The organism is Spirillospora sp. NPDC047279, assembly GCF_040643285.1.
Classification (GTDB): Bacteria; Actinomycetota; Actinomycetes; order Streptosporangiales; family Streptosporangiaceae; genus Spirillospora.
The window spans coordinates 395147-451423 of record NZ_JBEYUA010000002.1; the positions used below are offsets into that span (position 1 = coordinate 395147).

Annotated in this window: 48 protein-coding genes (1 of these 48 running past the window's edge); 25 read left to right on the top strand and 23 right to left on the bottom strand. The window is 73.6% G+C overall.

Going from position 1 to position 56277, the window contains the following annotated elements; all coding sequences use genetic code 11:
* Positions 1-48 precede the first annotated feature (48 nt).
* The 5 genes from ABZ810_RS06055 (at position 49) to ABZ810_RS06075 (ending at position 7527) form a co-directional block, all read left to right on the top strand.
* Complete coding sequence (locus ABZ810_RS06055) at positions 49-486, top strand: hypothetical protein (RefSeq protein WP_358399776.1); 438 nt, start codon at positions 49-51, stop codon at positions 484-486.
* Positions 486-1913 (top strand): hypothetical protein, encoded by a 1428-nt coding sequence (locus tag ABZ810_RS06060; protein WP_358399778.1) that lies wholly within the window; start codon positions 486-488, stop codon positions 1911-1913. Before ABZ810_RS06055 ends, ABZ810_RS06060 begins: the two co-directional genes overlap by 1 nt.
* Positions 1910-3427, top strand: coding sequence for a VWA domain-containing protein (locus ABZ810_RS06065; protein WP_358399781.1), 1518 nt, complete (start codon positions 1910-1912; stop codon positions 3425-3427). The genes ABZ810_RS06060 and ABZ810_RS06065 overlap by 4 nt, the downstream gene beginning before the upstream one ends.
* Before the next feature lie 69 nt (positions 3428-3496).
* The gene (locus ABZ810_RS06070) at positions 3497-4615 is read left to right on the top strand and encodes an AAA family ATPase (protein ID WP_358399783.1); all 1119 of its coding nucleotides are present in this window, start codon (positions 3497-3499) and stop codon (positions 4613-4615) included.
* Positions 4612-7527, top strand: a complete 2916-nt coding sequence (locus ABZ810_RS06075) for a hypothetical protein (RefSeq protein WP_358399786.1) — start codon at positions 4612-4614, stop codon at positions 7525-7527. The genes ABZ810_RS06070 and ABZ810_RS06075 overlap by 4 nt, the downstream gene beginning before the upstream one ends.
* 316 nt (positions 7528-7843) lie before the next feature.
* On the opposite strand, the gene ABZ810_RS06080 is transcribed toward ABZ810_RS06075, so the two are convergent.
* Entirely contained in the window at positions 7844-8758 is a 915-nt protein-coding gene (locus ABZ810_RS06080) for a nitroreductase/quinone reductase family protein (protein WP_358399788.1), read from the bottom strand.
* A gap of 418 nt (positions 8759-9176) precedes the next feature.
* Between ABZ810_RS06080 and ABZ810_RS06085 the strand changes: the two genes are divergently transcribed.
* Both ABZ810_RS06085 and ABZ810_RS06090 read left to right on the top strand, forming a co-directional pair.
* Positions 9177-10340, top strand: coding sequence for a hypothetical protein (locus ABZ810_RS06085; protein WP_358399790.1), 1164 nt, complete (start codon positions 9177-9179; stop codon positions 10338-10340).
* Between the two features lie 182 nt (positions 10341-10522).
* Positions 10523-10993: a pyridoxamine 5'-phosphate oxidase family protein gene (locus ABZ810_RS06090; protein ID WP_358399792.1), complete on the top strand. Its 471-nt coding sequence runs from the start codon at positions 10523-10525 to the stop codon at positions 10991-10993.
* Here the strand turns inward: ABZ810_RS06090 and ABZ810_RS06095 are convergent.
* Together ABZ810_RS06095 and ABZ810_RS06100 are read right to left on the bottom strand one after the other, a co-directional pair.
* A complete protein-coding gene (locus tag ABZ810_RS06095; protein WP_358399794.1) occupies positions 10954-11607 on the bottom strand; it encodes an SRPBCC family protein in 654 nt (217 codons plus the stop codon). The two genes, ABZ810_RS06090 and ABZ810_RS06095, sit on opposite strands and share 40 nt — an antisense overlap.
* Positions 11604-11981 (bottom strand): metalloregulator ArsR/SmtB family transcription factor, encoded by a 378-nt coding sequence (locus ABZ810_RS06100; RefSeq protein WP_358399796.1) that lies wholly within the window; start codon positions 11979-11981, stop codon positions 11604-11606. The genes ABZ810_RS06095 and ABZ810_RS06100 overlap by 4 nt, the downstream gene beginning before the upstream one ends.
* A 143-nt stretch (positions 11982-12124) precedes the next feature.
* On the opposite strand from ABZ810_RS06100, the gene ABZ810_RS06105 reads away from it, so the two are divergent.
* Both ABZ810_RS06105 and ABZ810_RS06110 read left to right on the top strand, forming a co-directional pair.
* On the top strand, positions 12125-13045 hold the full coding sequence (locus tag ABZ810_RS06105; RefSeq protein ID WP_358399799.1) for a YhjD/YihY/BrkB family envelope integrity protein: 921 nt from the start codon (positions 12125-12127) through the stop codon (positions 13043-13045).
* A 28-nt stretch (positions 13046-13073) separates the two neighbouring features.
* The gene (locus ABZ810_RS06110) at positions 13074-13595 is read left to right on the top strand and encodes an N-acetyltransferase family protein (RefSeq protein ID WP_358399802.1); all 522 of its coding nucleotides are present in this window, start codon (positions 13074-13076) and stop codon (positions 13593-13595) included.
* 21 nt (positions 13596-13616) lie between these two features.
* Here the strand turns inward: ABZ810_RS06110 and ABZ810_RS06115 are convergent, their stop codons facing one another.
* A complete protein-coding gene (locus tag ABZ810_RS06115) occupies positions 13617-14060 on the bottom strand; it encodes a MerR family transcriptional regulator (protein WP_358399804.1) in 444 nt (147 codons plus the stop codon).
* A gap of 71 nt (positions 14061-14131) precedes the next feature.
* On the bottom strand, positions 14132-14707 hold the full coding sequence (locus ABZ810_RS06120) for a TetR family transcriptional regulator C-terminal domain-containing protein (RefSeq protein ID WP_358399806.1): 576 nt from the start codon (positions 14705-14707) through the stop codon (positions 14132-14134).
* Between the two features lie 73 nt (positions 14708-14780).
* Here ABZ810_RS06120 and ABZ810_RS06125 point away from each other — a divergent pair, with 73 nt between their 5' ends.
* Positions 14781-15770, top strand: coding sequence for a hypothetical protein (locus tag ABZ810_RS06125; RefSeq protein WP_358399808.1), 990 nt, complete (start codon positions 14781-14783; stop codon positions 15768-15770).
* A gap of 112 nt (positions 15771-15882) precedes the next feature.
* Here the strand turns inward: ABZ810_RS06125 and ABZ810_RS06130 are convergent, their stop codons facing one another.
* Positions 15883-16506, bottom strand: a complete 624-nt coding sequence (locus ABZ810_RS06130; protein ID WP_358399810.1) for a TetR/AcrR family transcriptional regulator — start codon at positions 16504-16506, stop codon at positions 15883-15885.
* Positions 16507-16608: 102 nt separating this feature from the next.
* Here ABZ810_RS06130 and ABZ810_RS06135 point away from each other — a divergent pair, with 102 nt between their 5' ends.
* Positions 16609-17592, top strand: a complete 984-nt coding sequence (locus ABZ810_RS06135) for a hypothetical protein (protein WP_358399812.1) — start codon at positions 16609-16611, stop codon at positions 17590-17592.
* 78 nt (positions 17593-17670) lie between these two features.
* Here ABZ810_RS06135 and ABZ810_RS06140 read toward each other — a convergent pair whose 3' ends face one another.
* Complete coding sequence (locus tag ABZ810_RS06140; RefSeq protein WP_358399815.1) at positions 17671-18534, bottom strand: helix-turn-helix transcriptional regulator; 864 nt, start codon at positions 18532-18534, stop codon at positions 17671-17673.
* Between the two features lie 73 nt (positions 18535-18607).
* On the bottom strand, positions 18608-19903 hold the full coding sequence (locus tag ABZ810_RS06145; RefSeq protein ID WP_358399818.1) for an aspartate aminotransferase family protein: 1296 nt from the start codon (positions 19901-19903) through the stop codon (positions 18608-18610).
* Between the two features lie 103 nt (positions 19904-20006).
* Here ABZ810_RS06145 and ABZ810_RS06150 point away from each other — a divergent pair, with 103 nt between their 5' ends.
* Both ABZ810_RS06150 and ABZ810_RS06155 read left to right on the top strand, forming a co-directional pair.
* Complete coding sequence (locus tag ABZ810_RS06150) at positions 20007-20966, top strand: LysR family transcriptional regulator (protein WP_358399821.1); 960 nt, start codon at positions 20007-20009, stop codon at positions 20964-20966.
* 146 nt (positions 20967-21112) lie between these two features.
* Positions 21113-22102, top strand: coding sequence for a zinc-binding dehydrogenase (locus ABZ810_RS06155; protein WP_358399823.1), 990 nt, complete (start codon positions 21113-21115; stop codon positions 22100-22102).
* Between the two features lie 120 nt (positions 22103-22222).
* Here ABZ810_RS06155 and ABZ810_RS06160 read toward each other — a convergent pair whose 3' ends face one another.
* Positions 22223-25519: a BTAD domain-containing putative transcriptional regulator gene (locus tag ABZ810_RS06160; RefSeq protein ID WP_358399825.1), complete on the bottom strand. Its 3297-nt coding sequence runs from the start codon at positions 25517-25519 to the stop codon at positions 22223-22225.
* A 128-nt stretch (positions 25520-25647) separates the two neighbouring features.
* Here ABZ810_RS06160 and ABZ810_RS06165 point away from each other — a divergent pair, with 128 nt between their 5' ends.
* Entirely contained in the window at positions 25648-26562 is a 915-nt protein-coding gene (locus ABZ810_RS06165) for an NAD(P)-binding domain-containing protein (protein WP_358399827.1), read from the top strand.
* 6 nt (positions 26563-26568) lie between these two features.
* On the opposite strand, the gene ABZ810_RS06170 is transcribed toward ABZ810_RS06165, so the two are convergent.
* Positions 26569-27483 carry a LysR family transcriptional regulator gene (locus tag ABZ810_RS06170; protein WP_358399829.1) on the bottom strand — a complete coding sequence of 305 codons (915 nt, stop codon included), beginning with the start codon at positions 27481-27483 and terminating at the stop codon, positions 26569-26571.
* 104 nt (positions 27484-27587) lie between these two features.
* Between ABZ810_RS06170 and metE the strand changes: the two genes are divergently transcribed.
* The 5 genes from metE to ABZ810_RS06195 all read left to right on the top strand — a co-directional run bounded on the left by metE (position 27588) and on the right by ABZ810_RS06195 (position 35365).
* On the top strand, positions 27588-29855 hold the full coding sequence (metE, locus tag ABZ810_RS06175) for a 5-methyltetrahydropteroyltriglutamate--homocysteine S-methyltransferase (protein WP_358399832.1): 2268 nt from the start codon (positions 27588-27590) through the stop codon (positions 29853-29855).
* 130 nt (positions 29856-29985) lie between these two features.
* On the top strand, positions 29986-30849 hold the full coding sequence (locus tag ABZ810_RS06180; RefSeq protein WP_358399835.1) for a dienelactone hydrolase family protein: 864 nt from the start codon (positions 29986-29988) through the stop codon (positions 30847-30849).
* A gap of 46 nt (positions 30850-30895) precedes the next feature.
* Entirely contained in the window at positions 30896-31369 is a 474-nt protein-coding gene (locus tag ABZ810_RS06185) for an NUDIX hydrolase (RefSeq protein ID WP_358399837.1), read from the top strand.
* Between the two features lie 92 nt (positions 31370-31461).
* The gene (locus tag ABZ810_RS06190; RefSeq protein ID WP_358399840.1) at positions 31462-34341 is read left to right on the top strand and encodes a LuxR family transcriptional regulator; all 2880 of its coding nucleotides are present in this window, start codon (positions 31462-31464) and stop codon (positions 34339-34341) included.
* Between the two features lie 124 nt (positions 34342-34465).
* A complete protein-coding gene (locus ABZ810_RS06195; RefSeq protein ID WP_358399842.1) occupies positions 34466-35365 on the top strand; it encodes an alpha/beta fold hydrolase in 900 nt (299 codons plus the stop codon).
* A 64-nt stretch (positions 35366-35429) separates the two neighbouring features.
* Here ABZ810_RS06195 and ABZ810_RS06200 read toward each other — a convergent pair whose 3' ends face one another.
* The gene (locus ABZ810_RS06200) at positions 35430-38138 is read right to left on the bottom strand and encodes an AAA family ATPase (protein WP_358399845.1); all 2709 of its coding nucleotides are present in this window, start codon (positions 38136-38138) and stop codon (positions 35430-35432) included.
* A 127-nt stretch (positions 38139-38265) separates the two neighbouring features.
* Between ABZ810_RS06200 and ABZ810_RS06205 the strand changes: the two genes are divergently transcribed.
* Positions 38266-38859 carry a hypothetical protein gene (locus ABZ810_RS06205; RefSeq protein ID WP_358399846.1) on the top strand — a complete coding sequence of 198 codons (594 nt, stop codon included), beginning with the start codon at positions 38266-38268 and terminating at the stop codon, positions 38857-38859.
* On the opposite strand, the gene ABZ810_RS06210 is transcribed toward ABZ810_RS06205, so the two are convergent.
* Both ABZ810_RS06210 and ABZ810_RS06215 read right to left on the bottom strand, forming a co-directional pair.
* The gene (locus tag ABZ810_RS06210) at positions 38823-40793 is read right to left on the bottom strand and encodes a hypothetical protein (RefSeq protein ID WP_358399848.1); all 1971 of its coding nucleotides are present in this window, start codon (positions 40791-40793) and stop codon (positions 38823-38825) included. The two genes, ABZ810_RS06205 and ABZ810_RS06210, sit on opposite strands and share 37 nt — an antisense overlap.
* Before the next feature lie 216 nt (positions 40794-41009).
* Positions 41010-41270, bottom strand: a complete 261-nt coding sequence (locus ABZ810_RS06215) for a hypothetical protein (RefSeq protein ID WP_358399850.1) — start codon at positions 41268-41270, stop codon at positions 41010-41012.
* 474 nt (positions 41271-41744) lie between these two features.
* Between ABZ810_RS06215 and fxsT the strand changes: the two genes are divergently transcribed.
* Complete coding sequence (fxsT, locus tag ABZ810_RS06220; protein WP_358399853.1) at positions 41745-44258, top strand: FxSxx-COOH system tetratricopeptide repeat protein; 2514 nt, start codon at positions 41745-41747, stop codon at positions 44256-44258.
* Between the two features lie 48 nt (positions 44259-44306).
* On the opposite strand, the gene ABZ810_RS06225 is transcribed toward fxsT, so the two are convergent.
* Entirely contained in the window at positions 44307-45632 is a 1326-nt protein-coding gene (locus ABZ810_RS06225) for an HEXXH motif domain-containing protein (RefSeq protein WP_358399855.1), read from the bottom strand.
* Positions 45629-46867 carry an FxsB family cyclophane-forming radical SAM/SPASM peptide maturase gene (locus ABZ810_RS06230; RefSeq protein ID WP_358399857.1) on the bottom strand — a complete coding sequence of 413 codons (1239 nt, stop codon included), beginning with the start codon at positions 46865-46867 and terminating at the stop codon, positions 45629-45631. The genes ABZ810_RS06225 and ABZ810_RS06230 overlap by 4 nt, the downstream gene beginning before the upstream one ends.
* A 215-nt stretch (positions 46868-47082) precedes the next feature.
* Between ABZ810_RS06230 and ABZ810_RS06235 the strand changes: the two genes are divergently transcribed.
* Complete coding sequence (locus ABZ810_RS06235; RefSeq protein ID WP_358399859.1) at positions 47083-48057, top strand: AAA family ATPase; 975 nt, start codon at positions 47083-47085, stop codon at positions 48055-48057.
* A 10-nt stretch (positions 48058-48067) separates the two neighbouring features.
* Entirely contained in the window at positions 48068-48505 is a 438-nt protein-coding gene (locus ABZ810_RS06240) for a MarR family winged helix-turn-helix transcriptional regulator (protein ID WP_358399861.1), read from the top strand.
* Between the two features lie 12 nt (positions 48506-48517).
* On the opposite strand, the gene ABZ810_RS06245 is transcribed toward ABZ810_RS06240, so the two are convergent.
* Positions 48518-48814 carry a DUF3140 domain-containing protein gene (locus ABZ810_RS06245; protein WP_358399863.1) on the bottom strand — a complete coding sequence of 99 codons (297 nt, stop codon included), beginning with the start codon at positions 48812-48814 and terminating at the stop codon, positions 48518-48520.
* 69 nt (positions 48815-48883) lie between these two features.
* Between ABZ810_RS06245 and ABZ810_RS06250 the strand changes: the two genes are divergently transcribed.
* Complete coding sequence (locus ABZ810_RS06250; protein WP_358399865.1) at positions 48884-49957, top strand: YihY/virulence factor BrkB family protein; 1074 nt, start codon at positions 48884-48886, stop codon at positions 49955-49957.
* 190 nt (positions 49958-50147) lie between these two features.
* Here the strand turns inward: ABZ810_RS06250 and ABZ810_RS06255 are convergent, their stop codons facing one another.
* The 3 genes from ABZ810_RS06255 to ABZ810_RS06265 form a co-directional block, all read right to left on the bottom strand.
* Complete coding sequence (locus ABZ810_RS06255; RefSeq protein WP_358399867.1) at positions 50148-50978, bottom strand: polysaccharide deacetylase family protein; 831 nt, start codon at positions 50976-50978, stop codon at positions 50148-50150.
* A gap of 139 nt (positions 50979-51117) precedes the next feature.
* Entirely contained in the window at positions 51118-52155 is a 1038-nt protein-coding gene (locus ABZ810_RS06260) for a nitronate monooxygenase (RefSeq protein WP_358400315.1), read from the bottom strand.
* On the bottom strand, positions 52155-53153 hold the full coding sequence (locus tag ABZ810_RS06265; RefSeq protein WP_358399868.1) for a WYL domain-containing protein: 999 nt from the start codon (positions 53151-53153) through the stop codon (positions 52155-52157). The genes ABZ810_RS06260 and ABZ810_RS06265 overlap by 1 nt, the downstream gene beginning before the upstream one ends.
* A gap of 653 nt (positions 53154-53806) precedes the next feature.
* On the opposite strand from ABZ810_RS06265, the gene ABZ810_RS06270 reads away from it, so the two are divergent.
* A complete protein-coding gene (locus ABZ810_RS06270) occupies positions 53807-54715 on the top strand; it encodes an NAD(P)-dependent oxidoreductase (RefSeq protein WP_358399871.1) in 909 nt (302 codons plus the stop codon).
* Positions 54716-54731: 16 nt separating this feature from the next.
* Here the strand turns inward: ABZ810_RS06270 and ABZ810_RS06275 are convergent, their stop codons facing one another.
* The 4 genes in view from ABZ810_RS06275 to ABZ810_RS06290 are tightly spaced (at most 54 nt apart) and all read right to left on the bottom strand, a layout consistent with a single transcriptional unit that may run on beyond the window.
* Complete coding sequence (locus ABZ810_RS06275; protein WP_358399873.1) at positions 54732-55064, bottom strand: hypothetical protein; 333 nt, start codon at positions 55062-55064, stop codon at positions 54732-54734.
* A gap of 54 nt (positions 55065-55118) precedes the next feature.
* Positions 55119-55562, bottom strand: a complete 444-nt coding sequence (locus ABZ810_RS06280; protein WP_358399876.1) for a DUF4334 domain-containing protein — start codon at positions 55560-55562, stop codon at positions 55119-55121.
* Complete coding sequence (locus ABZ810_RS06285) at positions 55559-56233, bottom strand: TetR/AcrR family transcriptional regulator (RefSeq protein WP_358399878.1); 675 nt, start codon at positions 56231-56233, stop codon at positions 55559-55561. The genes ABZ810_RS06280 and ABZ810_RS06285 overlap by 4 nt, the downstream gene beginning before the upstream one ends.
* Positions 56226-56277: the 3' end of an NAD(P)-dependent alcohol dehydrogenase gene (locus tag ABZ810_RS06290; RefSeq protein ID WP_358399880.1), read on the bottom strand. The gene runs 1049 nt beyond the window's last position; the window shows 52 of its 1101 coding nt (coding positions 1050-1101); its start codon lies off the right edge, out of view — the gene reads right to left on this strand; it ends in the stop codon at positions 56226-56228. Before ABZ810_RS06290 ends, ABZ810_RS06285 begins: the two co-directional genes overlap by 8 nt.

Here is a 56277-nt window from a genome sequence, read left to right on the forward strand (position 1 = left end):
GATGACGACGCGTGGCAAAAGCGCAGTTCGGTGCGGGTGGTGCCACTCGTGCGGCCCCGCAAGCTGGCGAAGGTCCCCTTCGTCGAGATGGCCGAGGGCCGGTTGCAGGGAGTGGTCTCGAGCGGCTCGGACATCGCCCGGGTCTACGTCTCCTCGATCACGGCGGGGACGCACGGATTCAGCTGCAGCACCAACAACAACCGGCCCTGCGGCGGGCTCGGCGCCGCGTCGCCGTGCAAGCACCTGCGGTCGCTGCTCGACGAGGCGGAGGTGCAGTACGGACGTGACCGGGTGGCGCGCTACCTGCAACTCGACGTCGGCGAGGACGCCCCCCTGATCGGCGGGCTCACGGGCGGCAAGGAGAGTGCCCCGGCCGCGGTGGTCTTCAGCCGGTTCCTGCGCCACCTGGCCTACCTGGAGCTGCCCGGCACGACCGAGCCGCTGGCCGAGATGCACTGGTTCCCTGCGACCAAGGCGGTGCTCTGATGCTCGGCGTGCAACTGGCCGCCCTCCTCGACGGCACCGGCGACCCGGCGGGCGTCACGGAGGCGCTCGACCTGGTCGACGGCTTCGATGAGGCGCTCGTCCAAGGCTTCGCCCGGCTCGGCGAGGAGCGCACCGCCGCGGTCGGCGCCCTCGTGGCCGCCCTCGCCCCGACCCCCCTCGGCCCGGCCGCCGCCGAGGCGGCCGCCAAGGTGGCGGCGGGTTCGATCGCCGAAGAGCACCTGGCCGCCCTGGCCGGAGCCCGCGCCGCCCTCTTCGGCGCGGTCCACGACGCCCTCCTCACCCACCTCGACGGCACGCTCGGCCGCACCCGCAACACCACGACCGAGCCCGCCCCGGACGCGACGGGCACCCCAGACGGCGCGGCCGGCTCGGCTGGCTCGGCTGGCTCGGGGGGTGACAATCTGCGGGCCAGTGCTCGGTCGTGGCTGCACGAGCTGGCGATCACCGGGTGGCGCGGCGTGGGCCATGACCTGGTCGCCGCCGCCGACCAGACGATCGAGGCGCTGCTCGCCGAGCCCGCCGTCCGGCCGCTCGCGGTGCTGCTCGACGGTCTCGCCGCCGAGCTCCGGGCGTTCGCCCCGATCGCGACGATGCCCGTGCTGCCCACCCGGCGCTGGGCCGACCTGTGGATGCGCGCCACCCTGCTGGCACAGGCTCCCCCACCCGCGGCCACCACGACCGAGGTCGACGGACGGCTGCTGCCCCTCGGCGTCGACGTGCACGAGCACGCGACCGCCGTGCAGATGCAGATCCACGGCGTGCTCGAGCAGGGCGACGACGTCCGGCTCATCCGGGTGAGCGTGTCGGCCACCAAGACCGACACCATCGTCGGCTCGGCGGTGTGGCGGCTGCTGGCCGCCCATCCCGTGCTGCTCGCCGCGCTGGCCGGACGCCGGAGCCTGGAGCTCACCGGCATGCCGCTGCGCGGCGGCGACCTGGTGTGGCACGACGACCGGGCCGCCGCGGGCGAGCCCGCCGACCCGTTCGCCACCGCGCGGCTCCTGCTCGCGCGGGCCGCCGCCCCCGCCGTTCCGCCGCTGGAACGCCACCCGGTGCGCATCGCCGAGCCCGTCCTGATCGAGGGCTACGGCACCGGCGACGGCACGTTCGTGCTCGACGGCGCCGAACTCGCCGTCGACCTCGACCGGCTGCCCCCGTCGGGGCCGCTGACACCCGAGCTGGTGGCCGCGTCCACCGCGTGCATCGGCCTGATGCGCTGGGACGCCGGGCGCTGGTCGGTCCAGCCGCTCGCCGTCCAGGCGACGGTCAAGCGCAAGCCCGTCGAGGCGCACAACGGCGACTGGGCGCAGGGCCCGACCGATCCCAGGATCGTCAAGGCCGAGGCCAAGGCCGGCGACGCGGTCGCCGTGCTGCGTGAACGGGCGGGACGGTTGCTGCGCAAATGACCGACATCGACTCCGAGGCCAACCGGCGGCAGGTTCTCTACTGGCGGCTGCTGGCCCGCCTGTTCGACCCCGACGAGCAGCCCGCGCTCGAGACCGCCAGCGTCGCGATCGTCGACGACATCGGGCTTCCCCCGGCCCTGCTCGACCCCGGCATCTCCATCGACAACCTCGTCCAGCGTTTCCCCGACCTGGCCACCGAGCTGACCGGTCTGATGACCGGCCAAGCCCCGACGCCCGGCGAAGACGTTCCGGGCGAAGGTGTTCCCGGCGAAGGCGTTCCGGGCGAAGGTGTTCCGGGCGAAGGTGTTCCGGGCGAAGGCGACATGGGCCCGAGCGGCAGGGGCGAAGGCTCCGCCGGAGAGACCGGCACAGGCCAGAGCGGCACGGACGAAAGCGCCACCGGCGCGATCGGTCCGGGCGAGAGCGGCACCGGCGAAGGTGGCACGGGTGAGGGTCTTCGGCCGGGGGAGGCGGGCGAGGAGGTGCGGCGGGCGGCGCTGGTGTCCAAGTTGCTGCTCAACGTGTTCTCGACCGGCTCCGGGTCGGTCAGCGCCACGCAGCTGGCGGACTGGCAGCAGGACGCCGGGTGGCTCAGGAAGGCGCTCGGCGAGGAGGGCGCCGGGGCGCTGAAGGGCGAGCTCTCCACACTCGAAGGCGATCTGGTCGGGCGCATGCATCTGCGCGAGGTGCTGGCCGATCCCAAGCTGGCGGCGCGGCTCACGCCGAGCATGTCGCTCATCGAGCAGCTGCTGCGCGACAAGTCCAACCTGTCGGGCGTCGCGCTCGCCAACGCCAAGTCGCTGATCCGGCGCTACGTCGACGAGGTCGCCGAGGTGCTGCGCACCCAGGTGCAGCAGACCAGCGCGGGCACCGTCGACCGGTCGGTGCCGCCCAAGCGGGTGTTCCGCAACCTCGACCTCGACCGCACCATCTGGAAGAACCTGCCCAACTGGAGCCCCGACGACGAACGGCTCTACGTCGACCGGCTCTTCTACAGGCACACGGCCAAGCGCACCACCCCGGCCAAGCTGATCGTGGTCGTCGACCAGTCCGGCTCCATGGTCGACTCGATGGTCAACTGCACGATCCTGGCGTCCATCTTCGCCGGGCTGCCCAAGGTCGACGTGCACCTCATCGCGTTCGACACGCGTGCCCTCGACCTCACCCCCTGGGTGCACGACCCGTTCGAGGTGCTGCTGCGCACCAAGCTCGGCGGCGGCAACGACGGGCCGGTGGCGATGGAGATGGCGCGACCCAAGATCACCAATCCGGCCGACACCGTCATGGTGTGGATCTCGGACTTCTACGAGTTCGGCCGGTCCCAGCCGCTCTACGACGGCATCGAGGCGGTGCACCGTTCGGGGGTCAAGTTCATCCCGGTCGGCTCGGTCAACAGCTCCGGCCATCAGAGCGTCGATCCGTGGTTCCGCCAGAAGTTCAAGGACCTGGGCACGCCGGTGATCTCGGGCCACATCCGCAAGCTCGTGGTCGAGCTCAAGAACTTCCTCGCCTGACCCGGCGGGCCCGGCCCGCCTCACCCTGATCTTCCTCTTCACGACGTCCTCGCTTAGGAGAACCCACGCATGACCGACGAGATGTTGCGCGCCCCGGCCGAGGTCAAGTACGCCGACGAGCTCGACTGGCTGGAGTCGGTCGACGACTCGCCCAAGCCGTTCTCGTGGCGGCTGAGCCCGCGCATGGTGCGGCTGTTCGTCCTCGGCTCCGAGCCCGCCGACGGCCTCGACCGCGAGATCCCGCAGAAGTGGTTCGGTGACCGCGGCTTCGTCGAGCGCAGCATCGTGACGCTGGCGTCCGACCGCGGGCTGCTGCTCATCGGCGACCCCGGCACCGGCAAGAGCTGGCTGGCCGAGCTGCTGTCGGCGGCCATCTCCCGCAACTCGACGCTGGTGGTGCAGGGCACCGCGGGCACCACCGAAGACCACATCAAGTACTCGTGGAACGTCTCCATGGTCATCGCCAAGGGCCAGTCCCGCGAGGCGATGATCCCCTCGCCGATCATGACGGCGATGGAGCGGGGCGTGATCGGCCGCTTCGAGGAGCTGACCCGCTCGACCAGCGACGTTCAGGACGCGCTGATCTCGATCCTGTCGGAGAAGTACGTGTCGATCCCCGAGCTCGACGACGACAACATCGTCTTCGCGCAGCCGGGGTTCTCCATCATCGCCACCGCCAACAGCCGCGACCGCGGCGTCAACGACCTGTCGTCCGCGCTCAAGCGGCGGTTCAACTTCGTGCGCATCCCGGTGGTGACCAACAAGCGCAGCGAGGCCGAGATCGTCCGGTTCCGCACCACCGAGCTGCTGCGCCGCCACCAGATCGAGCTGGAACTGCCGCCCACGCTGCTCGACGTTCTGCTGCAGAGCTTCGCCGACCTGCGGGCCGCCGCCGCGTCGGCCACCAGCGACGACGAACGGCTGGAGTCGGCGCTCTCGACCGCCGAGCAGATCGGCGTCCTGGAGGACGCGATCCTGCACGGCCAGTTCTTCGGCGACCGCACGCTGAGCGCGCAGACGCTCGCCGGGTCGCTGGTCGGCTCGCTCGCCCGCCGTTCCCCCGAAGACCTGGCCATCCTCAACAAGTTCTGGCACGGCGTGATCGAGCCGCGCAGCAAGAAGGACACCGGCGCGCCCTGGCAGGAGTTCCTCGAGGGCGGCCGCGAGGCGATCGCCAAACTGTCATGACCGAACCCCTCACCGAACCGTTCGACGCCCTGCGCACCCAGCTGCTCGACGCCGCCGCGGCGTTCGCCGACGGTCCCGCCGCCGTGCCCGGCCTGCTGGCCGGCATGGTCGAGGACGTCGACCGGGCGCTGCGCGAAGAGCTGGAGATCTTCCCGGTGTGCCACCACTCGCCGGCGTCCGCGCTGGCGATGGTGCGCCGGCTGCGCGCCAAGCAGCCCAAGGTCGTCTATCTGGAGTTGTGCGAGGACCTGCGGCCGCTGCTCGACGAGCTGCGCAACTGCCGGCTGCCGGTCGCGGTGCAGGCGTTCGCCAGCGAGATCGACGGCTTCCCGGCCGAGTGGGCGCCGCTCAGCGTCGTCGCGCCGATCACCGAGGCGTCGGCCGAATACCAGGCGATCGCCTACGCCCTCGACACCCCCGGCGTCGAGCTGGTGCTGGTCGACCGTTCGACCGACCACGTCTACCAGTGGGAGCCGCGCCCGTCCGACGGCGGCGGGCTCGATGACGGTGGCGGAGACGCCGGCGGGCACGGTCTCCCGGCGGACGCGCGCAAGGTGAGCGGACGCCCCGGCGAAACCACCGCCGGGAGGGCGGGCGCCGGCGGGACGGAGGAGGAGGCCGCCACCGACGAGGCGGCGCTGCACGGCGACGCGGTCGGCATCGAGATCGGCGACCTGCGCCCCCGCTTCGCCGAGCTCGAAGAGCACCTGCTCCACCACGGCAAGGTCCGGCACTGGTCGGAATGGTGGGACCAGTACGTCGAGCAGCCGCTGGCCGGCGCCGACCACGCCACCTACCGCCAGGTCATGGTGCTGATCGGCAGCCTCTTCCGGCGGCTGCGCCCCGACCGCCCCGACGACGGCGACCTGGCCCGCAACGAGGACCGCGAACGCTACATGTGGACGCGCATGCGCGAGCACCTCGCCGCGTCGGGCGCCGACCCGGCCGACTGCCTCTACGTCTGCGGCGCCTTCCACGCCGCCAGCCGGGTCGAGCAGTTCGGGCTGGGCGCCGAGGTGACCGAGTTCGAGATCACTCCGCGCACCGGCACCCGCTGGCAGTACGGCATGATCCCCTCCAGCCACTCGGCGATCGAGGCGCAGTTCGGGCTGGCGTCCGGCACGGTGTCGATCGCGGCCGCCACCTGGGCCAAGGCGCTCAAGCGCGGTGGTCTCAGGCCGTTCCAGCTCGAAGGGCAGAAGGGCGCCCGCAAACGCGCGAAGGCCAAGGCGGCGCCCGCGCCCGCCGCCGCGGAGCCGGTCACCGACCGGCTGTCGGGTTTCCTGTCGAGCCCGCCCGCGCTGGACGGGCTCGACGAGGCCGAGCTGCTCGGCTGGTGCGTCGACATCGTGCGGCTGGCCCGCCGCAACGGCTACCTGGCGAGCACCGCCGACGCGATCGCGGTGTTCGAGACGTCCATCCTGCTCGCCGGGATGCGCGGCCGGGCCCGCCCGACCCCGTACGACTTCCAGGACGCCGCGATCACCTGCATCGAGAAGGACGCCGTGCCGGGCCGCCGCGACGTGCGGCGCCTCTGCGAGATCCTGCTCGGCGGCGACCGGGTCGGCGAGGTCGGCTACGACGCGCTGCCGCCGCTGGCCCGCGACGTGCTCGACCGGCTCGCGCCGCTCGGGCTCGACCTGGAGCGCCGCACCATCCAGCGTGCGCTGCTCGACCTGGACGCCCGCCCCGAACTGGTGCCGTGCAGTGACCTGCTGTGGGTGCTGCGACGGCTGCTGCCCGACGACGCGGTACGTCCGATCATGGGTTCGCGGCGGCTCGGCGAACGGTCGATCCAGGAGAGCTGGGACCTGGCGATCGGCCGCAACCAGCGGTCGATCGTCGAGCTGGGCTACGAGGGCGTCACGATCGAGCAGGTGCTGGAACGGCGGCTGCGGCGCATGGTCTGGGCGCCCAAGGCCACCGCCGCGCAGGCGCTCGAGGCGGTCGAGGACTCCATCCTCTACCTGGGCGGCCGCCGCTTCACCGAGGAGCTGGGCGCGCGGGCGGTCGAGCTGCTGTCGGCCGAACGCACCGTGGACGAGGCGCCCGAGGTGCTGCGCCGCATCCGGCGTCTGCTGACGCACTACCGCGCGACCGAGCCGGAGCTCCCGGAGTGGTGCCGCTCGTTCGTCACCACCGGCTACGCGCACTACTGCACGCTGCTGCCGACCGCGTTCGTCGACGAGGAGACGGGCGTCCGGCAGGTGGCGGCCATGCTCGGGTTCCTGTTCGGCATGGAGAGCCTGGCGTTGTCGCTCGGCTGCGACCACGCCCAGCTGGAGATCGCCGTCCAGCAGTCGCACCCGGAGTCCCCGGCCAAGGTCGCGCTGTTGTGGGCGGCCAAGACCCAGCTCGGCCTGATGACGATGGCCGACCTGCGCTCCAGGTGCGACGAGCTCCTGGGCAACCCGCTCGTCGTACCGACGTTCCCGCAGTACATGAGCGGGTTCGTGCAGGCTCTGGAGCCCGCTCCGACGCTGGCGCCGTTCATGGTCGAGGTGCTGTCCAAGGCGTTCGCGCGCCTGCCCGACCACGTGCTGCTGCCCTGGCTGCCCAAGCTCATCACGACACTGCGCGACGACGCCCGCGAACTCGTCCCGGTGCTGGTCCGCGAGGCAGGCCGAACGTTCCCGGCGGCCCTGCCCGCCGTCGACACCTGGACCCCACCCTGGTCGACTCGTCCCGCAGCCCCCACCCAACCCGCGCCCGAGTCCGGCCCCGTGACCACCCTCCTCCGCGCCCACCCCAGCACCTGCGACGCCATCACGACCCTGCTCGGTATGAACGGCGACTGGCAGGAGGACGTCCAGGCATCCGGCGGCACGGCGGGCGATCCGGCGGTGGCCGCCCTGCTGAACACCCACCCCGCTACCGCGGAAGCCCTCGCCACCATCCTCGCCGCCCACTGACCACCGCGGGCCGTGCCCAAGCTCAAGGCGCCTGGGCACGGCCCGCCCGCGCCCGCCCTGCCACGCAAGCCTGCGGTCATGGTCGCGCCACTCGACGCTCGCCCGCCGTCGCGCAGGCATGGGGCGGCGGCCTCGCCGCCCCATGCCCCGGGCCGTGCCCAGGCATCTGATGGCCTGGGCACGGAGCAGGCTGCGCACGGTCTTGGGCACGCCCCGGCTCGGGCACTGTGACCGGGTATGGGTCAGACCTCGCAGGTGTCTGGGTGCGGCCCGGCGGGCGGTGCCTTAGGGGCGACCCGGGCTGTGCGGGGGCCGGTCAGTCGGTGAGGTTTGGCCAGGGGGCCTCGCCGAGGGTGTTCATTACTGGCACTAGGAGAGCCTCCTCGTGGTCGAGGTGGGCTGTGAGCTCTTCCGCCAGGCGGTCGAAGTCGGCCTGTAGGCGCGCGTTGTCACCTTCCTCGGTGGTGAGGAGGGTGTGCAGGTCGGTGCGGATTCTTGCCACTACGTGGTGCTCGTCGCGCAGCGTTCGCAAGGCGGGGCCCAACTCGGGGAACAGGCCCTCAAGGTGCGGGAAGACCACCAGGTCCTCGCCCGTGTGGTGGCGTTCGAGACCCTGGCAGAACTCGAGGCAGCGCAAACGAAGTGCCGATTCCCATGGCGGCCCGGCGGCCTCCGCGTTGGAGGCGGCATCGATCGGGCTGGTCTGGGTGGGGGTGAGCCGGGTGCGGAGGGTGGTGAGTTCTTCGCGGAACCAGGTGTGGAGCTTCACCAGTTCGTCGCCGACCGCGCGTAGCCGTTCAGCCTCGCGGGCGTCCACCCGGTGCAGGACGACCACGGGCAGGACGCGGGACGTTGCCGACTGGTAGTCGGCGTATCCGGGCGCCTCCTCGACCACGCGGGCGAAGAGGCGGTCGCGTTCCCCGCCGGTGGCGGGCACGGCGATCATCTCGGTGGTCTCGATCCGGTGGCCGTCCCCGATCTCGACCGTGACGCGGGGGTGGGCGATCAGGTTGTGGTACCAGGCGGGATGGGTGGGCGCCCCGCCGGCGGAGGCGACGATCAGCAGGCGGTCGTCGTCGCGGACGAAGCCGAGGGGGCTGGTCCGCGCCTTTCCGGTGCGGGCGCCGGTGGTGGTGAGCAGGGCGAGCACGGCGCCTTCGAACGGACCGCCCACGCGGCCGCCGTCGGTGCGGAACTCCTCGATGATCCGCAGGTTGAAGTCAGAGGTCATGTGCTGGGATTTCTCCTTTGTTCGGGGATGGTCGAACGGCACGCCGCAGCGGGCGCGGGCGTTCTGAGGGCAGGGTCGAAGGACCCCGGTGCGAGAGGGAACGCAGGCGCGGGCCGGTGGCCGCGCGCGGGCGCACGGAATCTATGCCGTCGTGCGCGAACCGCGTGAACGTGCCGCCGGGCCGATGCCGGCTCCTCGTCCGGCACCTTGATCTCGCGGCACGGAGGTCATGAGAACGCGGGCCGTACAGGGCTGTCAAGGTGACGACGGTCACCCGGCGGAACGGACCAACGTCCTCCCGAAGGTCCCCGCAACGAGGTTCCAAAGGTCCCGGCCGAGTCGGGCCACTCGGCACTCCTACGGACCCCGGGTCCGCTGCGAAGGTGAGAAGCATCGGGAGGTCGAGATGGAACGTGCGATGACGGCCGAGGCAGTGCAGGCCGCCGCCCGGCACATGGCCGCCATGCACGCCGACGCTCCGCGGCGGCTGCGGGCGCACGAGGGGGGCTCGCGGGACGCCCTGCTGGCCCGCTGGCGCGCGGGCTTCGACCAGGTCCTCCCCTTCCACGGCGAGGTCGTCGACGCCGCCGAGGTCACCGAGATCCAGCTACTCGCCCTGCGGTTCCTCGCCGGGCGGGAGGCGCTCTTCGACGCGCGTATCGCGATGGGCCGGCTGGTCGCGGACGGCGCCGGGGTGGTCGACGGCGTGGACGACGCCGCGCGCCTCGCCACCGGGCTGGAACGTCTCAACGCCTCCGCCCTGGCCGAACGGTTCGTGGGCTGGTACTCGGAGTACGCCGACGACCCCGCGCCGCCGTCGCTGCGCCACCACTATGTGGCGTTCCACGCCTTCGACCAGGTGCGCGCGGCCTGCCTCCGCGTTCGGCGGGGCGACCCGGTGGCCGCCGCCGAGGCGCGGGTGCTGACCGGCGTGGCGCTTCGCCATCTGCGGGCGGGGACGGTGTCGATGGTCCTGGTCGGCGGCGTGCCGGACGGGAGCCGGTCACGCCTGGCGGGTGCGCTGGCCGAACGTCTGGGAAGCCCGCTGCTGAGCTCGCCCGGCGGATCGCACGCCCACGACCTCTGGGCGGCGAACGGCGTGTACGCGTCGCTGCTCGACCAGGCCCGCCAGTACGTGCGGCTCGGCGAGACCGTGGTCATGGACGCCTCGTGGGCGGTGCCGAGCCACCGCGAGGAGGCCGCGGCGATCGCGGCGTTCGAGCGGGCCGACCTGGTCACGATGCGGTGCGGGCACGAGAACGCGGAGCGGAACGGCCACGACGACGGCGTCCGTACGGCCTACCTCCACGCGGTCGGCGCGTCCCGGCCCTGGCCCGGCGAGACCGTCGTCGACACCGGTGGCCCGTCGCACGTGGCGCTCGACCGGGCCCTCGGCCTCGTGCGCCCGTTCGGTGTCGCGGACGTCTGGCGGCACCGGACGCGGACGACCTCGATCAGCCGGATGAACGGGCACGCGGCGGGCGGGACGTCCGATGCCGCCGGCCGCGGTCCCGCGCGGCGGCGCCGCCCGTCCCGGCGGCCCCCGGGCGGCGGGCTCAACGCTCAAGAGCGCCTCGAATGACTCCCAGGCGGTCGGGTGGTCATGTCGAGGCAAGCGGGGCGGTCGGTGGCCACTCCCCCTGGCGCGCCGGTCGCCCCGCTCTCCCGGCTCGGATCCGGGCCGTCCGCGGGTCCGGATCCGAGGGCCAAGCTCGGGACCTTCGTCCCTGCCGACCGCGGGCGCCGATGAGCCACGCTCGGCACATGCCCATCGACAGCGCGGGGCTGGAGGTCCTGAGCAGTGACGAGTGCGCCGCCCTGCTCGGCTCGGCGGCCCTCGGCCGCGTCGTCTTCACCGACCGTGCGCTGCCCGCGGTGCAGCCCGTCACCTTCACGCTGGTGGAGGGCGACGTGGTGTTCCGGGCGGCGGAGGGCTCCAAGCTGGCGACCGCGGCGGGCAGCGCCATCGTCGCGTTCGAGGTGGACGAGTACGACGCGGACGCCAGAACGGGCTGGTCGGTGGTCGTCGTCGGACCCGCCAGGGTGGTCCGCGACCCGCTGGAACTGGCCGGCCTCGAACGGCTGCCGCTGGAGTCGTGGGCGCCGCGGGCGGTGGACCGGTTCGTCCGGATCAGCCCGCGGCTCGTCAGCGGGCGCCGCATCCCCGGCGCCCGCCCCCGTGCCTCGCGGCGGCCTCAGGACTCCGGCGCGCCCTCCTCCGGCGGCGTGGTGTAGAACGCGGTGACACGGTCGGCGGCCGCCGTCGCCGCGGCCGGGTCGGTGCCCGCCTCGATGCTCGCGTCGCGCCAGCGCTCGCTGCTGAGTTTGGCGAACGCGACCCCCTCCTCGGACAGCTGCCAGGCGGCGCCCTCGGCCGGGTCGACGGCGGGCGCGCCGGACAGGTGCAGGGCCAGGCCGATGATCCCCTGGTCCCAGCCGATGCCGACCGCGCCGGGACCGTACTGCTCCCACATCTGGTCGTCGACGTGGGCGATGTGCTCGAGCTCGAACCGGGTGCGCCCGTCCTCCTCCGGGGTCAGGCGGACCTCGATCCAGCTGGTCTGGCCGCCGTACTCCCACGTCGCCGCGAAGCTCTTGGGCGGGTCGCACCGTTCGATCGTGCCGCCGGCCTGGCCCTCGAACTGGTAGCGGCCGCCGAGCCGCAGCTCGCCCGAGACGGGCAGGAACCACCGGGGAATGCGCTCGATGTTGGTGCAGGCGTCCCACACGTCGTCGAGGTCGGCCTCGTACGCCTGGCTGATGGTCAGGGTCCTGGCCTCACCCGCCTCCAGCACGCGCGAGCCGATCGAACGCCGGACGGCGTTGATCTGGTGATTGACGTCGATCATTGATCGCTCCTCTGGTCCTCGTCCTCGGCCCGGCGCCGCTCCTCGTCGAGGCGGCGCCGGCGTTTGCCACGGGCCAGCTCGGTGCCCAGCGCGTCCAGATGCGGTGCCCAGAAACGCCGGAAGCGGCCCAGCCATTCGTCCACGTCCTGCAAGGGGCCGGCGTTGACGCTGTAGAGCCGCCGCGTCCCGTCCGGCCGGACCGTCGCGAAGCCGCTCTCGCGCAGCACCTTGAGGTGTTGCGACACGGCGGGCTGCGAGATCCCGAACTCGTCCTGGATCACGGCGCAGACAGCGCCGGAGGTCATCTCCCCACCGGCGAGCAGCTCGAGGATCCGGCGCCGGACCGGATCACCCAGGACGTCGAAGGCGTGCACGTGACCGACAATATCCGTACTCGCTTATATAAGTCAAAGACTATAGATGCACCGCCGGCGGGTCGCGGCGTTTGCCGCGCACGGCCACCGGCAATGATCACCACGTCGTTCCCCCGGCGGCTGCGGACGGATCAGGGGGACCGGTGGCGCCTCGGCGGCTGTCAGGGCGGGTGGCCGCATGGACGGCACGCGCCGAACGTACGCGGGACGCCCTGCTCGAACGGCCCCTCGTCCGGCAGGGCCACGACGCCTACCAGCGCTACTACACGCTGGGCATGCACCACGTCGCCGGCTCGGTGACCTACTTCGGGGTCCTGACCCTGTTCCCGCTCCTCGCGCTGCTGCTCGCGGCCGCGGCGAGCGTCGTCACGGCACACCCGTCGCTGCGCGAGACGGGCACGCAGGCGGTGGCGGAGACGTTCGGCGTCCCCGTCGACCTCCAGGGGCGGTACCTCTCGGCCCAGGCCCGCGCCTCCGTCCAGGCGGCGCTCGCCACGATCGGCGTGACCGGGTTCGTGTACGCGGGCCGGCTCTGGGTCGACGCCTACCGGCGTGCCTTCCGGGTCGTCTGGGGGCCCGGGGAGCCGTCCGCCGGACCCGGCTACGTGTGGCGGTACGTGCGCGACGTCCTGGTCTTCACGGTGATCGCCGCCGCGGTCACCGTCCTGGTCGTGCTCGGCCTGCTGGCGACCGGCGGCCCGTACCGCGTGTTCGCGGTGAACGGTCACGGGCTCGCCGGGTGGGCGGTCGCGGCGGCGCGGGCGGGCGCCGTGGCCGCGACGGCGGCCTGGGGGTTCCTCCTGTGCTCCGCCCTCTACCATCGGCTCGGCCGCGCACCGCGCACCCCCGCGGTGCGGTGGGCCGCCGCGCTGGCGGGGGCGAGTCTCGCCGCCATGATGATCGGCGGCCTGCTCCTGCTCAAGCACGCGTTCGCCGAGCCCACGTACGGGATCGTCGTCGCGATGCTGGGGCTGATGTTGTGGGTGAGCGCCGCCGTGCGGATCACGCTGGCCCTGGGAATGTGGGCGCGGACGGCGGCGCCCGCCCGGCACGATGATCGATAATCGGGGCAGCCGACCGAGGAGGTCACGCATGAGCGACCGCACCGGCACCCGCGCCGACGTGGTCGTCCGCCCCATGGACGCGGCGGACGCGGACGAGGTCCTCGCGATCTACCAGGCCGGGCTCGACGGCGGCGACGCCAGCTTCGAGGTGACGGCGCCCGCCTGGCCCGACTTCGACCGCACCAGGCTGGCCGGGCACCGCTACGTCGCCGCCGACACCGTGACGGGACGCGTCCTGGGCTGGATCGCCGCGTCGCCGGTCTCGCGCCGCCACGTCTACCGGGGCGTGGTGGAGAACTCCCTGTACGTGCACCCGGACGCCCAGGGGCGCGGCGTCGGCCGCGTGCTGCTCGACACGTTCATCCGCTCCACCGAGGCCGCCGAGATCTGGACGATCCAGTCCGGCATCTTCCCCGAGAACGCCGACAGCCTGCGGCTGCACGAACGCGCCGGGTTCCGGGTGGTCGGCACCCGGGAGCGCATCGGCCGCCACCACGGCCGCTGGCGCGACGTCGTCCTGATCGAACGCCGCAGCCCGGCGGTCAGCTGAGACGGCGCCGGAGCCCGGTGGTCAGGCGACCGGCTCGCCGCCGAACGGCAGCGGGCACTCCGGGGCCCGCGCGCATGTCTCCAGGTCGTCGCACCCGGCGTCCAGCGCGGCGCGCAGCGTCGCGGCCACGGCGTTCAGGTCGGCGATCTTCGCCTCCACCTCGGCGAGCTTGGCCCGGGCCCGGTCGTGCACGCCTGGCCGCCCGGCGGAGAGGCCCGCGACCTCGTCCAGCGTGAACCCGAGCCGCTGCGCGGCCTTCACCCCGCGCAGCCAGGCCACGGTCTCGGGCGGATAGACCCGGTGCCCGCCGAGGGTCCGCCGCGGTTCGGCCAGCAGCCCGCGGCGCTCGTAGTAGCGCAACGTCTGCGGATTCACTCCGGCCGCGGCGGCGACCTGCCCGCTGCGCAGCCCGGCCACGGCACCGCCCGGCCCGCCGGCGTCGCCGGACGTCCGCATCGTGTCCATGGTCCGACGATAAGCCCGTATCCGGGTACCGGATTCAAGCTCCGAGCCTCCGCCGAAGGGCGCCGCGCCGGTCAGAGGTCGTCGAGGTGCCGGGCGATGACCGCGGCCATGCGTTCCGGGGTGTTGAGATCGGGGCGCACGGCGGCGTGCACGGCGAGGCCGTCGAGGAGGGCGTGGAGGCGGTCGGCCTGCACCTCGATCTCGGCCTCCGGCACGTCTCCGGCCAGGTCATGGACGATGCGGCGGCAGCCCGCGCGCAGGACGTCGTGGCCCTGGTCGCGCAGGGGGCGCAACGCCGGATCCACCTGGGCGCGGGCGGTGAACGCGAGCCACACCTCGTTCTCGGCCTGCCGCTCGGCGTCCATCGGCAGCAGCTCCGCCAGGACGAGCTCGGCCCTCCGGCGGGGGTCCGGCTGCGGCTCCAGCGCCGCGATCCGGCGCTCGATGCGCTCGATCACCATCCGGAGGGCGAACGCCAGAAGCTCGCCCTGGCTCTCGAAGTAGTGCCGCAGCGAGCCCATCGACAACCCGGCCTCGCGCGCCACGTTGCGGACCGAGGCGTGTTCGAGGCCATCGCGGCGGATCACCCGCCAGACCGCCTCGGCGAGCTCGCGGCGGCGCTCGGCGGGGTCCACGACCTTGGGCATGGACTTTTTATAGCACACCCGTGCTACCATCCGTTTCATAGCACAGGTGTGCTAAATAACGAGGGAGTGCGGCATGCGCCTGATCACCCGTCCGGTCGTGATGCTGACCCTGCTCGGCTGGGCGCTGGCCAACGTGCTGGTGGTGGCGGTCGCCGGCGACACCCTGCCGTTCGGCTGGCCGGACACCGCCGGCCGCTCGCCCGGCGCGCAACTGGCGGACTTCAACGCCCGCGTGCTCGAAGCGCTCCTGATCATCGTTCTGGTGTGCGTGGTGACGCGGCGGCGCGCGGTGCCCGACATCGCGGCCCGCGCCCCGGAACGCCCCCGCGCCCTGCGCGAGACGTTGCTGCTCCTGGCCTACGGGACGGCGGGCATGCTCGGCGGCTACGTGCTGGCACGGGCGCTGGGCTGGCATCCGTTCGGATTCCACCTGGCCGGGTCGGTCTTCGGCACGCACGAGCACGTCGCACCGGCCGAGGCGATCACCTGGGCCGCCTACAACCTCGTGGTGTACGCGGTCGTGCCGCTGGCGTTCTTCCGGCGCCGCTACTCGGCGGCCCAGCTCAACCTGACCTCGGCCGACCGGCGCGCCGACGCCGTCCTGATCGGCATCGTGCTCGTGGTCGAGTCGGTCGTGCAGTTCGCGGCGCTCAAGCCCGCGATCGCCGACCTGGGCGGCGGGCAGCTCCTGATCGGCGTGCCGCTCACCTTCGTCCTGTTCCTCGCGGGGGCCGTGCTGCCCGCGATGATCTTCATCTACGCGATCCTGGTGCCGCGCTTCCTGCGGCTGACCGGCTCGGCGGTGACGACCGTCGTCCTCGGCGGCCTGACGTACGCGGCGATGCACTTCTGGGACGCCTGGACGTCCTTCGGCTCACCCGGCGACGCCGCGCTCTCGGTCACGTTCCTGCTGTTCACCTACTTCGCCCCCGGCATGGTGAAGACGACCCTGACCCTGCGCACCGGCAACGCCTGGGTCCACGTGTGGGCATACCACGCGCTCGTCCCGCACACCCTGATCGACACCCCCCACGTGACACACGTCTTCGGCATCAAGACCTGACCACCCCGGCACTCCCCAGCGAGCGGAGCCCCGGCGCTCGTCAGAGGGCGGAGCCCGGCGCTCGTCAGAGGGCGGAGCCCGGCGCTCGTCAGAGGGCGGAGCCCGGCGCTCGTCAGAGGGCGGAGCCCTCCACGGGCCGCTGGTCCACCGCGAGCAGGGCGTGCAGGCCGGCGCGCGTGGTCTCGACGTCGGCGTCCTCACCGAGGAGGAGGCGTTGCAGGATGAGGCCGGGGATGATGCTGGTCAGCACGATCGCGACGGCCTTCGGGTCACAGTCGGGCGGGAGGCGGCCCTCGTCCCGGAGGCGTTCGGCCACCCGCGTCCACCACAGGCGGACGTCGCCGAGAAGGCCGCCGATCGCGACGTGGATCGTGGGGTTGTACATGGCCAGCGCCCAGGCCTGCGGCGCGATCCGGACCACGCCGCTCGGGCCCATGCGCTCGATGACCCCGTGCGCGAAGCGGGCCACGATCTCGTCGAGCGGCGGCAGCTCCTCCTCGCCCAGGATCTCTTCGAGGAGGGCGGCGACCAGCGGCTGGCTGCGGGCCGCGATGGCGCCGATCAGCTCGTCCTTGCTGCGGAAGTACCGGTAGACGGCGCCGGCGGACAGGCCGGACTCCTTGAAGATGTCCTGCAGCGAGGTCTCGTGGAATCCCTTGCGCGCGAAGCAGCTTCGCGCGGCGTCGAGGATCTGCCGGCGGCGGCGTTCGCGGTGCTCTTCGGTGACTCGGGGCATGCCTCAATATAAAAACGAACGTCCGTTCTTGACAACCTTCCGATGGCGGGTTCAGACTCGGAGACGTTAAGAGAACGGACATCCGCTTTAGATGGAGCCACCATGAAGCCCCCCATCGCACTCCGCACCCTCGGCATCGCGGTGGTCGCCGCCACCGTCCAGCTGATCATGATCATCGCGTTCGCCTGGCCCGCCACCCAGATGGCTCCCCGGGACGTGCCGCTCGTGGTCGCCGGGCCACAGGCCCCGGCCGTCGCGCAACAACTCGAACGCAGCCAGCCCGGCGCCTTCGAGATCACGCGGAAGGCCGACGAGGCCGCCGCCCGGCAGGCCCTCGCCGACCGCGAGGCCTACGGCGCGATCGTCACCACCCCGAACGGGCCGCGCGTGATCGTCGCCTCCGCCGCGAGCCCGCTGGTCTCCCAGCAGCTCACCCAGGTCGCCCAGCAGATGGCGGGTGTCAAGGCGATGCCCGTCCAGGACGTCGTCGCGGCGGACTCCGACGACCCGCGCGGCGCCGGCTTCGGCACCCTGGTCCTGCCGCTGATCATGTCCGGCCTCGCCGGCGCGGTCATGATGACCTTCCTGATCAAGCCCCTCCGGTGGCGGCTCGCCGGCGTGATCACCTTCTCGATCCTCGGCGGCCTGGTCACCGCGGCCGTCGCGCAGGGCTGGTTCTCCATCCTCCCCGGCTCGTACGCCGAGGTCGCCGGGGTCATGGCGCTGGCGATCCTGGCCGTCGCCGGCACCGTCGCCGGGCTCGCCGCGGCGATCGGCCAGGCCGGGATCGGCGTCGGCGCGCTGACCTTCCTGCTCCTCGGCAACCCGCTGTCGGCCGCCACCGCCGCCCCCGAACTGCTCCCGCAGCCGTGGGGGGCGATCGGCCAGCTGCTGCCCCCGGGCGCCGCGGTCTCGCTGCTCCGCTCGGTCGCCTTCTTCGACGGCTCCGCCGCGGCCGGCCCGCTCACCGTCCTGCTCGCCTGGACGGCCGGGGGCATGGCCCTCTTCGGGATCGGCGGCCTGCGGGCGCGCAAGACGCGCGACGCGGCGCCCGCCGCGGAACGCGAGCCCGCCCTCGCCTCCTGAGCCCCGTGCCGCTGAGGCCGGAGTCCCACCCGGGACCCCGGCCTCAGTGGCGTCCGGACGCAGGAACGTCCCAGGGGGTCAGGCGGTGAGGATGCGCAGGGCGCCGGGCTGGCGGCCGGTGAGGAGGTCGAGCGCCCGGGCCGTCGCGTCGTCGGCGGGAACGTGGACGACGAGGCGCTGCGCGTCGCCCTCGTTCAGTTCGAGCACCTCCCGCGCCAGGCGCAGCTCGCCCGCCTCGGGGTGGTCCAGGCGTTCGGCGCCCAGCGGCTTGGGCGGGCTCGTCGGGATCTCCAGCCGGTCCGAGAACGCGGCGCCCGCGGTGACGATGAGGTCGTCGACGATCTCCTTGACGTGCGGATCGGTGCAGTCGGAGCGGTACCGCAGGTCCGTGACCAGCTCGTCGGCGACCCGGTCCCAGTCCGGGTAGGCCGCCCGGGCGCGGTCGTCGGTGAAGACGTAGTAGAGGACGTTCGGCCGGTCCCCGTCGAGCAGGCCGAGCGGCCGGGCGATGCGTTCGTAGCCCGTGGTGCAGGCGAGCACGAAGCCCAGCCGGTTGAGCAGGACCGCGGGCGCGGGCTCCAGGCTTTCGAGCACGGCCCGCACCGTCGGGCGCACCGTGAAGCTCGGCGGCAGCGAGGCCCCCGGGCAGAGCGCGCCGATCGCGCCGCTGCTCGCCTTGGCCAGGTGCCTGAGGTGAACGCGCTCCTCCATGGTCATGCGCAGCGCGCCGGCGAGCGCGGCCAGCACCTGGACCGAGGGGTGGCGGTCCCGGCCCTGCTCCAGCCGGGTCAGGTACTCGACGCTGATCCCGGCCAGCGTCGCCAGCTCGGACCGCCGCAATCCCGGCGTGCGACGCCGGGCGCCCTCCGGCAGCCCGACGTCCGCCGGCTTGACCCCCTCGCGGCTCGTCCTGATGTATCCGCCCAGCTCGTTGTCGCCCACGATCCGCAATGTACCCGCTCGCCCGTTCCCGGATCGTGGCCCCGCCAGGGCCAGCCTGAGCCCGGAACGCGGGTCAGGCGGTGGCGGTGACCTTGGTCAGGGCCTCGTCGAGGATCCCGGCGGCGGTGTCGATCTCGTCCTCGGTGACCGTGAGCGGCGGCGCGATGCGCAGGCACGCGCTCATCCCGGTGCCCGCCGGGCTGCGCACGATGTTCATGCAGAGGCCCGCCTGCTCGCACGCGTGCGTCACCGCCGACCCCAGCTCGGTGGCCGGCTCCCTGGTCTCGCGGTCGGTCACCAGCTCCACGCCCCAGAGCAGGCCGTGCCCCCGGACCTCGCCGATCACCTCGTGCCGTTCGGCCATCTCGCGCAGGTGACCGCTGAAACGTTCGCCGCGTTCGCGGGCCCGGGTGGCCAGCTCCTCCTCCTGGACGACCTGGAGGACGGCGAGCGCGGCGGCCGCGGGCAGCGGGTCGGACTGGTGGGAGGTGTAGTAGAGCAGGCCGCGCTCGTGCGCCGTCCGCTCGATCTCGGCGGACGTGAGGACCGCGCTGATCGGCAGCCCGCCCCCGAGGGTCTTGGACAACGTCACGAAGTCCGGCGTGATCCCGTACAGGTCCATGCCGTACATCTCGCCGAGCCGGCCGAAGCCCGTCTGCGCCTCGTCGAGGACGACCATCAGCCCCCGCTCGTGGGCCAGCTCCATCAGCCGCGCGAAGTAGCCGGGCGGCGGGACGAGGATGCCGCCCGCCGACAGGACCGGCTCGGCGATGACGGCCGCCGGGGCGCCCACCGACTGCTGGTCGTACTGGTCGAAGCCCACGTCCAGGCAGGTCGTGTCGCACGTGTCCGAGCAATGCCTGATCGGGCAGCGGTAGGAGTACGGCGCGGGCAGCGCGAAGACGCCGGGCTGGGTCGGCCCGTGCCCGCGGCGCCCGGCGGAGAACGTCAGCGCCTGGCTGCCCGCCGTCATGCCGTGCCAGCTGCGCCCGAGCGCCAGCACCTCGAACCCGCCCGTGGCCAGCTTGGCCATGCGCAGCGCCGCCTCGTTGGCCTCGCCGCCCGTGCTGAGGAACATGACCCGCTCGAACGGGTCGGGCGTCGTGCCGAGCAGCGCCTCGGCCAGGTCGAGCACCGGCGGAGACAACATCGTGGAGTTGAGGTGGACGACGTCGTTGAGGGACCGCTCGATGGCCGCCACGATCCGCGGGTGGTTGTGCCCGATCGTGGCGCAGATCTGCCCGGACGTGAAGTCGAGGATCCGGCGCCCGCCGGCCGTCTCCAGCCACGACCCGGACGCGCTCTCGATCAGATCCGGCCACCAGTCGCCGCCCGTGTAGCGGACCAGCAGTTCGGCCCGTGGGTCCATGTGCCTCTCCTCATGTACGGGGTGTCCTGCGCCGATCGTCCCTTCCGCAACCCATCGGGTCTATCGCATGTTTTCGAGGGATATACGTGGAAGAGTTCGATGCATGCTGGATTTGCAGCGGCTTCGGCTCCTCAGCGAGTTGCGCGCCCGGGGCACGATCGCCGCCGTGGCGCGGGCGCTGTCGTACAGCCCGTCGACGGTCTCCCACCAGCTGTCGGAGCTCCAGCGCGAGGTCGGCGTCACCCTCTTCGAACGGGACGGGCGGCGGCTGCGCCTCACCGAGGCCGCGCACGTGCTGGCCCGCCACGCCGACGTCCTGCTGGCCCGGGTGGAGCTGGCGGAGGCCGAGGTCGCGGCGGCCGCCGGGGCGATCAGCGGCGTCGTGCGCATCGTGGCGTTCCAGACGGCGTCCATCCTGCTCGCGCCCGCCCTGGCCGACCTGTCCGCGCGCCACCCGGGCCTGCGCATCGAGACCGTGATGTCCGAGCCCGACGAGGCCCTGGAGGCGCTCGAACGACGGACCTGCGACCTGGCCGTCTGCGACGAGTACGAGGAGGTGCCGCGGCACTGGCCCGCCGGGTTCGTGTTCACCGAACTCCACGTCGAGCAGATCCGGCTGGTGGTGCCGCGCGACCACCCGGCGGCGGCCGGCGGCGGCCCGGTGCGGATCCGCGACCTGGAGTCCGCGGTGTGGGCGGCCGGCGCGGACACCGAGAGCCACTGCCGTCTGATCAACAAGATCTGCCGCGAGTACGGCGGCTTCGCCCCCGACCGGCGCCACCAGACGTCCGACGCGTTGTCCCTGCTCGCGCTGGTCGCCGCCGGTCAGGCGGTCACGCTGCTGCCCGAGCTGGCCAGGCCCGAACGTGACCCCGGCGTCGCCGTGCTGCCGATCGCGGGACGCCCGGTGGTGCGCCGGATCCTCACGGGCGTCCGGGAGGAGAGCCTGGCCCGCCCCGCCCTGGTCGCCGTCCGGGACGCGCTGCGGCCGGCGGTGAGCACCATCCCCCGGACGGGCATCGTTGCGGCCCCCGTATTGGCGTCGACGAAAGACATTCCGTAACTCGGTGATCCAGGCCATACAGGAGACCATTCGGCGTATGCCATACCGAGTATGCATTTGTTCTGAACGCCCTGGAAAGGGTTGACCTCAACCTTTGTTGATGTTCGAGACTCTCGTCGGAAACACCCTGAAACGAGTCTAGGAGCGTGGTCGTCGTGCGGGTGGTCGAGGTCAGGAAGTTCGGCGGGCCGGACGTGCTCGTGCCGGTCGAGGTCGCCGATCCGGTGCCGGGTCCGGGCGAGGTCGTGGTGAACGTGGCGGCCGTGGACACGCTGTTCGTGGAGACCCAGATCAGGTCGGGCTGGGGCGGCGAGTACTTCGACATCAAGCCGCCCTACGTGCCCGGCGGGGCGGTCTCGGGCGAGGTCGCGGCGGTGGGCGACGGCGTCGACGCGTCCTGGATCGGCCGCGGCGTGCTCGGCTACACCGGCGGAGCGCTCCAGGTGGACGCCTACGCGGAACGGGCCGTCGTACCCGCCGGCGAGCTGGTCCCGGTACCGGACGGCCTCGGCCTGCCGGAGGCGGTGTCCCTGGCCCACGACGGGACGAGCGCCTACAGCCTCTTCGACCGCGCCGGCGTCCGGCCGGGCGACGGCGTCCTCGTCGTGGGGGCGACCGGCGGCGCGGCCGTCCTGCTGATCCAGCTGGCGAGCGCGGCGGGCGGCACCGTGATCGGGGCGGCGCGCGGGCGGCGCAAGCTCGACCTGGCGAGCGAGCTCGGCGCGACCACGGTGGTCGACTACTCCGAGCCGGACTGGCCCGAACGGGTGCGGGCGGCGACCGGCGGGCACGGTGCCCGGGTCGTGTTCGACGGCGTCGGCGGCGAGATCGGCCTGGCCGCGTTCGGCGCGGTCGCGGCGGGCGGCTGGATGTCGGCGCACGGCGCGCCCACCGGTGGCTTCACCGCCGCGGACCCCGCCGAGGTCGCCGCCCGGAAGGTGACCCTGCACGGCATCGCGGAGATGCGGCTCGACCTCGCGGGCCGCAGGCACCTCGTCACGCGGGCGCTGGCGGACGCCGCCGCCGGACGCGTCGCACCGGTCATCGGCCAGACGTTCCCGCTCGAACGGGCCGCCGAGGCGCACGCCGCCATCGAGGCCCGAACCGTGATCGGCAAAACCCTCCTCATCCCCTGACTGTTCGTCCCCTGACCGCTCGGTCCCTGACCGCCCGCCTGACCGCTCGGTCCCTGACCGCCCAGTCGCGGGACGTCAGTCGCGGGACGTCAGTCGCGGAACGTTCAGGTCGCGGAACGTTCAGGGTCCGAACGTCGCTCGTTGCTCTTCTGGGGTGCGGGTGCGGCCCTCGGCGAAGGTCGCGGCGAAGGTGCGGTCGTCGCCGAGGGTCCGCGCCGCCATCCCGGTGATCTGGTCGACGTCGCCGCGTTCGGCGGGCGGGAGCGGCGCGTCCACCGACTCGCGAAGGGCCGCCGCCGTACCGAGGAGACTCGCGGCGGCCCGGCCGTCGCCCGCGAGGGCGCGCGCGCCGGCGAGCCCTTCGAGCGCGAGCGCGACGGCACGCGGGTCGCCGGTGCCGTGCGCGATGTCGAAGCCCTCCAGATGCAGGCGGAGCGCGCCGCCGGCGTCACCGCGCTGCTGGGCGACGAAGCCGAGCTCGGCCGTGACGAACGCGATGCCCGCCCGGCCGTCCACCCGGCCGAGCCAGCCGAGCGGGCGGCGCAGGTGCTCCTCGGCGGCGTCGAGCCGGCCCTGCCTGCGCGCCACCAGTCCGAGGCCGATCTCCGCGAACTCCCGCGACGACTTGCTCGAATGCTCGACGGCCAGCCGCAGGGCACGCTGGTGGAGGTCCCACGCCCGGTCGAGGTCGCCTTCGAGGAGCGCGACGCGACCGAGCCCGGCCACCTTGAACGAGACCTCCGCCCACATGCCGAGCTCCTCGGCCAGGCGCAGGCCCTCACGCCGCAGCCGCCCGGTCCGTTCGTAGTCGCCCCTGATCTCGGCGGCCTTCTCGAGCGAGTCGGTGGCGGCGAGGCGGCCCCAGGTGTCGCCCAGCTCGGTGAAGAGCGCGAGGCTCTCGGCGCCGTCCCGTTCGATCATGCCGAGATCGCCGGGCACCACCGCCAGGTTGGCGCGGGTGCTGAGCGCCGCCGCGACGCCCCAGCGGTCGCCGAGCGCGCGGAACGCGGCGAGGGCCGAATCGACCCGCCGGCGGTTGGCGGCCATGTCGCCGTAGGCCCAGTGCACCGAGGTCAGGAACCATTCCGCCCAGGCCCGGCCGCCCGGGTCGTCCACGCCGTCGTACGCGCGCAGCGCCACTTCGACGACCTCGGCCGGGTCGGTGCCGTCGCCCGCGGTCAACGTCATGCCCGTCTGCCAGGCCAGCGCCTCCGCCCGTACCGCGGCGGGCACGTCGGAGGCGTCGTCGGCGACCCCGAGCGCCGCGTCGAGCGAGCGGCGGGCCTCGCCGAAGCGTCCGCGCAGGTGCCAGTGCCACGTCTGGGCGTTGACCAGCCGCAGCGCGAGGTGCGCGTCGGCCTCGCGAACGGCGTGGTCGAGGGCCGCGCGGAGGTTGGCGCCCTCGGCGTCGAACCACTCCAGGCATCGCCGCTGCCCGGCGCCGCGCAACCCCGCGGCCGAACGTTCGGCGGCGGCGGCGAAGTAACGGGCGTGCCTGCGCCGGACGGCGTGTTCCTCCCCGGCGTCGCGGAGCCGTTCGAGGGCGTAGGCGGAGACCGACTCCAGGAGTCTGAAACGCGGCCCGTCCGCCGCCACGACCAGTGAACGGTCGACCAGCCTCCCCAGCACGTCCAGCACGTCCGAGCCGTCGCCGGTGGCGCAGACGGCCTCGGCGCCGTCCAGCGTCGCGCCCTCCGAGTGCACGGCCAGCCGGCGCAGGACGGCACGTTCCGGCTCGGAGAGCAGGTCCCAGCTCCAGTCGATCATCGCCCGCAACGTGCGCTGCCGGGCGGGCGCCCCGCGGCGTGCGGCGCCCAGCACCCGGAACCGGTCGTCCAGCCGTTCGGCCAGCTCGCGGACCCCCATGAGCCGGACCCTGGAGGCCGCCAGCTCCAGGGCCAGCGGGATGCCGTCGAGCCGGCGCACGATCGCCGCGACGGCGGCGGCACCGTCATCGTCGAAGGCGAACCCGGGGGCGGCCGCTTCGGCGCGCGCGACGAACAACCGGACCGCGCCGGAGTCGCGCATCGCCGCCGCCGACGTGTCCCCGGCGCCGGGGAGGCGGAGCGGCGGCACCGCGACGACGCGTTCATCGGCCAGGCCGAGCGGCTCCTGGCTCGTCACCATGATCTGCAGGTGCGGCGCGGCCTTCAGCAGCCGGTCCGCCAGCTCGGCGGCGGCCTCGACCACGTGCTCACCGTTGTCGAGAACGAGGAGCGCCCGCCGGGCGGCGAGGGCCTCGGCCAGGCGATCGTTCGCGGTGCCGGGCTCGCTGCCCGGCGCCAGGCCCGGCCCGCCGTCGCCCGCAGAGCCCGGCCCGGAGTCCCGGACAGAGCCCGGCACAGAGCCCGGCGCGGGCTCCTCGCGGACTCCTACGACGGCCGCGACCAGCTCTCCCACCTCGCGGCTGCCGGGCGCGAGCGCGGTCAGCTCGACCAGCCACGTGCCGTCGGGGAACGCGCCGCCCGCCACCCGGGCGGCCTCGATCGCCAGGCGGGTCTTGCCGACGCCGCCCGGCCCGGTCAGCGTCACCAGGCGCGGCCCGCCGTACCGGCCCGTCTTGAGCAGCGCGCCGATCTCGCTGATCGCCTCGGCGCGGCCGATCAGCTCGCCCAGCGCCGCGGGCAGCCGCGACGCGGGCGCGGGGCCGGCGGCGGGGGCGGGCGCGGCCAGCGCCGGATCCTGCCGGAGGATCGCCTGGCGCAGGCCGGCGAGGTCGGGCCCGGGATCGATGCCCAGCTCGTCGCGCAGCCGCCCGCGCAGCTCGTCGTAGGCCTCCAGCGCCTCACCGGCACGCCCGGCGCGGTAGAGGGCCCGCATGTACGCCGCGCGGAGCCGTTCGCGCAGCGGATGGCGGGCGACCAGATCGGCGAGCTCGCCGGTGAGCAGGCCGTGCTCGCCCAGTTCGAGACGGGCCTCCGCCTGCGCTTCGAGCGCCGCGAGCCGCTGCTCGTCGAGACGGGCGACCGCCGCGCGGGCGAACTCCTCGTCGGCGACACCCGCGTACGCCGGGCCCCGCCACAACGCCAGCGCCTCGGCCAGCAGACCGGCCCGGTCACGCGGGTCGCCCTCGCGCTCCGCCCGGCCGAGCAGCGCCTCGAAGCGGACGGCGTCCACCGCGCCGGGCCCGGCGTCGAGCAGGTATCCGGGCGGACGGGAGACCAGCAGGTCGCGGGCGCCCGGCTCGGCCTCGTCCAGGGCCCGGCGGAGCTGCGAGACGCGGGCCTGGAGCGTGCCGAGGGGGTTGCGCGGCGGCCGTTCGCCCCACAGGTCGTCGATCAGCCGGTCGGCCGGGACCACCTGCCCTGGCGTGGTCAGCAGGTCGGCGAGCAGGGCGCGGGTCTTGGCCTCGGGCACCTTCACGGGCCGCCCGCCGTCCGTCGAGACCGCCAGCGGACCGAGCACCCCGAAGCGCATTCCCCCAGGTTAATGGAGCACGCGGACACCACCGCCCGGACGGCCCGCGGCCAGCCCGCAGCGGGCCCGAAGAGATCCCGAAGCGCCCGGGACCACCGTGGAGCCACCACCGAGGACGGGAGAGAAGAATGACGCGGAAGACGCAGGTGACGGTCGTCGGGCTCGGGCCCATGGGCGCCACGATGGCCGAGACGTTCCTCAAGGCCGGGTACACCGTGACCGTCTGGAACCGCACGGCGAGCAAGGCCGGGCCGCTGGTCGACCAGGGCGCGGCCCTCGCCGTCAGCCCCGCGGAGGCGCTGGAGGCGAGCGAGCTGATCGTGCTCAGCCAGCTCGACTACCAGGCCATGTACGACTCGCTGGGCGGCGCGACCGGCGCGCTCAAGGGCAGGGTGCTGGTCAACCTCAGCTCCGACACCCCTGAACGGCTGCGCGCGGCGAGCACGTGGGCGGCCGGGCACGGCGCCGACCTGATCACCGCCGGGATCATGACGCCGCCGCCGGGGATCGGACAGCCGGGGGCGTACACCTTCTACAGCGGCTCCGAGGCCGTGCTGGAGAAGCACCGCGAGACGCTGGCGGCGCTCAGCGACGTGACGTACGTCGGCGCCGACCACGGCCTGGCGATGCTCTACTACACCGCGCAGCTGGGCATCTTCTGGGGCACGCTGACCGGCTACATGCACGCCCTCGCGCTGGTCGGGTCGGCGGGCATCACGCCGGAGGCCTTCCGCCCGTACGGCACCGAGACCATCGGCGGGGTGGCGGGCGACGGACCCATGGGGTACGTGCGGATCCTCACCGAGGAGATCGCGCGGGGCGACTACCCCGGCGGCGAGAATAGCCTGCACATGCAGGCGGTGAGCGCCGACCACCTGGTCGAGGCCAGCCGGGCCGCGGGCCTGGACACCACGTACGTGGACGCGGTCAAGGACCTCTTCTGGAAGGCCGTCGGGCAGGGCCACGGCACCGACGGCCTCGCCAGCGTCATCGAGGCCATCAAGTCCGGCCCGGCGCCTCGCGAGTCCACCCCGGCGAAGTGACCGCGCTCAGGTGACGCCGCGGCGGCGCAGGGCCTCCTGAACGGTCTGGACGATGGCCATCACCTCGGCGGACGCGTTCTCCCGGTCCCAGACCAGCCCGTACGTCATCCGCAGATCGTCGAGGCCGAGCGGCGGGAACCCGATGTCGGGACGGCGCACCGTCTCCGCGAGGAGGCGCGGCGCCGGCATCAGCCCCCGCCCGGCCGCGACGAGGTCGAGCGCCGCCGCCAGGTCGTCGACGTCGTGCGCGACGACCTGGCGCTGGAGCGCGGTGCGCAGGCGTCCCGGCAGCTGCACCCACAGGGCGCGCGGCAGCAGGAGGGGATGCCCGGTCAGCTGCTCCAGCCGGACCGGCGCGGTGCCGGCGAGCGGCCCTCCCGCCGGCACCGCGAGATGGGTGACCGGGACGTGGAACCGCGCGGTGGTCGCCAGCCCCGGCGGGAACGGCGCGCTCATGATCGCGACCGTGGCGGTGCCGCGCACCAGCTCGGCCATCGCGTCGGCCCACGCCGCCGGGCGCAGCTCCACCTCCGCTCCCGCCGACCGGGCGTTGCGCGCCAGGCGCCGGGCGACCTGCGCGGCGAGCGTCCCGACCAGCGGGTCATAAGCGAGGCCAATGGCCTTGCCCCGGGGTCCGGCGAGGCGGCCCGCCTCGGCCGAGAAGGCGGCGGCCTGCTCCAGGAGCGCCTCCGCGTGGGGCAGCAGGGCCCGGCCCGCGGCCGTCAGCTGGACCTCGCGGCTCGTCCGGGCGAAGAGCCGCAGATCGAGGGATCTCTCCAGGCGGGCGATCGCCTGGCTGACCGCCGGCTGCGACATGCCGAGCCGTACCGCGGCCCTGGAGAAGCTCAGATCGCGCGCGACCGCGGCGAAACAGCCGACGTCGCGCAGCGGCGGCCCCTGCTCTCCGTTCCCGGCGGTCATGCGACCAGTCTCGGCGATAAGCGGTGCTGATCGATCCGGCGGCGGCCGGCGAACGGCGGACACACTGCCGTCTCCTCCCCCGATCACCGCCCGAAGGAGACAGCATGACCGCCCGCCCTCGCCCGAAGGCCTTCCCCGCCGCCACCGTGCTCGGCTATCCGCGGATCGGCCCGCGCCGCGAGCTCAAGCGGGCCCTGGAGTCGTACTGGAACGGGCGCACCGGCCGCGACGACCTCGCGGCGACCGGCCGGGAGCTGCGCGCGGCGACCTGGCGCAGGCTCCGTGACCTCGGCGTCGAGACGCCGCCGTCGAACACGTTCTCCCTGTACGACCACGTCCTGGACACCGCGGTCCTGCTCGGTGCCGTGCCGGAGCGGTACCGGGACGCCGAGGACGTCACCTTCGCGATGGCCCGCGGCACCGACGGCGTCGCGCCGCTGCGGATGACCAAGTGGTTCGACACCAACTACCACTACATCGTTCCCGAGGTCGGGGCCGGGACGGTCTTCGAGCTCGCCGGCGACAAGCCGCTCCGCGAGGTCGCCGAGGCGCGCGAGCTCGGCATCGAGACCCGGCCCGTGCTGCTCGGGCCGGTGACGTTCCTGCTCCTCGCCGAGGCCGCGCCGGGGAGCCCGGCAGGGTTCACCCCGCTGCACCGGCTCGACGCCGTGCTGGAGGTGTACGCCCGGCTGCTCGCGGCGCTGGCGGCCGAGGGCGTCGGCTGGGTGCAGCTGGACGAGCCCGCGCTGGTCGCCGACCGCACCGACGCCGAACTGGTCGCGACGCGCGTGGCGTACGAGCGGCTCGGCGGCCTGGCCGACCGGCCCGGCCTGTTCGTGGCGTCCTACTTCGGCGACCTCGGTGCCGCGCTGCCCGTCCTCGCGGAGACTCCGATCGAGGCGATCGGCCTCGACCTGGACCGGGGCCGCGAGATCCTCGGCCGGCCCGACCTCGGGTCGCTGGCGGGCAAGACGGTCGTCGCGGGCGTCGTGCCGGGCCGGAACGTCTGGCACGCCGACCTCGACGACGCCCTGGACACGCTGCGGTTCCTGCGCGGGCGGGTCGGCGAGGTCACGGTGGGCACGTCGTGCTCCCTGCTCCACGTCCCCCACGACCTCGACCTGGAGACCGGCCTCGACCCCGACCTGCGGCGGCGGCTCGCGTTCGCCGACCAGAAGGTGGGCGAGGTCGTCACGCTGGCCGGGCTGCTCGCCGCGGCGCCCGCCGGGGCCGACCCCGTCGCGCCGCCCGTCCGAGCGCGGGCGGCGGCCAAGGCCACGGAGGCCACGCAGGCCACGGACCTGGCCGGGGAGAGCCGGCGGAGCCCGTATCCCGTCCGGGCCGCCGCGCAGGCCGAGCACCTGCGACTGCCGCCCCTGCCGGTGACCACGATCGGCTCGTTCCCGCAGACCGGCGGCATCCGCGGCGCCCGCGCGGCCCTGACCGCCGGGAAGATCACGAACGAGCGGTACGAGCGGCTGGTCGAGAGCGAGATCGAACGGGCCGTCCGGCTCCAGGAGAGGCTGGGCGTCGACGTCCTCGTGCACGGCGAGCCCGAGCGCAACGACATGGTCCAGTACTTCGCCGAGCACCTCGACGGCTTCGCGACCACCCGGCACGGCTGGGTGCAGTCGTACGGCTCGCGCTGCACCCGGCCCCCCATCCTGCACGGCGACGTCTCCCGGCCCGAGCCGATCACCGTCGGCTGGGCCCGGTACGCGCGGTCGCTGACGCCCAAGCCGGTCAAGGGCATGCTGACCGGCCCGGTGACCATCACGGCCTGGTCGTTCATCCGCGAGGACCTGCCGCTGCCCGCCGTGTTCGGCCAGGTCGCGGACGCGATCCGGGGCGAGGTCGCCGACCTGGAGGCGGCCGGCGTCTCGATCATCCAGGTGGACGAGCCGGCGCTCCGCGAGCTCCTGCCGCTCCGGCGGGCCGACCAGGACGCCTACCTGGAGCACGCGGTGGGCGCCTACCGCCGGGCCACCTCGGTCGCGGCCGACCGCACCCAGATCCACACCCACCTCTGCTACTCCGACGCCGCCACGGTCCTGACCGCGATCGACGCCCTCGACGCGGACGTCACCACGATCGAGTCCGCTCGCTCGCAGGCGCGGATCGTCGCCGACCCCGCGCTGGGGTCGTTCGGCCGCGGTCTGGGCCCGGGCGTCTACGACATCCACTCGCCGCGGGTCCCGGGCACCGCGGAGGTCGCGGCCCTGATCGAGGCGATCCTGGCGGTCCTGCCCGCCGAACGTGTCTGGGTCAACCCGGACTGCGGGCTGAAGACGCGCACCTACGAGCAGGTCGAGGCCGGTCTCGCGAACGTCGTCGCCGCGGCGGCGAGCGTCCGCGAACGTCTCGGCGCGTGAGGAACGCCAGTAGTACGGATTGGTTCTTCTGACAATTCGGACGGCGGATCCTGCACTCAAGCCCATAGGCCGCACTGTGCGACGAGCCACACACTTCAGGAACTTCCGCCCCTGAAGAGAGGCCGCCCCCATGAGACCCCCCAGGCTCATCGTGGTTCTCGTCGCCCTGCTGACGGCCACCCTCGCCCTCGTCGGGAATCCGGCCGCCGCGCTGGCGGGCCCCTACCAGCGCGGCCCGGACCCGACGCTCGCGAGCGTCCAGGCCGAGCGAGGCCCGTTCGCCGTCCAGCAGATCACCGTGCCCGCGAACTCCGCCCCCGGCTTCAACCGGGGCACGATCTACTACCCGACCGACACCAGCCAGGGCACCTTCGGCGCGGTGACGATCATCCCCGGCTTCACCGAGCCCGAGAGCACCATGGCCTGGTACGGGCCGCGGCTGGCCAGCCAGGGTTTCGTGGTCATGACGCTGGAGCCCTACTCGGTGCTCAACATCCCCGACAACCGCGCGGACCAGATGCTGGCGGCCCTCGACTACCTGACCACCACCAGCCAGGTGAAGAACCGCATCGACCCCGGCCGCCTCGCGGTCATGGGCCACTCGATGGGCGGCGGCGGCAGCCTGCGCGCGGCGCAGAAGCGGCCGTCGCTGAAGGCGATCATCCCGCTCGCGCCCTGGCACACCGAGCGCGACTGGTCGGCGGTGAAGACCCCGACGCTGATCGTCGCCGCGGACAACGACTTCATCGCCGGCGTCGGCACCCACGCCGAGCCGTTCTACAACAGCCTCGGCCAGGCGCCCGAGAAGGCCTACCTGCTGCTCAAGAACGCGGGCCACATGGCGCCCATCTTCCCGAACACCACGATCGCGATGTACAGCATCTCGTGGCTCAAGAGGTACGTGGACGAGGACACCCGCTACAGCCAGTTCCTCTGCCCGCCGCCCGCCCCCAGCAACACCATCGCGCAATACCGGGACACCTGCCCCGCTTGACCGAAGCGCCCCGGCGGCCCCTCCGCGCCTACGTAAAGTCGATCCTGTGAACGGGATCGCCCGCCCGCGCGCGGCCGCCGGGGTTCTCTTCTATGACGAGCGCGACCGCATCCTGCTCGTCGTTCCCTGCTACAAGCCGTACCGGGAGATCCCCGGCGGCGGCATCGAGCCCGGGGAGACCCCGATGGAGGCCGCCACCCGCGAGGTCCGCGAGGAGCTCGGGATCTCGCCGCCGATCGGCCGGCTGCTCGTCACCGACTGGGGCACCCGGCAGGCCACGGACGGCAACCGGGCCTCGGACGGCATGGTCTCGTTCATCTTCGACGGCGGCCGGCTGGACGCGGCGGACCGCGCCCGGATCCGGCTCCAGCCCGAGGAACTGCTCGACTACGCGTTCCACGACGTCGCCCGGATCCACGAGCTGACCATCCATCGCCTGGCCCGCCGCATCACCCACGCCCACGCCGCCCGGCAGCACGGCACGTGCGGCTACCTGGAGCACGGCGAACCCCTCTGCTGACCGGCCACGATCCCGCCGACCTGCCACGATCCCGCTGACCTGCCACGACGCCGTCCGGCCGGTCACCGTGGCCGGTGCGGCAGAATCGACGCATGTTGCACGGTCGGGGGACGGAACGGGCCGCCGTCGGCGAGCTGGTGGACGCGGCCGGGCGGGGCGAGAGCGGCGTTCTCGTCCTGCTCGGGGAGGCGGGCGCCGGCAAGTCGGCGCTGCTGGACTACGCGGCGTCGCTGGCGCACGCACCGTCACTGGAAAACGCGGCGTCACTGGAAAACGCGGCGTCACTGGAAGACACGGCGTCGCCGGAAGGCACGGCGTCCGGCCGTCCTCGCGTCCTGCGGGCCACGGGCGCGGAGCCCGAGAAGGAGCTGGCGTTCGCCGCCCTCCACCAGCTGCTCCTGCCGGTGACCGACCTGCTCGGCGCCCTGCCCGACCCGCAGCGGGACGCGGTGGGCGGCGCGCTCGGGCTGGCCGCGGCACCGTCCGCCGACGCCAGGTTCCTGGTGTCCGCGGGCGTGCTGTCGCTGCTCACCGAGGCCGCGGCCGAGGGCGGCCTGCTGTGCGTCATCGACGATTTCCAGTGGTTCGACCGGGCCTCGGCCGACGCGGTGGCGTTCGCGGCGCGGCGGCTGCGGGCCGAGGGCGTGGCGATCCTCATCGCCCTGCGCGAGGACGCGGGCGCGGTCGCCCGCGACCTCCCGCAGGCGCGGCTCGGTGGGCTGGACAAGGAGAGCGCGGCGGAGCTCCTGGCCGAATCCGCCGGGAAACCGATCTCCGCACCCGTCCAGGATCAGCTGATCGCGGCGACCGGCGGCAACCCGCTCGCCCTGCGGGAGGCGGCCTCGCTGCTGACGCCCGGCCAGCTCGCCGGGCGGGCGGCGCTCCCCGACCCGCTGCCGGTCGGCGCCGACCTGTTCGGGCGGCAGGTGGCGGATCAGCCGGAGGAGACGCGGCTCGCCCTGCTGGTCGCGGCGGCCGAAGGCCTCGGCCACCTCGGGGTCGTCCTGGACGCGGCGGATCGGCTCGCCGGAGCACGCGGGACGGACGGCGCACCCGCGACCGGCAGGACCCGCGGGACCGACGGTGCGATCGGCGGCGGTGAACGCGGCCAGGGCGCCGCGGCGCTCACGTCGGCCGAGGCCGCCGGGCTGGTGAGCGTGGAGGGGACGACGATCACGTTCCGGCATCCGCTCGTCCGGTCGGCGGTGTACGCGACGGCCGGCTCCGCCCAGCGGCGGGACGCGCACGCCGCCCTCGCCGACGCCCTCGCCGGCGATCCGGACCGGCGCGCCCGGCACCTGGCGGCGGCCGCGGTCGGGCCGGACGAGGAGGTCGCGGCCGGGCTCGCCGCGGCGGCCGGACGCGCCCTCGGCCGCGGCGGGTACGCCGACGCCGGCGCCGCGCTCGCGCGCGCCGCCGAGCTCACCCCGGACCGGGACGTCCGGGCGCGCCGCCTGGCCGACGCGGCGAAGGCCTGCTGGCTCGGCGGCCGTCCCGGCCAGGCGGAGACCTGCCTGGCCGCCGCCCGCGACCTGACCGGCGACCCGCGTCTGCTGGCCGAACTGGCCCAGCTGCGCGGCCGGTTCGAGCTCAACGGCGGGGACGCGGCCGAGGCCCTGCGGGTCTTCGCCGACGGTGCCGGCCGGGCCCGCGACGCCGATCCGGGGCGCGCGCTGCAGATGCTGGCCGACGCCGCCGAGGCCGCCGGCAACGTCGGCGACGACGGCGCCGTCATCGGGATCGGCAGGCAGGCGGCCACGTACCCCGGCGACACCGACCCGTTCATGCGGGCGGTGCTGGAAGGCATGGGCGCCCTCCTCGAAGGCGACGCCGGACGCGGGGTGCCGCTCCTGCGCGCCGCGCTGGCCTCGGCCGGCGGGCTCGACGAGGCCGCACCGCTGCTGTGGGCCTCCGCCGCGGCGGGCGCGCTGGGCGAGATCGACGCCTCGGCCGGCCACATCATCCAGGCGGGGCGGGTCGCCCGGATCTCCGGGATGAGCGGTCAGCTGCCCGTCGTCCTGGAGTACGTGGCGCGGGCCGAACGCCTGAGCGGCCGGTTCGGGCTGAGCGCGGCCATCGCCGAGGAGGGCCTCGCCCTGGCCCGCGAGGCGGGGTACACCAACTCCGTCGCGGCTCACCTGGCCAACCTCGCGGTCGTCGCCGCCGTCAAGGGGCACCAGGACGACTGCGAACGGCTCGCCGGAGAGTCGCTGGCCATCGCGATCCCGCACCGGCTCGGGCTGCACGCGAGCGTCGCCGCGTACGCGACGGCCCTCCTCGAACTGTCGCTGGGGCGCTTCGCGACCGCGCACGCCCGCTTCGAGTCGATGGTCAGGGCCGGGCCGGGAGCGGGCCACCCGGTCTCGGTGGGGCGGACGACCCCGGACCGGATCGAGGCCGCGCTCGGCGCCGGCGAGACGGCCGCCGCCCGTTCGATGCTGGCGGCCTACGAACGCTGGTCCGCCAACGCGGCGACCGCGCAGGCCCAGGCGCTGCTGGAACGTTGCCACGCCCTGGTGGCCGACGACGCCGTCGAGGCGTTCGCGCGGTACGAGGAGGCGATGCGCCTGCACGCGGCGGGCAAGGGCGGCTCGCCGTTCGAGGAGGCCCGCACGTCGCTCCTCTACGGCGAACGCCTGCGCCGGGCCCACCGCGGCGGCGACGCGCGCGCCCCGCTGCGCCTCGCCATGGAGGCGTTCCAGCGGCTCGGCGCCGACCCGTGGGCCGCTCGCGCCCACGACGAGCTGCGCGCGGCGGGCGAGTCCGCGGCCAGGCCCGCGCCGGACGCGCTCGACGAGCTCACGCCGCAGGAGCTGCGCATCGCCCGCCTCGTCGGCGAGGGCGCGTCCAGCCGCGAGGTGGCCGCCCGGCTCTTCCTGAGCCCCCGGACCGTCGAGTACCACCTCTACAAGATCTATCCCAAGCTCGGCATCTCCTCCCGCACCGAGCTGGCCCGCCTCCTCAGCGCCTGACCCGCCCCCGGCACCTGTACCGGTACCGGGCCGGTAGACCCCGGTAGTCCTACTGATGGCACCGGTGGCGCACCCGGCCAAGCTGGGGCGAGCAAGCACGGAACGAACCGAAGGAGCTGGTCGGATGGCCGCCGAGCGCATGATCCTCAACGGGGACGTCGAGCTGTGGACCGAGGAGTTCGGCGACCCCGCCCACCCGCCGGTGCTGCTGGTGATGGGCTCGATGTCGCAGGGCGTCCTGTGGCCCGACCCGTTCGTCGGACGGCTCGCCGCCGCCGGCCGCCGGGTGATCCGCTACGACCACCGCGACACCGGCCGGTCGAGCGCGATCGACTTCGAGGCCGCGCCCTACACCTGGGCCGACATCAAGAACGACGTGCTGGCCGTGCTCGACGCGTACGGCATCGACCGCGCGCACCTCGTGGGCCACTCGGCGGGCGGGCTGCTGGGCCAGTGGATCGCGGCGGAGAACCCCGAACGGGTGCTGACGCTGACGGTCATCGGCGCGTCGCCGCTCGGCCGCGAGGAGGGGGCGAACCTCGTCCGGGCGCTGATGGGCGAGGACCCCCTTCCGGGTGCGCTCCCCTATCCGTCGCCCGCGTTCATCGAGCACTTCGCCAAGGCCATGGTGGACCCGCCCGCCCCCGACCGGCGTTCGCAGATCGACTTCGCGATCGAGACCGCGCGGGTGCTGCACGGCACGGCGATCCCGTTCGACGAGGACGAGCAGCGGCGGCTGGAGGAGAAGATCTTCGACCGGGACCGCGACCCGGCCACGGTCGGCAACCACCGGCTCGCCGCCATGGCCGGCGGCACCTTCGAACCGGTCGGCGTGCTCGGCCGCGTCACCGCGCCCACGCTCGTCGTCGAGGGCACCGAGGAACCCGCCAAGCCGGGCCACGGCCCGCTGATCGCCGCCGCGATCCCCGGCGCCCGGCTGCTGATGATCGACGGGATGGGCCACACCCTGCCCCCGCGGATCCACGCCGAACTCGCCGACGCCGTCCTCGCCCACACCGCCTGAACCCGACGGCGCACGGCCGGTCCCAGGCGCGGCGCGGCGCAGGGTCAGGCGGCGCGGCGCGGGGTCAGGCCGCGCCGCCGAGGTCGAGGCGGGCCAGCTCCCCGCGCGAGGCCACGCCCAGCTTGGGATAGGCCTTGTAGAGGTGGTAGCCGACGGTGCGCGGGCTGAGGAACAGCTGGGCCCCGATCTCCCGGTTGCTCAGCCCGTCCGCCGCCAGCCGCACGACCTGGAGCTCCTGCGGCGTCAGCAGGCCGAGCAGGTCCCCGCCCTCCTGGGCGGGGCCCGGCTCGGCCTGGCTCTCGCCCGCCGCGCGCAGCTCGATGCGGGCCCGTTCGGCCCACGGCTCCGCGCCCAGCCGTTCGAAGATCTGCAAGGCGGCGCGCAGGTGCCCGCGCGCCTCGTTGCGCCGGCGCGAACGCCGCAGCCACTCCCCGTAGAGCAGCTCCGTCCGGGCGTGCTCCAGCGGCGGACCACCCTGCAGATGCAACCGGACGGCCTGGTCGTAGAGGGCCTCGACCTCGCCGTCCCCGGCGCCGTCACCCGCGAGCAGGGCCGCGCACCGCAGCGCGCTCGCCCGCGCCCACGGCTGGCCGGCGTTTCCCGCCCAGTCGGTGTACCAGCGCGCCGCATCCCGGGCCCGGTCGGGCTGCCCGGACCGCACCGACGCCTCGACGAAGTCGGGAAGGGCGGCGATGACGCCCGCCCGGTGCGTCCCCGCCACCACGGCCGCCAGCCGGTCCATCGCCGCCTCGTGCCGTCCGAGCCCCAGGTCGAGCAGGCTCAACGCGGTCGCGGCGTGCACGTCGCTCGGCGCCAGCCCGCGTTCGAGGGCCTCCCTCGTCAGCTCCTCGGCCTGCCGCTCGTCCCCGCGCAGCGCCGCCAGATGCGCCAGCGTCGTCGACTGGTAGACCCGGATCCGGTGCTGCCCGGTGTCCTCCGCCACGCGCAGGCCCTCGGTCGCGGTCGTGAGCGCGTCCCGCGGCCGTCCGAGCATGAGCTGGATCCGCGCCAGCGGCATGAGCACCAGCGACAACAACCCGAGGGCGCCCTCGTTCCGGAACCGCCGCTCCAGTTCGACGGCCGCGTCCAGGCCACCGTCCACGTCTCCGATCATCAGGTGCCACATCACCACCCGGACGGAGTCGCGCGGCCCGAAACAGCTGGTCATCGAGCCCATCAGCTCGCGCAACGCGGCCACCCCGTCGGCCGGGTCGAACTCCCCCGGGCTCGCCCCGGCGAACGCCCGCCCGAGGGCGCGCACCAGCCGCGCGTTGGGGAGTTTCAGCTCCTCGGCCCGCCGCCAGGTGCGCTCCAGCAGCTCCCTGTCGCCGGCGTTGGCCGCCGCGGCCGCCGCCTGGAAGTAGAGGTAGCCCGCGACCTGCGGGTCGAGCCCGGCCACCGACTCCGCCGTGTCCACCAGCAGCCGATGGGCCTCCTTCATGCGGTCCTGCTCGTCGGCGAGCCCCGCCCTGAGCAGGATCAGGTCCGCCCGGGCCATCGGGTCGTCCACGTCGGCGGTGGCACGTTCGGCCAGCGCCGTCGCCCGTTGCGGCATCCCCGCGTCGGCGGCCGCCCGGGCCGCCGCGCCCAGCCGCCGGCCGCGCGCCGCGGGCTCCGGTGACAACGCCGCCGCCTGCTCGAACATGGCCGACGCCGAGGCGTTGCCGTTCACGAACTGATCGCCCTGGGCGGTCCGTTCCAGGACGGCCGCGACCTCCTCGTCCACCTCGGTCGTGGCGTTCGCCAGGTGCCAGACGTACTGGCAGTGGTCGCCCACCGCCCGATGGGTCTCGGCCAGCGCCCGGTGCACCGCCAGCCGCCGGCTCAGCGGCGCCTCGTCGGTGACGGCGGCCCTGACCAGCGGATGCCGGAACTCCAGCCGGCCGGCCGCGCTCTTGAGCAGCCGGGCCCGTTCGGCGGGCTCCAGGTCCGCCACCGTGACGCCCAGCCGTTCGGCCGCCCCCAGGATCGTCGGCAGGTCGCCGGTGGTGTCCACGGCGGCGACGAGCACCAGCGTCCGGGTGCGCTCCGGCAGCCCGGCGACGCGCTCGGCGAACGTCCGGTGGAGTCTGGAGTACGTGCCCGACGGCCCCTCCGTCCGTACGCCCGGCAACTCCAGCAGAGCCAGCGGATTGCCCATCGCCGCGGTCAGGATCTCGGCGCACGCGTGCGGGGGCAGGCCCGGCCCGCGCGCCTCCAGGAGCGCGGCGGACGCGTCCGCGTCGAGCCCGCGCAGCCGCAGCTCCGGCAGTCCGGGCGCCGCGAACTCGGGCGCCTCGGGCTCGCGGACCGCGAACACCATCACGATCGGCTCCGCGTCGAGCCGCCGCACCGCGAACAACAACGCCTCGGCGGTCGCCTCGTCCAGCCACTGCGCGTCGTCGACCAGGCACAACAACGGCCCGTCCTCGGCCAGGTCGGACAGCAGCGTCAGCACCGCCAGCCCGACCAGGAACCGGTCGTCACCGCCCTTGCCCATGTTGAGCGCCGCCTTGAGCGCCCGGGCCTGCCCCTCCGGAAGCCCCTCCACCCGGTCGAGGTGCTTGCGCAGCAGCAGATGCAAGCCCGCGAACGGCATCCCGCTCTCGTACTCGATGCCCGCGCCCCGCAGCACCCGCACGCCCTCGGCCGCCTCGGCGGCGTGCTCCAGCAGCGCCGTCTTCCCGATCCCCGCCTCGCCCCTGACCACCAGCGCCCCGCTGCGCCCGTCCCGAGCACCTTGAAGAAGCCGCTCGATCGCCGCCGCTTCCTCGTCCCGCCCGAACAACCGCATACCGCCACCCTAATCCGGCAAAGACGACCTCTTCTCAACCCCGCGGCCGGAACTCGCCGCGCTGAACGGGCGTCTAACTGTGGCCAGTGAGGCAGAACTCTGTGGCTTTGGGTGGAAGGCTCTAGGCATGCCGGACATCGCCCTGTGGACAACGATGATCTCCGCCGTGGGCGCCGGGGCCTCTGCCCTGGGAGCGGTCGTCATGACCAACCGCGGCACGTTGCGGCGTGACAGGCAGCAGCAGGCGCAGCGGGAGAACGAGGAGGCGCGCCTCGCGGCGGCCGCGCGCGAGACGGAGCGGCGTGAGTCGTGGAAGCGGCTGCTCGGCGGCGCCGGCCGGGTCAAGACCCTGATCCGGCTGCTCGGCGAGGGTTACCAGGCCGACCTGGAGGAACGCACGAAGGCGCTGAAGGAGGCCGCGGTGCAGGTGGCCGAGGAGGCCGCCATCGTGGGAGGCCTTCATCCCGAGGTCGCGGCCGCGGCGCAGGCGCTGGCGGACGCGACGACGGACGTGGTGGCGCAGCTGGATCGGGCGATCCGGCGGGTGCCCGGAACCGGCCCGGAGGTGATCGGCGAGGTCGGGTTCACCGAGTTCGATCTGCGGATGGCCGAACTCCAGCAGGTGATCGGCGGTAACCGGAACGGCGACGGGGCCGTGGCCGGGACGGCGATCGTGCCGAAGGGTCAGCCGGTGGTGAGGCGGGACGCCTCCTCGCGCTGATGACCGCCGAGAGGAGGCGCCTTGGCACGGAGGGCACGTCCGGCCCTCTCGGCCGCCACCTCGTGATCACCGGCGAGCTCGGAGACGCGTGCGGCGTACAGCAGCACCTGGCCGTTGTCGGGCGCCTCGGCCAGCGCCTCCTCGATCTCGGCGCGGGCGTGCTCGACGTCGTCGAGGGTCGCGAGGGCGAGTGCCCGCGCGGCGCGCGCGACCGGCCGCGGCGTGACCCGGTCGAGGTCGCGCAGGGCGCTGCGGGCCTCGCCCAGGTCCGCCAGGAACTCGCCGCGCGTGCGCAGCGCGTCCGGGGTGTCCTCGTTGGCGGCCAGCAGGCCCGTGAGCACGTCGATGGCGGGACGGCGCTGGCCCATGGTCCACAACACCCGGGCCAGGGAGATGTTGACCCCCGGGTCGGTGGGCAGCCGGTCGGCGGCGGCGCGCAACTTCTCGAACGCTGGAGCCGGAAGCCCGCGGGCCAGCTGGAGCCGCCCGATCGCGGCGAGCAGGAGCCCGACGGCCTGCGTGTCCTGGAGGGCCTCGAGCAGGGTGGCGGCCCGCAGGTAGTGGCCCTCGGCGGCCTCGGGCTTGCCGCGTTCGGCCGCGATGTCGCCGCGGAGCCGTTCGGCGTCCGCCAGCAGGCGGCGGTCGTCCTCGGCGGCGGCGGCGAGCGCCTCGGCCACGTGCTTGTCGGCCAGGTCGATCTCGCCGGCGGCGAGGGCCAGCTCGGCCGAACGCAGGTAGTCGCCCGCGGTGAACGCGCCGGGCACCCGGCTGAGCGGCTCGACCAGGCGTTCGTGGTGCAGGACGTAGCGAACGCCGCCCGCGTCGGCCTCCGAACGCAGCAGATGCCGGTCTTCGAGGGTGCGGAGCACGCCCTCGTCGATGTCGGAGGCCCGCGCCGCCCCCGCGAAGACACCGCGGACGGTGTCGCGCCCCCCGGCGAAGGTGCGTTGCAGCCAGCTGCGCAGGGAGTCGACGCCGATGCGGTGCTGGGACGCGGTCTCGCCGACGACGCGCGTGATGAAGTCGATGAGCGTGCGGTCGATCCCGGCGTAGACGCGGATGTGCTCCGCGGAGATGGACCGTACGTCGGTGGGCACGCGGTTCCAGACGCGGGCGCAGCACACCTGGAGGAGCGTCGGCGCGACCCGCGACTCCCGGGCCGGGGGCCGGTCGAGCGCGGGCTGGACGCCCAGCTCGTCGACCAGGTATTCCGCGGCGCCGGGCGCGAACCCGCGGTCGGTGCCCTCCAGCGGACGGCGGGCGGTCGCGACCGCGGCGTCCGGCTCCAGGAAGCCGATGCGCGCGCTCGCGGGCTCCTCCGGCGAGAGCTGGGCGGCGAACGGGCGGATCGCGGAACCGTAGGCGTCGCGGGCGGCGAGCAGCAGGTGCAGCCCGGGGTTGTCGTGCAGGGCCCGGGCCAGCTCGCCGGCCAGCCCGGTCAGATGGCGTTCGTGCGCGGGGTCGGTGAAGAGGTCCTCGGCCTGGTCGATGGCCGCGAAGACCGGGGCGTCGCGGGCGGCGTCCGTCCGGCCGCGCAGGAACCTGGCGATCGCGCCGTCCGGCTCGGGTGCGTCTTCAGACCCACCGCCCGAGGACCAGGACGACAACAATGAGGAGACCAGCGGGTTGCGGCCCGCCGGCGCGAGGAAGGGGATGACGGTCGCGGTGGGCCGTCCGGTGGCGACCCGGCCGACCGGCAGGACGCCCGCCCCTTCCCGGTCGAGGCGGGGGACCACGCCCGCGCGCAGCAGGGAGGTGAGGCCGGAGCCCGAGGGCCCGGTGAGGACGGTGACGCGCCGCCGCCGCCACAGGTCGGCGACCTCGGCGATCTCGTCGTCCCGTCCGAAGAACCGGTGACGGTCTTCGGTGCCGAAGGCGCGGGGCCCGACGAACGGGCGGTCGCGAGGGGCCAGTCCGAGAACGTCAACGGTCATGAGAGCGCGCCTATCCACCCCGAGCGGCCGGTAATGGTCAACTCAATCGGGAGCCCGCACGGCTCCGTGCCGCACTCTGGAGGGGATGGGCCAGGGTCAGCGTCCACCCCACTCGGGCCCAGCCTTTCACGGGTGCCCCGCGGTGTCTCGTCCTGGTCCGGGTTCGGCCGCGCCGTCATCGCCGCGCGTCTCGGCCGCATCGTCATCCCCCGCGCGCTACCGCGCCTCGCGGTCGGGGCTCCCCGCGCCGCGACCAGGTGGGCCGGAGCCGGGTTGCCGAGCGGTCGCCGTCGTTTCAGTGGTCCGGCGAACTCTCGCGTTGAACCCCGCGAGCGTCTGACTGGGTTGCTCGGACATCGTCAGGACCGTCTCGAGCGCCTGCTGGAGCACCGTGCCGTCAAGTTCGTCGAGGTGACGCAGTTCAATGTCGCTTACATCGAGCAGGATGCCGTCCGGTTCGGCGCCTTCCTGGGTCATCTGCTCTCCTTGCCGCGCGATCGCTCTGGCCCATCCAGGCATTCCCCCCTAGAGAAGCAGGCAACCTCGCTCCTAGGGCGCCGGAGACTAGCCCCGCACAGTCATACCTGTCACCGAGTGTATCTGTCGACCATCGCAGCTCATTGGCCCGCGCCTCAAATGCACCACGATCATCAACCACGCCCAAATGCCCCAAATGGGCATTCCAAAATCCACCACAATGCAGACAAAAGACGTGTCCCGGTCAAGGGTGAGTCGAAGGTGACGTGATCGACAGCTGATACCAGCCGGGGAGACAACAGCACGGAGAGTGCTGCACCTCCTCTTGAAGTAGGGTCCTGGGGTGGCCCTATTCTGCGCTTAGGATGTTGGGGATGCGCACTGGAATGGACGCGGAGGCGGCACATGAAGGATTCACAATCCTCTGAGGCAAGGCCAGGCCGCAACCCGCAGGTGTGGGGCAGCCGCATTCCGATGCGAAACAAGGACTTCACCGGTCGCGAACAACTGCTCACCCAGCTCCACGATGCGTTGAATCGAAAGGAAGGTGGGGACGAGAGGGTCACCGCCGTCGTCTCGGACGTACAGGAACCGACCGTTTCGGCAGCGAACGTCCCCCAGGCGATCCAGGGAATGGGCGGGGTCGGCAAGACCCAAGTGGCCGTCGAGTACGCCCACCGTTACCAGGACGAGTACGACCTGGTCTGGTGGATCTCGGCGGATCAGCCCAAACTGGTCGCCGCGGCTCTCGCCGGCCTCAGCGAGCCCCTGCAGTTGACCGCCAGATCGACCGGCATCTCCGAGACCGCCCAGGCCGTGCTCGACGCACTGCGCAGGGGTGAACCGTACGGCCGCTGGCTCCTCATCTATGACAACGCCGACCGGCCCGAGGACATCTCCGGGCTCATCCCCGGCGGTGACGGCCACGTGCTGATCACGTCACGTAACCAAGCCTGGAAGAACCGCTTCTCGACGATCGCCGTCGATGTCTTCTCGCGCAACGAGAGCGTCGCGTTCCTCAGTCGCCGCGTGCCGGAGGCGATCACCGAGGACGACGCCTCGCGGCTGGCCGACAGCCTGGGCGACCTGCCGCTCGCCCTAGAGCAGGCGGGAGCCCTGCAGAGCGAGACCGGCATGTCGGTCGACGACTACCTCCAGGCGCTCAAGGAGCAGCCGGCGGCCACGCTCTCCGAGAGCCATCCGGCCGAATACCCGCGCCCGATGACGCTGGCCTGGCAACTGTCGCTGTCGCAGTTGCAGGAGCAGCTGCCTGCGGCCGTCGACTTGCTGCGCGCCTGCGCGTTCTTCGGCCCCGAGCCGATCCCGGTCGACGTCTTCCGGCGCCGTATCCAGCGCACCAGCCCGCGTCTGGACGAGATCCTGAGCAGCACCATCCCGCGCGCCCGCGCACTACGGACCCTGGGCCGCTTCGCCCTCGCGCGGATCGACTCCAAGGCACGCACCATCCAGGTGCACCGGCTGATCCAGGCGCTGCTGCGCGAGGCCGTCGACGACCAGACCGCCGCCGAGTTCCGCAACGACGTGCACCTGCTGCTCGCCGCCGCGGCGCCGGTCAACCCCTACGAAGACGAGCAGTGGGACCGCTTCGAAGAACTGGTCCCGCACGTCGAGCCCGCCCGGGTGATGGACAGCCCTCACCCGGCGGTCCGCGAGTTCTCCCGCAAGATGGTGCGCTACCTCTATCGCGCCGGCGACTACGACCTCGCGCTCTCCTTCGCCGACCAAGCCCTGACACGCTGGCGGGACTCCAGGGAGAGCGAACTCGACGTGCTGGTCATGGAGTCGCTCCGCGCGCAGATTCTCCGCGAGCGGGGCCTCTACGCCGAGGCGTACGAGATCGGCCAGGATCTCGTACGGCGGACCGACGGCGCCCCGGCCGCCATCGACCAGCAGGACGTCCTGTCGATCATCAACAGCTTCGGGGCGGACCTGCGCGCCCGCGGCGAATTCCGTCGTGCCCTGGACCATGACGAGAGCTCCGTCGCACGGCACGCCGAGGTGTTCGGCGAGGACGACGTTCGCACACAGCGAGCCGTCAACAACCTCGCTCTGGACTACGGACTCAACAGCCAGTACCAGCGCTCTCGCGAACTTCACGAGAGGGCCCTCGTCATCCAGAGCGAGGCGACAGCAGGTGTGGGGCGTGCCGACGTACTGCTGTCCTGGTACAACCTCTCCCGCGCTGTACGGCTCTGCGGCGACTATCAGGAAGCCCGCGACGTCGGCCGGGACGCCTACGACTACGGCCTGCGGTACATGAAGCCGGAGCATCTGGTGATGCTCCGCACGAGCAAGGACTTGTCGATCGCCCTGCGCCGTGCGGGCGAGTACGACAACTCCCTGACCCTCGCCAAGGAGGTCTACGACCGGTTCACCCTGCTCTATGGGCCGGATAACCCGGACACCCTGGCCGCCGCGATGGGGCTCGCCAACATCCTGCGCACCACGGGCAAGATCGGTGAGGCGTACGACCTCGCCCAGGACACCGTGCGCCGCTACCCGCGTGTCTACGGTGAGGAACACCCCTACAACCAGGGCTGCATCGGCAACCTCGCCCTCCTGAGCCGGGTCAGCGGCAACCTGCGCGAGGCACGCCGGCTCAACGAGGGCGCGCTCGCCGGACTCCGCGAACGACTCGGCGACGACCACCACTACACCCTCACGGTCGCCACCAACCTCGCCACCGACTACTACGAGATGGGCGACACCGAGCGTGCCCGTCAGGTCGGCGAGGAGACGCTCGAACGGCTGCGGCCCCTGCTGGGCGACGACCACCCGATGACCCTGGGCTGTGCGGCCAACCTCACCGTCGACCTGCGCGAGACCGGTGCCGCCGAGAAGGCGGACCAACTCTTCGAGACCACGCTTGCGGCCTACGAAAGAACGCTCGGCCCCAAGCACCCCGACACCGTCGTGGCGCGCAAGCAGCGCAGGCTCGACTTCGACTTCGACCCGCCGCCGATCTAGGGCGTGTCTCGAAGTCGCGGAGTGGGGCAGTCGACTTCGAGACACGCCCTAAGGCGTCCCTGGTGCACCGGGGCGGTTCTGGTCGCCGTGGTGGCGGCGCCAGTGCATGCGGTGGCGTTCGGCTGAGCTGCGCGCGAGCGAGACGGCGGCGTCGGGCACACGGTCGTCCCGCCAGGCGAGCAGCGTGCGGCGCATACGTTCGGCGAACGTCTCGCCCTGCCGGGTGAGGCCGCCGCTGCCGAGCAACGTGCCCGTCGCCTCCAGCGCCGCGTCACGCCAGCGCGCGAACTCCGCGTGCGCGGCGACCGCCGCCTCCCCCTGCTCGTGGTGGCGCTGCCGCCGCCAGAAGCCGCTGACCCCGAGATAGGCGTAGGAGCCCTGGAGGAGGCCGCCCAGCGGCCGGGGATCGTCCCGCCAGGGCGCGTAGAAGGTGCGCGTGTCGTCCTGGCGCACCAGCGGGACCGCGCTCATGAGCGCGGCGAGCTTGGTGTGCTGCACCTCGTGGGCCAGCGTGGACGCCAGCATGAGCCCGTCCACCGGGTCCGACAGCGCCGTACAGCCGAACACGCCGGGATGGGTGGCGCTGCGCAGGCCGGGGTCGCCCGCGGGCAGCGGGGTCAGCACCCGGATCATCGCGCCGATCTCCGCCGCGGTCGCCGCGTGATGACGGCACAGCAGGAGCCACGCGTCGTGAAGGGCCTGCCGCCAGCGGGCCGCCTCGGCGTCGCCGAGCCGCCCGCGCACCACGTTGCCCGGCAGCCGGTACGGGTCCAGGTCGTCCAGGAGGAGGCGCAGCGGACGGGCCTGTCCGGCCGTGAGACGCCGCAGACCCTGCCAGCCGGGCGCGTCGGCGTGCGGGTCGGCGGGCAGGACGACCCGTGTCCCCTCCGCGACCACCTCGACGCCCCGGCCGATCCGGACCTCGGCGGTGCGCGCGGACGCGGGGAGCGCCGCCCCGCCCACCGAGGGCAACATCAGGAGCCCGTCCTCGACCGGCACATCGATCGTGCCCGGTACGCCGGCCCGGACCGCGGCGGCGGCCGCCACCCCGGCCAGCGCCCCGGGATCAGCCTGGCCCGTCAGCGCCGCCAGGGCCCACGCGCCGACGGCCGGATGGCGGAGCACGTCGTCCACCACGCCCGGATGCTCCCGCTGGACGTCGGCGAGCAGGTCGAACGCGGCCCGGATCCGGGATGCGTCCGCGCGCCCCTCGCGAGACGCCTGGCCGACCACGCCCCGGACGAGCAGCACATGGCGGCTGTACTGGAACGCGACCAGCCATTCGATCGCCTCCGGCCCTCCGTGACCTGCGGCGAGGTTCTCCACGGCTCCTTCGGGCACCCGGTGGTGGCGGAGCTCCTTGCGTGCGTTCATCCAGGTGACGGCCTTTGGCGCAGGGCGGCGAGATCGGGCACGAGCACGCCGCGGACATGGTCGATGAGCCGGTAGAGGTCCAGGCAGTAGACGGACGGGTTGGCGAACCCCCTCCCGGGGCGGTACCGATGCGCGTACAGGCCGCCGCCGCACACCGCACGGACCCGGCAGCCCAGGCACTCGGGCGCGAGCGCCTCCGCACCGATCTGCCGGGCCGCGATGCCCGGGGTCAGCAGCGCCGCGTCGAGCGGATCGCGGTCCACGTGCAGGCCGGTCTCCGGCGCCCCCGGGAAGGCCGCCTTGAGCACGTCCACCTGCTCGATCGAGCCGTCCGTCTCGATCACGACCATGCCGACCGGGGACAACCCGACGCTCTCGCTGGTCGAGCGGCCGCCGAGCAGCAGCCGGACGATCTCGCCGAAAAGCCTCACCTCGCCGGCGGGCGGTTCGCGGTACCAGCGGTCGAACAGCGGGATCAGCCAGTCGGCATAGGGCGTCGACGGGTCCCCCGGGATCCGCCCCGGAGGCGGCTCGGCCCAGGTCCCGTGCGGGAGCAGGAAGTCGACCGAGGGCGGGCCCCAGGCCATCAGCGCGTCGTACGTCGCGTCCGGCTCGTTGCGCAGGTCGATCGTGCAGAGCAGCCCGTCGAAGAGGTGCCGGTAGCGAGCGCTCGTCAGCAGCCGGAGCGCCGCCGCCACCGCGTCGTGGCTGCCACCGCCGCCGCGACGCCGCCGATGCCTGTCATGCCCGGCGGCGTCACCGTCGAGGCTCACCCCGACGTGGACGTCGAGCCGGGCGAAGAGGTCCAGGAAACGCTCGTCCAGCCGTACCGCGTTGGTCTGCACGCACGCCTGGACCCGCACGCCGGGCGCCGCGTCCCGGACCGCGGTGACGGCCCGTTCGAGCCGGCCGGGCCCGGCGAGCAGCGGCTCGCCGCCGTGCAGGATCAGGTCGATGGAGTCCAGGCCGTGCGCCGTGGCGTGTTCGCCGATGCGCGCGGCGGCGGCGTCGAGGACGTGCTCCGGCATCGCCGCCGGACGGCCGCGCCAGCTCTGGTCGGCCATCTCGTACATGTAGCAGTAGTCGCAGGCCAGGTCGCAGCGGCTGTGGACCTTGAGGACGAACTCGCGGAACGGGACCGGCCGCCACCCTGACGCGAGCATGCCCGGCAGGTCCAGCGAACCCGGCCACTCCGCCCCCGCACCGGTGCCGGATGAACCGAGGTCCACCGTCACGCTGATCACCCTTGTCCGGTTCACGGCGCGGCACTGCGCACTATCCCATTTCGCCGAATTATGACCATAGTCAAGTTGATCGCACAAGAACGGTCAGGCCCCCACCACGACACCAGGGCCCGTTTAACAATCTTTTACTCGTGGTACGGCTGTGAATGCGGAGAGTGACGGGCGTGGCCGGACGGGAGGGTGTCTTGACTCGGTACGGGACGCCGTTGGAGTCGCTTGATCCTGAGGCGACCATTCCGCTGGACGAGGTGCTCGGTCCGGCCGACGTGCTCACGCAGGATCGGCTGCTGCCCGGGCGGCGGGCGGTGCCGGAGCGCGGGTGGCGGCGGGCGGTCCACCGAGCGACGCGCGGGCGGGTGCGGCCGCCGGAGTCGGCGGCGGAGCGGCGGCGGCAAGGGCTGATCGCGCGGGTGCGGACGCCGGTCGACGGCGGGCACCACCGGGTGGCGGTGCTCAGCCTGAAGGGCGGGGTGGGCAAGACGACCACGGCGGTCGGGCTGGGGTCGGCCCTGGCGGCGGTGCGCGGCGACCGGGTGATCGCCATCGACGCCAACCCCGACCACGGCACGTTGTCGGAGAAGGTGCGGGCCGAGACGCAGGCGTCGGTGCGGGACCTGCTCGGCGCGGTGGGCGGGGTGCCGCGCTACGCGGACGTGCGGGCGTTCACCTCGCAGTCGATGAGCAGCCGGCTGGAGATCCTGGCGTCGGCGCGGGACCCGGAGCTCTCGGAGGCGTTCACCGGCCAGGACTACCGGGCCGTGGCGGCGTTGCTGGAGCACTTCTACTCGATCTGCGTCACCGACTGCGGGACGGGGATGCTGCATTCGGCCATGGGGGCCGTTCTGGAGCTCGCCGACCAGATCGTGCTGGTGACGATCCCGTCGGTGGCGGCGGCGCGGTCGGCGAGCGCGACGCTGGACTGGCTCGAGGCGCACGGGCACGGGCGGCTGGCGCGGAGCGCGACGGTGGTGGTGTGCAACATCCGGCCGGGACGCGGGGCGGGCGTCGACGTGGAGGCGCTGCGGGCCCATTTCGACCGGCGGTGCCGGGCCGTGGTGGGGGTACCGTTCGATCCTCACCTGGCCGAGGACGCGGAGGTCGACCTGGACCGGCTGGCGCCCGCGGCGCGGGAGGCGTTCCTGACACTGGCCGCCACGGTCGGGGACGGGTTCGGCGGGTAACCTTCGGGGCGTGGAGGTCGACGACGGGATCCGGGCGTTGCTGCTGCTCATGCCCCGGGTCGTGGGGCGGGCCAAGCGGCTGGGGGTGCCCAAGGAGCTGGAGTCGTTCTCGCTGGCTCCCCGGCACCTGTCGCTGCTGGCGTACCTGCTGTTCGACGGGCCGATGACGATCAACGAGCTGGCGGCGCGGCTGGAGGTCGCGCCGGCGACGGTCAGCCTGATGGTCGGCGAGCTGAGCCGCCAGGGCATCCTCGACCGGCGCTCGGACGAGGACGACCGGCGGCGGACGATCGTGAGCATCGCCGACGAGCACGAGGCCTCGATCAAGGAGTGGCTGGGCCAGGGCGCCGAGGCCTGGCGGCGCGCGCTCAAGCCGCTCACGCCGGAGCAGCGCAAGCTGTTCGTGGACACGCTGCTGGCCTACGAGCGGGAGCTGGGCCCCTCCTAGGCCTCGCGGGCCTTAAGTCTTGTGGGGGTCGTGGCCCACGGACATGAGGGTCCGGCGCCAGCCGTCGTCCTGGGGCTCCTCGTCCAGGCGGTCCTCCACGAAGTAGACGACCTGCCGCATCGTCTCGGTGTCGGCGTCCGTGAGGTCGGCCTTGCGCTTGAGGAGCACCTCCATCACCTGGAGGCCCAGCCCGTCCTCGGCCGGGGCGTCGTCGGTGAGCAGGCACGCGCGGAGTTCGTCCGAGGTCATGTTGACGATCTGATGGAACTCCTCCCAGAGGAGCTCGGCCTCGCCGGGGATGCTTTCCATCGCCCTGCCCTACCCGGCGTGAGCGGATGCATTCGGGGTAGGGGACGGCCACTCGCGAGGAGGTGCGGTATGTCCCAGAAAGCGGCAGCGGCCGAGCAAGTGCCCGAGGGGCCCGCGCACATCGGGCTTCGCGGGTGGTGGGGAGTCTTCAAACGAACGGTGCGCGAGTTCCAGAAGGACAGGGTCGTCGACCTGGCAGCCGGGCTGACCTACTACGCGCTGCTGTCGGTGTTCCCGGCGCTGATCGTGGTCGTCTCCCTCGTCGGCATGACGGGGATCTCGGGCACGCGGACGCTCGTCGACAACGTGCGGCAGCTGCCGTCGGGACAGTACCGGGTCGTCCTCATCGACGTGATCGAGAGCCTGGAGGGCACGGCGCCGACCGCGAGCGTCTTCGCGGCGGCGGGTCTGGCGCTGGCGCTCTGGTCGGCGTCGCGGTACGTCGCGGGTTTCATCCGCGCGGTGAACGTCATCTACGACATGCCCGAGGGCCGGCCCGTCTGGAAGCTGGCGCCGCTGCGGCTCGGACTGACGCTGGTGATGGTCCTGCTGCTCGGGGTCAGCGCGGTCGCGGTGGCGTTCACCGGGCGGTTCGCCGAGCGGGCGGGCGAGGTGCTCGGGCTCGGGTCGGCGTTCGTGACGGCGTGGGGCGTCCTCAAGTGGCCGGTGATCCTCGTCGTGGTCATGGTCGCGGTGGCGACGCTCTACTGGGCGGCGCCGAACGTGCGGCAGCCCGGGTGGCGCTGGATCACGCCGGGCAGCGGATTCGCGATCGTGGCGTGGATCGCGGCCTCGGCGGGCTTCGCCGTCTACGTCGCCAACTTCGGCTCGTACAACCAGACCTACGGCGCGCTGGCCGGTGTGGTGATCTTCCTGGTCTGGATGTGGTTCTCGAACGTGACGCTGCTGCTCGGCGCCGAGGTCGACGCGGAGCTGGCCCGGGCCCGGCATCTCGAACGGGACGGCACCGTGGAGGACGAGCCGTTCATCGAGCCCCGCGACACCCGGAAGATGGACGAGCGCGAGACCCACGAGGTCTGCCCGCCCGACGAAAGCCCGTCCGGCGCGAGCCCGGCCGACGAGCGTCAGCCCGGCAAGCGCCAGCCCGACGAGCGTGCACCCGACGACCGCGCGCCCCGGTGAACGTCGGCCCGACGAGCATCAGCCCGGCGAGCGTGCAACCGGCGAGCGTCAGTCCGGCAAGCATCCGCCCGATGAGCATGCACCCGAAGAGCGCGCCCGGTGAACGTCGGCCTGACTCGGGTGAACGCCGGTCCGGTGGCGGTGTACGCCGGTCCGGTGGCGGTGAACGTTCGGCTGGTCGGGGGTCGGGCTAGCGGAGCTGGATGTAGTCCTCGAGGCGTGCGACGGCGAAGCCCTGCTGCCGGATGCGCTTGAGCAGGTTGGCGAACATCTGCGTCATCGTCGTGCCCTTGAGGTCCGCCGGGCCGCGGAAGTGGGCCAGGATGATGTCGCCCGGCCGCAGCCGCCTGTCGGGCTCGTCGTACTGCATGTCGTGGATCTGCATCGACTCGCGCCACATGACGATGGCGCGGGCCCCGCAGCGGATCGCGGCGGCCTGGGTGCTGTCGCCGTAGCGCCCGAACGGCGGGCGGAAGAGCGTCGGGCGGGTGCCGTACCGCGCGGTCAGGAGCCTCTGCTGGCCGCAGATCTCCCGCTGCTGGACGTCCTGCCCGTACAGCGGCATCACCGGATGGGTCATCGTGTGGTTCTGGACGTGGTTGCCGAGATCGCGCAGCGCCGTGAAGTACGCGTAGTCGTCCTTGATCGAGTCGTCGGTGAGGAACATCGAGATCGGGACCCGCAGGTCGGTCATCATCTGGACGAACCTCGGGTCCTTCTCCTTGCCGTCGTCGATGGTGACGAAGACGACCCGGTCGCGGGTCGGCACCCGGTCGATCACCGGCGCGGTGCCCCGGGCGAGCTTGAGGGGCCGGTCGGCGGGCGGCGGCGGGGCCGGCGCCAGCGGCTTGAGCCCCCAGCGCGCCCAGTCGCCGGGGTCCGGAACGGGACCGGCCGCCGAGGGCGCGGGGGCAGTGGGCGGGTCCGCCGGGCCGACGCCCGCGGTGGCCGTGCACGCGGTCATCGCGGCCGTGAGCGCCGCCGCCCCCGCCAGCGCCCGAATCCGTGCCCCGTGCCGCATCCGCCGGCCTCCCCCGAAACCCCGATGATCTGTACGCCGAAGCTATCGGGGAACGGGGCGGGAGAACTCCGCCGGGAGGTCCCGTCCACGTAGATCACTGACCGGGACGACCGCGCCGGGGCCGAGCCCGGCCCGTAGATCACTGGGCGGGCGTCGCCCCTCTCAGCAGGCGGGCGACGATCTCGGCCGCGGGGACGCCGGGCTCGGCGCGGCGGTACGACTCCCCCGCCCACAGGTTCACCAGGCCGGCGTCGCCCCGTGCCGCCGCGGCCTTGCGCAGCGGTGCGGTCAGGTAGTGCACGTCCGGATAGGCGGCGGGCGCGTGCCCGGAGTGCTCGGTGAGGAAACGGTTGACCAGGCCGCGTGCGGGCCGTCCACTGAAAGCCCTGGTCATCGCGGTCGCCGTGAACCTCGGGTCGGTCAGGGCGGCCTTGTGCACCGCGCTCGCGCCGCTCTCCGGGCAGGCCACGAAGACGGTCCCCAGCTGGGCGGCGCTGGCCCCGAGCAGCAGCGTCTCGGCGATGTCGCCGCCGTCGGCGAGCCCGCCCGCAGCGATCAGCGGCAGCTCGGTGGACAGCCTGACCTCGGCGAGCAACGTCCGCAACGGCGTGTTGGCGGCGTCCGCGGCGGCGTTGGTGAACGCGCCGCTGTGACCGCCCGCCTCGCTCCCCTGGACGCAGAGCACGTCGGCGCCGGCGGCGGTCGCGGTGCGGGCCTCGTCCACCGAGGTCACCGTGACGATCGTCAGGGTGCCCGCGGCCTGGAAGTCCCTGAGGACCTCGGCCGACGGGCAGCCGAACGTGAAGCTCACGACCGCGACCGGATCGGCGAGCAGGTCGGCGACCTTCGCGTCCCAGCCGTCGCCGCGGTCCGCGGCCGTGCCGGGCTCGACGCCGAGCAGCGCCGCCTCCGGGGCGAGCCGTTCGCGGTAGGCGGCGAGCGCCGCGTCGTCGACCGGATCGTGCGAGGGCAGGAAGAGGTTCATCCCGAACGGCCTGGACGTGGCCTGCCGGGTGCGTTCGATCTCCGCGCGCATCGCCGCGGCCGTCTTGTACCCGGCGGCGAGAAAGCCGAAGCCGCCCGCCTCCGACACGGCCGCGACCAGCTCGGGCGTCGATCCGCCGCCCGCCATCGGCGCCTGGACGACGGGGCTGCCGAGCACTTCGGTCAGTTCGATCACACGTCCAGTGTCTCCGACGGCGCGGCCGCCTCCGCCTCCGGCGGGCCGGAAGCGGCCCGGAACCGGTCGGCCAGGACGCGCAGATGCTCGGCGAGCACGTCCGGCTCGATCACCGTGAATCCGAAACCGAGGCTCCCCAGGAACGAGGCGAGGTCGTGGACGTCGTCCGCCCCGGTGACGAAGAGGCAGCTCTCCTCGTCCAGCGCCTCCAGCATGCCCGCCTCGGGCGGCAGCCGGTCGGCCGCCACCGCGAGCGGCACGTGCAGGCGGATCCGCGCCTGGTGGCTCCTGGCTCTGGAGCTCACCCCGCGCATGACGTACGCGGCGGCGTCGCCCTCCGGCGGCTCGCGCGGCGTGAAGCGCGGCCCGTTCGGCGTGCGCAGCCGCATCCGGTCGACGCGGAACGTACGCCAGTCGGCACGGTCGGCGTCCCAGGCGGCCAGGTACCAGCGGCGCCCCGTGTAGACCAGGCGGTGCGGCTCGGCGGACCGCACGGTCGCCGCGCCGCCGGTGTCCAGATAGTCGAAGCGCAGCGTCTCGCGGTCGCGGACGGCCGCCGCGATGCCGGTCAGCGTCCCCGCGTCCACCCCCTTGCCGCGCCGCGCCACCGACACCGTGGCCGACTGCAGCGAGCTCACCCGGCTCCGCAGCCGGGACGGGAGCATGTTCTCCAGCTTGGCCAGCGCCCGGACCGAGGTCTCCTCGATGCCCTCGACCGTCCCCGCCGCGCCCGTGCTCAGCGCGACGGCGACCGCGACGGCCTCCTCGTCGTCCAGCAGGAGCGGCGGCAGCCGCGCCCCGGCGCCCAGCCGGTAGCCGCCGGCCGTCCCGGTCGTGGAGTGCACCTGGTAGCCGAGGATGCGCAGCCGCTCCATGTCGTTGCGCACCGTCCGGGTGGTCACCTCGAGGCGTTCGGCGAGCTCGGCGCCCGGCCACTCCCGCCGGGCCTGGAGCAGCGACAGGAGCCTCAGCAGCCGTACGGACGTCTCCAGCATCCGACCAGTATTCAACGCTCACGCGGCATCCATGCCAGGCAGGCTGGTCACCAGGCAGCCGGTGCCCCGGAGTGGCAGCGGCCCGAGTGGCGGCGGCCCGAGTGGCGGCGGCCCGAGTGGCGGCGGCCCGAGTGGCGGCGGCCCGAGTGGCGGCGGCCCGAGTGGCGGCGGCCGGAGTGGCGGCGGCCGGAGGGGCGGCCGAGGGGCGGCGGCTGGGGTGACGACCGGAGTGACGGCCGGAGCGGCGGCGGCCAGGGTGACGACCGGAACCGCGGCCGGAGCGGCGGTGCCCAGGGTGGCGGCGGCCGGAGCGGGCGGCCGGGGTGACGGCCGGAGCGGGCGGCCGGAGCGGCGGCCGGAGGGGCGGCGGCCGGGGTGACGACCGGAGCGGCGGCCAGGGTGACGGCCGGAGCGGCGGCCGGGGCGGAGTGACGGGGCGGAGTGACGGGCGGGGTGACGGCGGGGTGACGGGCGGGGTGACGGCCGGAGGGGCGGCGGCCGGGGTGACGACCGGAGTGACGGCCGGAGCGGCGGCGGCCGGGGTGACGACCGGAGCGGCGGCCGGGGCGGGGTGACGGGGCGGAGTGACAGGGCGGAGTGACAGGGCGGAGTGACAGGGCGGAGTGACGGCCGGGGTGGGCAAGATGGGGGGCATGCGAGTTCTGCTGCACTACGACATGGACCACACCGAGCCTGGCCTGGACGTGGTGAGCTGCCCGGAGGAGGACGACGAGCGGTTCGCCGAGCTGCTGCCGGACGCCGAGGTGCTCTGGCATGTGCTCCGCCCGCTCACCGCCGCCGACATGGACCGGGCGCCCAGGCTGCGGCTGATCCAGAAGCTGGGCACCGGGGTGAACACCATCGACCTGGACGCCGCGGCCGAGCGCGGGATCGCGGTGGCCAACATGCCGGGGCAGAACGCGCGCGCCGTCGCCGAGACGTCACTGCTGCTGATGTTGTCGACGTTGCGGCGGCTGGTCCCGTTCGACCGGCTGACCCGGGAGGGGCGCGGCTGGCCCGCCGCCCCGGAGCTGGTCGGCGGCGAGATCGCGGGCCGGACGGTCGGCCTGCTGGGCGGCGGCGAGATCGCCGGGCTGCTGCGCGGCATGCTGACGGCCCTGGGCGCCGAGGTGCTCTTCACCTCGCGGACACCGCGCCCGGACGACCCGGCCTGGCGGGAGACCGACGACCTGCTGCGGGCCAGCGACATCGTCTCGGTGCACATCCCGCTGACCGACGAGACGCACCACCTGCTCGACCGGAGGCGGCTGGCGCTGCTCCCGCCCGGCGCGGTCGTGATCAACACCGCCCGCGGCGCGGTGATCGACGAGGCGGCCCTGGCGGAGGCGCTGACGTCAGGCCGTCTCGGCGGCGCCGGGCTCGACGTCTTCGAGGAGGAGCCGGTGAAGGCGGGCAACCCCCTGCTGGAGCTGGACAACGTGGTCGTCATGCCGCACGTGGCGTGGCTGACCGCGGAGACCTGGGCCCGCTACTTCACGGTGGCCACCGAGAACGTGCGCCGCCTGTCCGCCGGGGAGGACCTGCTGCACCGCGTCCGCTGACCGCCCGGCCTCAGCCTCATCTGGAGACCTTGAGGACGATCTTCTTGGCGCTGATCTCGGTGGGCGAGACCGTGTAGGGGCCGACGGCCTGGCTGGTGCCCTTGGCGACGGTGCCCTGCGCGCCGCCGATCGCCACCCGCACCCGGTCTCCCTCGATGCCGAGGATCTCGACGCGCACGTCGTCGAGGCCGCCGACCGTCGCACTGCTCGCCCCGTCCTCGAACGTGACCGTGCACGCCCCGTTCACGCAGGTGTTGGTCGTGCATCCGGGCGCGGCGGAGAGCAGGCCGCCGGTGAGGAGCGCGGCGGCGAACCCGATCCGCACGGAACGTCTGCTTCTGATCTTCATGGCGCGCGACCGTAGCACCGGCGTCTCTCCGGTCGGACCGCTCGGCCGGACGAGTCAGGTCGAACGGGTCAGGTGGAAGTAGAGCGTCGCCCCCTGCCCCTTGGCGTCCATGGCGCCCAGCACCACGTCGTCGGTGACGCGGCGGAAGTGGTCGATGATCGGCTGGCTGTCGTACACCATCGCCGCCGACACCGTGCCGCGGAACGCGACCTGGCGCAGCCGGGCGAACCCCATGCCCTCGAACGAGTGGATCGAGCCGTCCTCGCCGCGGCACAGCAGCGGCTCGACGTTCTCGGCGTCGTTGAAGCGCTTGCCGTACCAGCGCATCTTCACGAGCCGCGCGGCCATCGCGTCGGTCTCGTCGAAGACGCCGCCGGCCCAGGTGCCGAGCATGAACTCGGGCTCGGCGGGCGGCAGGTCGCCGAAGAGCTTCTCCAGCACGGCGGTGTCGGACGTGCCGGACCGGACGAGCTCCAGGACGTGTGATTCGGCGGTCACGCTCTCTCCTTGGTGAGGGACGACAGGACGAAGTCGACGGCGGAGGCCGCCAGGTGGGTGGGCTCGGCGGCGATGCGGGGACGGTCCCGGCCGGGCGTCAGCACGATCGTGCTGAGGACCCGGCCCATGATGGCGTCGATGACCAGGCCGGGCGGGGTGCCGGACGGCAGCTCGCCGCGCCCGACCGCGGCCCGGACGAGCTCGCGGGCCACGTCGAAGCGGCTCCGCGCGATGCTGAGCACCGTCTCGTCGAACAGCGGCGGGTAGAGCGACGCCTCGATGAGCACGCGCGGCAGCACGAGCGCCTTGGGCCCGACGAACATGTCCACGACCTGCTCGGCCATGAGGATCAGGCAGCCGCGCAGGTCGTCCGGGTCGGCCCAGTCGGGCGGCGGCTCGGCCAGAAGCTCCAGCGCGGCGGCGAGCAGGCGTTCCTTGTCGGGCCAGCGGCGGTAGAGCGCCGCCTTGCCGACGCGGGCCTGGCGGGCGACGGCCTCGAAGGTGAAGCCCGCCCAGCCCAGGTCGCCGTACACCCGCAGGGCCGCCCGCAACGCCCTGCCCTCGATCTCGGGGTCGGGCGGGCGGCCCTTGCGCGCGGGCGCCCGAGCCCGAGCCGGGGCCGGGGCCGGGGCCGGGGCCGGGTCCGGAGCTCTGGCCGGGAGCTCAGCCACCGGGCAGCAGCACCGGCTTGACGACCTTCCCCGACGTGGTGTCG

What these genes read in the sequence shown, in the direction of transcription:
- ABZ810_RS06095 (WP_358399794.1), bottom strand. Translation starts at nt 11,607, where the DNA reads ATGATCGACGTCAATCACCAGATCAACGCCGTCCGGCGTTCGATCGGC.
- ABZ810_RS06180 (WP_358399835.1), top strand. Translation starts at nt 29,986, where the DNA reads ATGAGACCCCCCAGGCTCATCGTGGTTCTCGTCGCCCTGCTGACGGCC.
- fxsT (WP_358399853.1), top strand. Translation starts at nt 41,745, where the DNA reads ATGCGAAACAAGGACTTCACCGGTCGCGAACAACTGCTCACCCAGCTC.
- ABZ810_RS06130 (WP_358399810.1), bottom strand. Translation starts at nt 16,506, where the DNA reads ATGCCCCGAGTCACCGAAGAGCACCGCGAACGCCGCCGCCGGCAGATC.
- ABZ810_RS06145 (WP_358399818.1), bottom strand. Translation starts at nt 19,903, where the DNA reads ATGGACCCACGGGCCGAACTGCTGGTCCGCTACACGGGCGGCGACTGG.
- ABZ810_RS06200 (WP_358399845.1), bottom strand. Translation starts at nt 38,138, where the DNA reads ATGCGGTTGTTCGGGCGGGACGAGGAAGCGGCGGCGATCGAGCGGCTT.
- ABZ810_RS06265 (WP_358399868.1), bottom strand. Translation starts at nt 53,153, where the DNA reads ATGCTGGAGACGTCCGTACGGCTGCTGAGGCTCCTGTCGCTGCTCCAG.
- ABZ810_RS06135 (WP_358399812.1), top strand. Translation starts at nt 16,609, where the DNA reads ATGAAGCCCCCCATCGCACTCCGCACCCTCGGCATCGCGGTGGTCGCC.
- ABZ810_RS06255 (WP_358399867.1), bottom strand. Translation starts at nt 50,978, where the DNA reads ATGCGGCACGGGGCACGGATTCGGGCGCTGGCGGGGGCGGCGGCGCTC.
- ABZ810_RS06165 (WP_358399827.1), top strand. Translation starts at nt 25,648, where the DNA reads ATGACGCGGAAGACGCAGGTGACGGTCGTCGGGCTCGGGCCCATGGGC.
- ABZ810_RS06120 (WP_358399806.1), bottom strand. Translation starts at nt 14,707, where the DNA reads ATGCCCAAGGTCGTGGACCCCGCCGAGCGCCGCCGCGAGCTCGCCGAG.
- ABZ810_RS06270 (WP_358399871.1), top strand. Translation starts at nt 53,807, where the DNA reads ATGCGAGTTCTGCTGCACTACGACATGGACCACACCGAGCCTGGCCTG.
- ABZ810_RS06085 (WP_358399790.1), top strand. Translation starts at nt 9,177, where the DNA reads ATGACGGCCGAGGCAGTGCAGGCCGCCGCCCGGCACATGGCCGCCATG.
- ABZ810_RS06110 (WP_358399802.1), top strand. Translation starts at nt 13,074, where the DNA reads ATGAGCGACCGCACCGGCACCCGCGCCGACGTGGTCGTCCGCCCCATG.
- metE (WP_358399832.1), top strand. Translation starts at nt 27,588, where the DNA reads ATGACCGCCCGCCCTCGCCCGAAGGCCTTCCCCGCCGCCACCGTGCTC.
- ABZ810_RS06250 (WP_358399865.1), top strand. Translation starts at nt 48,884, where the DNA reads ATGTCCCAGAAAGCGGCAGCGGCCGAGCAAGTGCCCGAGGGGCCCGCG.
- ABZ810_RS06150 (WP_358399821.1), top strand. Translation starts at nt 20,007, where the DNA reads ATGCTGGATTTGCAGCGGCTTCGGCTCCTCAGCGAGTTGCGCGCCCGG.
- ABZ810_RS06275 (WP_358399873.1), bottom strand. Translation starts at nt 55,064, where the DNA reads ATGAAGATCAGAAGCAGACGTTCCGTGCGGATCGGGTTCGCCGCCGCG.
- ABZ810_RS06210 (WP_358399848.1), bottom strand. Translation starts at nt 40,793, where the DNA reads ATGACCGTTGACGTTCTCGGACTGGCCCCTCGCGACCGCCCGTTCGTC.
- ABZ810_RS06115 (WP_358399804.1), bottom strand. Translation starts at nt 14,060, where the DNA reads ATGGACACGATGCGGACGTCCGGCGACGCCGGCGGGCCGGGCGGTGCC.
- ABZ810_RS06065 (WP_358399781.1), top strand. Translation starts at nt 1,910, where the DNA reads ATGACCGACATCGACTCCGAGGCCAACCGGCGGCAGGTTCTCTACTGG.
- ABZ810_RS06080 (WP_358399788.1), bottom strand. Translation starts at nt 8,758, where the DNA reads ATGACCTCTGACTTCAACCTGCGGATCATCGAGGAGTTCCGCACCGAC.
- ABZ810_RS06070 (WP_358399783.1), top strand. Translation starts at nt 3,497, where the DNA reads ATGACCGACGAGATGTTGCGCGCCCCGGCCGAGGTCAAGTACGCCGAC.
- ABZ810_RS06225 (WP_358399855.1), bottom strand. Translation starts at nt 45,632, where the DNA reads ATGAACGCACGCAAGGAGCTCCGCCACCACCGGGTGCCCGAAGGAGCC.
- ABZ810_RS06090 (WP_358399792.1), top strand. Translation starts at nt 10,523, where the DNA reads ATGCCCATCGACAGCGCGGGGCTGGAGGTCCTGAGCAGTGACGAGTGC.
- ABZ810_RS06195 (WP_358399842.1), top strand. Translation starts at nt 34,466, where the DNA reads ATGGCCGCCGAGCGCATGATCCTCAACGGGGACGTCGAGCTGTGGACC.
- ABZ810_RS06125 (WP_358399808.1), top strand. Translation starts at nt 14,781, where the DNA reads ATGCGCCTGATCACCCGTCCGGTCGTGATGCTGACCCTGCTCGGCTGG.
- ABZ810_RS06170 (WP_358399829.1), bottom strand. Translation starts at nt 27,483, where the DNA reads ATGACCGCCGGGAACGGAGAGCAGGGGCCGCCGCTGCGCGACGTCGGC.
- ABZ810_RS06075 (WP_358399786.1), top strand. Translation starts at nt 4,612, where the DNA reads ATGACCGAACCCCTCACCGAACCGTTCGACGCCCTGCGCACCCAGCTG.
- ABZ810_RS06190 (WP_358399840.1), top strand. Translation starts at nt 31,462, where the DNA reads ATGTTGCACGGTCGGGGGACGGAACGGGCCGCCGTCGGCGAGCTGGTG.
- ABZ810_RS06215 (WP_358399850.1), bottom strand. Translation starts at nt 41,270, where the DNA reads ATGACCCAGGAAGGCGCCGAACCGGACGGCATCCTGCTCGATGTAAGC.
- ABZ810_RS06245 (WP_358399863.1), bottom strand. Translation starts at nt 48,814, where the DNA reads ATGGAAAGCATCCCCGGCGAGGCCGAGCTCCTCTGGGAGGAGTTCCAT.
- ABZ810_RS06060 (WP_358399778.1), top strand. Translation starts at nt 486, where the DNA reads ATGCTCGGCGTGCAACTGGCCGCCCTCCTCGACGGCACCGGCGACCCG.
- ABZ810_RS06205 (WP_358399846.1), top strand. Translation starts at nt 38,266, where the DNA reads ATGCCGGACATCGCCCTGTGGACAACGATGATCTCCGCCGTGGGCGCC.
- ABZ810_RS06160 (WP_358399825.1), bottom strand. Translation starts at nt 25,519, where the DNA reads ATGCGCTTCGGGGTGCTCGGTCCGCTGGCGGTCTCGACGGACGGCGGG.